The sequence below is a fragment of the Enterobacter sp. BNK-34 genome (genome assembly GCF_048684445.1).
Classification (GTDB): domain Bacteria; phylum Pseudomonadota; class Gammaproteobacteria; order Enterobacterales; family Enterobacteriaceae; genus Enterobacter; species Enterobacter pseudoroggenkampii.
Window position 1 is genome coordinate 4043793 of sequence record NZ_JBLQUA010000001.1, and the last position, 57671, is coordinate 4101463.

A 57671-nucleotide genomic window follows, 5' to 3' on the forward strand; every position below is an offset into this window, starting at 1 on the left:
ATCGCTTTCACAGGTAAATTCATTAGCTATCTCGTACTCACAATAAGGCTGCCGGCCCCAGGAGGCCGGCTATCTGCATCACGCGTCTTTCGTCTTCAGCGACGGCAGTTTAGATACCAGACGCAGAGAAACGGTCAGACCTTCCAGCTGGTAGTGTGGACGCAGGAAGAACTTCGCGGCGTAGTAGCCCGGGTTGTCCTCAATCTCCTGCACCTGCACTTCCGCAGCTGCCAGCGGTTTACGGGACTTGGTCTCCTGAGAGGAGTTAGCCGGGTCACCGTCGACGTAGTTCATGACCCAGTCGTTCAGCCAGCGTTCCATCTCTTCGCGCTCGCGGAAGGAGCCGATTTTGTCGCGCACGATGCACTTCAGGTAGTGGGCAAAGCGGCAGCAGGCGAACAGGTACGGCAGGCGTGATGCCAGGCGCGCGTTAGCGGTCGCATCCGGGTCGTGGTACTCCGCCGGTTTCTGCAGGGACTGCGCGCCGATGAAGGCGGCAAAGTCGGAGTTTTTGCGGTGAACCAGCGGCATAAAGCCGTTTTTCGCCAGCTCGGCTTCACGACGATCGCTGATGGCGATCTCGGTCGGGCACTTCATGTCCACACCGCCGTCATCGCTCGGGAAGGTATGGCACGGCAGGTTTTCCACCGCCCCGCCGGACTCCACGCCGCGAATCGAGGTGCACCAGCCGTACTCTTTAAAGGAGCGGTTGATGTTGGCGGCCATCGCGTACGCGGCGTTCGCCCACGAGTAGCTGTTGTGGTTCGCGCCGTCGGTCTGCTCCTCAAAGTCAAAGCTGTCGACCGGGTTGGTGCGAATGCCATACGGCAGGCGCGACAGGAAGCGCGGCATCACCAGGCCCAGATAGCGGGCATCTTCGGATTCACGCAGTGAACGCCAGGCCGCGTATTCGGTGTTCTGGAAGATCTTGGTCAGGTCGCGCGGGTTAGCCAGCTCCTGCCAGGACTCCATCTGCATCACGCCCGGTGCGGTACCGGTAATGAACGGACAGTGCGCCGCAGAGCCGATGCGCGCCATTTCACCCAGCAGCTCAACGTCCTGCGGGCTGTGGTCGAAGTAGTAGTCGCCCACGATGCAGCCAAACGGCTCGCCGCCAAACTGACCGTACTCCTGCTCATAGATTTTCTTGAAGATCGGGCTCTGGTCCCAGCCCACGCCCTTGAAGCGCTTCAGGGTACGGCCCAGCTCCTGCTTGGAGATGCTCATAAAGCGGATCTTCAGCATCTCGTCCGTTTCAGTGTTGTTCACCAGGTAACTCAGACCGCGCCAGGCGCTCTCCAGCTTCTGAAACTCTTCGTGGTGAATGATCTGGTTCACCTGCTGCGACAGCTGCTCGTCGATACCGGCAATCAGGTTCTGAATGGTACGGTAGGTATCGTTCGAGAAGGTGACGGTATTTTCCAGCGCCTGCTGCGCCAGGGTTTTGACCGCGCTTTCGACGGCGGAGCGGGCCTGATCGGTTTTCGGGCGGAACTCTTTGTTCAGCAGCGCGCTGAATTCATCCTGGCTGAACGCCTGACCCGCCTGCTGCTCGTGTTGTTGAGTCTGGTTGCTCATCGATTATTCCTCGCTACCTTTCGCGCTTTCGTCATTTTTCGGCAACTGGCTCAGGGATTTGAGCAGCGTCGGATCCTGCAGAATTTTAGCGATCAGCTCTTCCGCACCGTTTTTGCCGTCCATGTAGGTCAGCAGGTTAGAGAGCTGGGTACGCGCTTCAAGCAGCTTGTTCAGCGGCTCAACCTTGCGGGCCACCGCATCCGGCAGGAAGTCGTCCATGCTGTCGAAGGTCAGATCCACGTTGAGCTTACCTTCGCCGGTCAGCGTGTTATCCACCTGGAACGCTACGCGCGGCTTCAGCGCCTTCATGCGTTCGTCAAAGTTGTCGATGTCGATTTCGAGGAATTTACGCTCGTCGACGGCCGGCAGGTTTTCCACCGGTTTGCCGACCAGATCGGCCATGACGCCCATCACAAACGGCAGCTGAATTTTACGTTCTGCACCGTAGATCTCTACGTCGTACTCGATCTGCACGCGGGGAGCACGGTTACGTGCGATGAATTTCTGCCCACTGTTACTCATTGCCATGATGTTCTCCATCAAAGATGCGCGGTGAAGGTGAAACGGCAGGCTCCATGCCTGTCGTCATAATGCCTGGACGCGCTATTCGCGGCGCCCAAAGATGTTTTCCAGTTGGTTAACGCCGTCTGGCGCCAGGTCGCGAATAATGTCCATAAAGTTAAGTTCTGACAGCCGCTGCACCCGTTCAATCATCAGCGGTGCGGGGTGGCTCGGTTCGTACTGCGCAAAATACTGCTTCGCTTTTTCCAGCATCAGCTGCGCGTCGGCGCGGCTGGTGACCTGCACGCTTCGCCAGTCGGTGACCGGCTGAGCGGGCTGCGTTGCCGCCGATTGCTGCTCGGCCTGTGGTTCTGCCTGCGCCTCACGGTTCGGCAGCAGCTTGCTGATGTCGGTCACCTGACACGCGCTGGCTACCAGTCCGACGGTTTTCAGCAACTGCTCCATCTCGGGCACGCCGCTTTCACCGAGATGCCCGGTGAGCAGCTCGCGAATCGCCAGCAGCCGTTCGTTAATGACGATAACCGCTGCGGTTCCCGGCTGGTCGCCGCGGGCCAGCTCGTCAATCAGCCGTGGACGGCCGCCGGGATAGTCCGGACATTCTGTCTTACTGCCGTCCAGCAGGGCCTGGGCATCCCGGAGCGAAATTTCATCGCCGTTTGAACGCAGAAGCGAGGCGTTTCGCACGGCGACGGTGAGGTCGGATTTATCGCTGAGCCCCGCCAGGGCGTTAATGCGATAGAACGGATCGGTTTCGCCATACTCTTCCAGCAGCGGATAGAGCGGCTCCCAGTAACGGGCGATCGCCTCCTGCACCAGCAATAATCCGTCCGCGTAGCCCGCCAGCCCGCGGCGGCGCGTCCAGGCATGGGTTAACGCCAGCAGGACGCGAAGATCTTTGGTGCGGGTCAGCAGGCTGGTGGCGTATTTTTCTACCGTGTTCCAGTCTGCGGGCTCTGCCGGGATAATGGTGTCGCCAAACTGCTGTTCCGCTTTCCCAAGACTTGCCTGATTCATGATCTGGAAGTCAGCGTCGTACTCCAGGTTTTCGCCGCAGGGCTTGTCGGGGCTTATTGGCGCGAGAAATTCTTCGATATTCATAAGATCCCTGCTTATTCAAACATGGGCGGATAGAGACCGTGACGCCCCGGACGGGCGCCCCCTGCCGGGTCGAACAGCAGGGTGAAAAGCTGCCCGGTAAAGTTACCGCTGTGCACGTGGGTGTATAGCGGGTAACCGTCGCAGCGGTTGGTCCACCAGTAGCTGGTCTGACGTAGCGGATCAAAACACTCCGCCGCCTGAGGCCAGCCCAGCGTGCTCTGGCCGTCCTCGTCATAGCCAATCACATCCAGGATGTCGGAGCGCTTTTGCGGCTCGACGGGCTGCGGCGCCGGAATGGTCATCAGCATCTCATCCAGCTGCGAGGCGGAAAAACTGTTGCGCACCGCGTGCAGCCCCAGGCGCCCAATCTGCTGGTACCAGCTTTCGGCCTGGCTGAGCAGGCTGGTCGACCACTCTGACGGGGCGAAGCTCAGCTGAAGGCAAACCGGGTACTGTCGGCCAACGCTGTCGCGGCCGGGCAGCAGACAGCCCATCTGGATCATCTGGCTGCCCAGCATGGGCGGTACCACATAATTCCAGACTGGCGCTTTCTGGAACTGGCGCTCGCCGCTGCGCTGCTCTTCCTGCTGCCAGGCCAGCAGACCGACCTGAAACCAGTGTGACCACTGGCGCTGTAAAGTGTCAGGAAAGCGACGCTGCAAAAAATCTCCGGCGCTGGGTAATTTGCCATACCAGCTGTAGCGGTTCATCGCAGGGGTATTCGTCATACGGCTGTCCTTGCGGTTATGGGCATGAGAAACGGGGAAGCTGGAACGGGTTGCGAATGCTGTTTGGCGCAAACTCCAGCGTGACCTGATGTCCGTCGACGTTGAAGGTGGCCTGACGGCTCAGGCTACCCGCGCCCGGGCTGGTGCTCGCTTTATCGAAGAAGCGGTTGAGCGCCCAGGCGCCGTTGGTGACAAGCGTCGCCGTGCTGCCGTTCGCCAGCCCCAGCTGCATGCGTACCTGGTTGGTGCCGCCCGGCCCTGGCCAGTTCATGATCTGCACGGCCTGCGGACCGTGGCTGTAGCGCAGCAGCTGGCCGTCAACGTCCAGCGTCAGGTTCAGAATGGTGTTATCCATTCGCACGGTGCGAACCGTCACCTTGAAGGACGGCGTCGTTGCGCCATTAGCAAAGAAGGCGTCGCGAATCGACTGGGCCTGCTGGAACGGTCTCAGCAGCCCTTCACTTCCCGGCAGCGTTTTCCCGTCGATGCCCGGCATAAAGCGCCAGTTGGCCTGCGTGGTGTCCACCTTATTGGTCAGATTGTCGCGGAAGAAAGCGTCCATCAGCCCGGTTCCCGGCGCAAACATGCGCGCGAGATCGTCAGGGGTGACCTCGGTGCTGGCGCTGCGTACCAGCGGGTAGCGACCGGCAATCGCCTGACGGCAGAAACCGCCCACTTCAACGTTAATTCGCTTACGTACGTTTTCCAGATCACGACGCTGGGTATCGCTGCTGGCACCCACCGCCATGTTGCTGAACATGGTTTGCAGCCCGCCTGGCAGACGACCGGCGCTGGCCTGCAGACGGCTGATCGCCTCCCCGCCCGGTGCCGGCATCCCGCTGTTGGCCGCGTCCTGAACGGCGGTCAGGTAGCGATACAGTTCATCCACCTGCTTGAGAAAATCATCAAACACGATGGTCTTCCCCCCCTTCTCCAGCGGCTGCGCCAGCTCAATCATCGGCGCATAGTGGTCGGTGACCAGCTGTTCCGGCGCCTGGGTGACCACGGCGGCCTGGGTCGGCGCTGCGTCATTGTTGCTGAACAGGGCTTCCAGCGTACGGGTGGCGCGGTTGCTTTGATCCTGCGCTTTGCCTGCATCTTCTGGCGCTGGCGCATTGCGTGACAGCGTCAGGACCTGGCTCAGGTTCTGCACCAGACGGCGCAGCGGCGAGTTGGCGCCGGAGAGCAGGCGCGCGGTGTTGATGCGCTGGGAAAGGTCGGCGCTGTTATTGAGCTGAATGTCGGCGAGGAAGCGATCCCAGTTAGCGATAAAGTCGCGCATGTAGAGCTGGCGCACGGCGTTATCGATCTGCTGTTTATCCTCCTGCGCTGTGGCGGCCCCCAGCACCCAGGCGTCGTCCTCGTGCAGGGCGGTGGTCACGCTGTCAATCTGGCCGTTAAAGCTTTTCCAGTAGCCGTCCGGCGTATACAGACCCGGTACGCCTTCGCTCACCGGCTTGCCGCTTTTGCGGGAAAATACCAGCTCGCTCTGCGGTCCGCCCAGGTCGGAAAGGGAGACCGGCTTCAGGTTGTCATCATGTTCCAGCAGGCGCTTGAGGCGACCGTATACGCGCGTGGAAAGCGGCTGCTGGTTGATCATCGCTCTTTCGCGGGCAACCAGAGATTCATCCTGCGCGTACGGCGAGGCCTGAATTTTCGGTTCCAGCAGCTGCGTCAGGTGCCATTCAAGCTGCTGCAGCTGTGCCTTCGTGACGTTCTGCGGCAGATTCCGCTGCAGATTGAGCATCACCCACGAATGCAGGAATTTGCCGTCATAGTGCTTCGGCTGATACAGCATCTGATAGGCTTTCAGCGCTTCATAGCTGTATTCCACATCACTGCCGTTGTCGTTGCGAAGCCAGGTAGTGATATGCATGGCGACGGCAGGGAGCAGCATCTGATCCAGCGCTTTCTGGTACAGAGACTGCGCGGCATCGCTGACGTCATCCCCGCGATAGAGCCCCATACGGCGGGATACGGGCGGATCGTTCACATCAAACGCGTCGCTTTTCGGCAGGTCAACCAGCCCGTTCAGCAGCGGCAGCAGATCGAACAGATCGCGCTGCGGCTGGTTCTGTAACGCTTTGCTCTGCTGGTCGAGCAGCGGAACCTTCGCATCCACCTCTGCCAGATAGGTTTTGTTTTTGGCATAGCTGGTGAGCCACAGACCGCCGAGGATAACCAGCAGGGCCAGCAGCGCCGCGTAGCCGGACCAGATCACCGCCCGGTTGCGCAGCTCCCACCAGCGGTTTTCCCCGGCGATCCCGGCTTCCTGGAAGATAACGTTTTGCAGCAGGTTCTTAATGAAGAAACTCTGGCCTTTAGCACCCGGGATAGGCGCTTCTTTGCTGACCGAATCCCAGTTATCCGCCTCGCCCCCTTCCGGCAGCGACAGGGCGCGATTCAGTTCGCCCATCACGCGGTCGAACGGCATGCCTTCCTGCGTCCCGCTGGCGAAGTAGATCCCGCGCGGAGAGAACTCGGTTTCGAAGTTGGAGCGGGCAAAGACCGTGCTCAGGTAGTCTGCCAGCAGCGGACGCAGCGCGGCGAACTCCTGCGGGAAGAGATACGCTTCTGCGCGGGTTTTCGCGTCATGCTCTTTCAGCATGGTTTCCGGCAGCCCGGCATCAAGGCGCTGCTGTAGCAGAGAAAACTCCTGCTGGAAGTTGCCCATCAGGTCGTAATCAGCGTGTTTGGTTTGCTCCCACGGCAGCGTAAAGCCCCAGATCTGGTCGCGCTGGGCTTTATCGTAGTCGGCAAACCACGCGCGGAAGCCTTTAAGCAGGTCGGCCTTGGTCACCATCACGTACACCGGGAAGCGGATACCCAGCTGCTCATGCAGCTCGGACAGACGCTGGCGCAGGTTCACCGCCTGCTGGCGGGACGCCTCGGCGGACTGGGTGAGCAGGTCAGAAATGCTGATGGTAATGATGACGCCGTTGATCGGCTGGCGTCGGCGATACTTACGCAGTAACCCCATGAACTCCAGCCATTCGCCGGCGTCCTGCACCTGCTCGCTCTCCTGGGTGGTATAGCGGCCCGCCGTGTCCAGCAGCACCGCCTCATTGGTGAACCACCAGTCGCAGTTGCGCGTGCCGCCAATGCCCCGCAGCGCGGTCTTACCGAAACGATCGGCCAGCGGGAACTGCAGCCCGGAATTGACCAGCGCCGTGGTTTTACCGGAGCCCGGCGCGCCGATAATGACGTACCACGGCAGCTGATAGAGATATTGCGTGCTGAAGCGCTGCGTCCACTGGGCGCCCTGGCCCGCTTTGCTGAAGTGCGCTTTTTTAAGCATCTGCGCGGCTTCATCAAAACGGCTGGCGAGGATCTGCTCCTCGCTGTTCAGTCGCTTCTGCGGATCCGCGGCTTCCGGGCTGGCGGTATTCTCCTTGAGCTTGTCCATCAGCTTGCGGTTCAGCCAGGCGTTGTACAGGCGCGGCATAATGTGGCCCTGCGCCCAGAGCAGATAGACCACGGCAATGCTGATAATACGGTTCTGCTCAGACTCAAGCGGTCGTGTGTCCACGATGGACAACAGGGGGCCAATCATCCAGATCACCGCCGCCAGCGCCGTGACGCCGAGGAAGCTCCACAGAATGCGGTTGGTCAAAATGGAAAGAAGTGTAGTCAGCATTCCTTAGTTTCCTTGCGGCAATCCGTTCAGCTCAGCCTGAGTGTTTTCAGGCGACACCAGCAGAGTAATTTCCACACGGCGGTTACGGGCGCGATTTTCAGGCGTCGTGTTCGGCGCCACCGGGTTAATCTCGCCCCGCCCTTCCGCTTTCACGCGGCCAGGCTGAGAGAGGCTTCCCTGCAGCATTTTCTGTACCGAGCGGGCGCGTTCCAGAGAAAGTTCATAGTTAGAGGCAAAGCGCGCGCTGCGGATCGGCACATTGTCGCTGTAGCCCACCACCAGAATTTTGCCGCTGACGTTATTCATCGCCTGCGCAATGCGGTGGATGACCGGTTCATAGCGGTCACGCACGACGGTAGAGGCAGAAGCAAACAGCCCGTCGCCCTTCAGGATAACGACGCTGCGATCCGCTTCATCTTTCACCGCGACCAGGCCAGCCTCGATTTCAGGTTTCAGGAAGCCGCGCAGGTTCAGCACAGCCGGAAGCTGACGCGCCGGTTGCTGAATAGTGGTTTCCGGCAGCTGGGACTGATAAATCTTCGCCAGTACCGGGTTGGTGTTATCGCCAAGACGCCAGTTAAGCACGATATAAAACAGACAGGCGATAAACCCGGCCAGCGCCACGCAGGCCCACAGGGGAACCATCGGCCGCCAGAGCTTGCGCAGCACGGGACGATCTTCCGGATGAGGAGAAAGCGGCGGCGGATAGCTGCCGCGCACGCCGCGGATCATCTGCCACAGACGCTGCTTGATGGTTTCAAGCTGGGTGCGGCCGTTATCCAGCACCCGATAGCGTCCTTCGAAGCCCAGCAGCAGGCAGTAGTTGATCATCTCCAGCAGCAGAATGTGCTCGCGCGGGTTTTGCGACAGGCGCGCCAGCAGCTGGAAGAACTTCTCGCCGCCCCAGGTTTCGTTATGGAACGTCACCAGCAGACCGTTGCTTGACCAGACGCCGCTGCTGCCCCAGGGGGTGAGCGCGGCGGCCTCATCGAGCGCCGTACACAGGCAGTAACGTGCCCCGACGATCACTTCGTAGGGCAGCCCCGCCTGCTGGCAGCGGACTTCGAAACGGCGAATCTCATCAATCAGGCGCTGGCGTAACGCCACCTGATCGTCATGGGAGATCGAGTGACGGATCTGCGGAATCGCATTGAGCAGCGGATTGGCGGCCGCCACCAGCTGATTGTTGCTACTGGCTCCGGTAAAGGCGGCATCACTGCCGGTGTCCTGTCGTTCCTGCATATTAAGCGCTCGCTTTATTATTCTGTCGGGCTACGGATGGCCCAAAACTCCATATCCAGCCCCGGGAATTCCCCTGCAAGATGCAGGGCGAATGCACCGGACTTATCCATCTCGTGCCACAGCTCGCTGCCCTTCTCCAGTTCAAAGTAGCTATAGCCGGCATGCCACGGGATCTGCGGCGGCGCGACCGGCATGGCGCGCAGCATAATGCCCGGCAGCTGAAGCTGAACCAGATCGCGGATTTTCGAAACCGGCGCGACCTTCATCTGCGCCGGGAAATGGGTTTGCAGGTGTTCGCCTGGCACGTTGGCTTTAACCGCCAGCACGAAGCCGAACTCACGCACCATGCTGGTTTCAGGCACCGTGGCGATGTTCAGGCCGTGAGAGCGTTCGTTAAGCGGCAGCTGAATCGCGTGGTCTTCCATCACCAGCGACAGCCCCTGACGCAGCATCAGCATCAGCTTGCTGAAGCAGTTTGCCAGATCGTCATGATCGTAAATCGGCAGCACGCTTTCAGCGGTACGCTGGGACGTCCAGGTGGCAAGCTCGGTCGCAAACGGCAGCCAGCTGCGCCAGAGCGTTTCCGGATGCAGCAGCGGGAGGGTTTTTAAATGAGAAACCTCGCCCAGATGACGGTTAACCAGCGACAGCAGCGTGAACTCAATCAGCTCGGAGGTATTAAAGCGACCGGGCTGGCGCAAACGACCGCCAATTTGCTGGCTGCGCTGCACCAGCAGACCGTGCAGATCGTTGATCATGCTGTAGATCTGCGGGCTGTTGTTGGCGTTGAGCATCGGCGGGATGTAGCTGTTGTCGAGCCGCACGTGGTTGTCGTTACGCCTCTCGGTCACAAACGCCACGCCGATGGCGGTCCACTCTGCCGTGAGGTCTTTTTCCAGCATCAGGGTCAGACGCAGGCGGCCAAACTGGACGGTGGCATCCCCCACCGACATGGCGTTATCGTCCTCCACCTCTTGCTCGAAAGCGATGAAGCGCGCCAGCGAGGCCGGTTCTTCGCTAAAAATCACCTCTTCTCTCTCGCCGCGACGTACCGGCAGCGCAAGCACCACCTTTTCGTTAGTGAGATTGTCAGGAATTTTCAGCGGTGCAGGGCCGTTGCGCCCGTTACGCACCTGGAAAAAGGTGCCGTCCGGCAGCAAGCCACTGCAGTAGCTCAGGGCAATGCATCCCTGACGAAGCATCGCTTCATCCAGTTCAACGTCGAGAAAGCCCCAGAGATACGACCGCTGTAGTGCGCCCCATTCACGAACATGGTTGAGCAGATAGCTTTCAGTCCGCTGAAAATGGTGTGGACGCAGGAACATGCCTTCGGTCCAGACGACCTTTTCTGCTTTCGTCATGATGATGTGTTTCCTGTTTTGAAGCGCGTTACTGGCTGATGACACGAATGCCGTTCACGTCGAGAAAAACGTTGGCCTGAAGTTCATCTGCGGACCATTTCCAGAACTGGTAGATATGATTTTCGCCAGGCACAGGCAGAGGGAGTGAAACGCGCCATTTTTTGCCATCCAGCACCTGATACTCCGCCATCACGCCGATGTAGCGGGCCTCCGGAGAGCTTTGCCCGCTGAGGGTTTTGGACAGCTGTCCCGGCATCAGGAAGAACACGTCGCTGTTCAGCAGATTCGCGCCAAGCGTGGCCGACGCGTTGTTCTGCAGGGAGTAGAAGTCGCTGGACATGAAATCCGCATCGGATTTCAGCAACAGCACCCGGACCTTAAGCGGCGCAGATTCATTGATTTGTGGATGAGCCTGAAACTGCAGATTGTAGCGGGAGGGGTCGCTGTGTGAAGACGACGTACAACCACTGACCAGGGCGAAAATCGCCGCGTAAAAGAATAACCACAGCTTATGAAAATTTTTATTATTCATAAAAATGCGCTCATGAAAGCCGTTTAGTTCAGGATCCAGGTACCGTTAGCGCTGTCTTTGCAGGCTTTGCTGTTGCCATCGACATCGACACAGGTCGCTTTTTTACGCACCTTTGGACGAATCGCCTGTTTACGCACGGCGGCGTCGTACTGGTCGGCCTTGATCACGGCGCGCATCGGGACGTAACCAATCAGCTGATCGTTGCCTTCGTCGGCAAGCGCCATCCAGTAGTGTTCAACCTGCCCCAGCACCACGTACGTTTTTCCGGTCTCGAGATTACGGATAACTTTGCCGCCGAAGTCAGGTCGGCTCATCAGGGAAGCCGGATACATGGCACGATACGGCTCGTTGACCGGCGTGAACTCCGTCGGCGGCGTCACAGCGTGACGGTGGGTTAAGGTAACGCCGTTGACCTGGCTGGTCTCGATCGTATCGTCGTTGATCACAGGTTTTTGCGGCGCTTTACAGCCCGCCACCGCCATTACAAACAGAAGTGAAAACAGTACGCGCATTTTCATATGCTTTTCCGTAGCGATATTTCGATGATGGAGATAAGGGGATGAAGTTTGACTTAAGTGCTATTGTTAAAATAGCCAGAATATTTTCGGGGCGTTACTATGTTAAGGGCATAGCTACCGCACGAGCCCTTCAGAATAAGGCCCAGCATCTTCCTGACATATTTTGACAAACGGTAAGCAAGTTTACATGAGCTTCGCATCAATTCAATATTTACCGCCGCGTAACTGTTGGTAAATGAAGCAGTCGGAAAATTATAGGATTAATCCTATGAAAAAAAACGATTTGCCCCACCCTTTCTTATTTCCTCACTGTAAAACCACATAACATGATGTTTTATCTATTAAAAACACAGAAGAGAACCACTTTCATTAACGCAATAACGCTATTATCGCCACTACCATAATTAGTAGAATTCGCGTTTTTTTGATGTCAAAGGAATATATCTCCGATGAATTATTTGTTGCACTAACAAAGTATCTTTAATATTGAACACGCTTCATCGCTTGGGTGATAATATTTCACTTAATGCAGCCCGACGTTAATTTCATGCCGCAAAAAAACTGTATATTTTATGTCGTGATAATTCCACAGTAAGGTATACCTTATATCTATTATTCATTAAGCCTGAGTAAACCTTCCTGTCATTTCCTCAAACCCAAAATGCCTCCAGCAGCCCGCCAGACGTGAATCGTGGCGATATCTCCAGCGCATCAGCTTCATTCGAAGTTTTACTGGTACTACATCCTTCCTTGCTCACCGCCATCTATCTCGCCTACCGACCGATAGATAAGATTTATTATTAAAATGATAAAATTTCGTTATAATTTCTTTAAATATTTAAACATCAATCCCCATAAGTCGCTGTAATAAAGAGAATTTAAGATAAAGCACCTTCCCGCACCGCATGCGCGTAGACATACGGTCGTCATTGCTTTTGCTTATTGTCCTGTGCAGCGCTTTTATGGGTTCAGATGTTGTTGACCGAACAAATCAGGAGTGGGTATGAACAAGAAAAGACGCTCGGTGCCAGGCATCAGACACTATGACGGCCCTGCCGGCGGCTGGGGGGCACTAAAAGCGACGGCCATCGCGGTACGTACCCAAATGGATACCCTTGACGCTCCCGCGACGCTGCTGCGCACCAACCAGCCTGACGGCTTCGACTGCCCGGGCTGCGCGTGGCCTGATAAAGAACACAAATCGACGTTCCAGTTCTGCGAGAACGGCGCCAAAGCGGTGACCTGGGAAGCGACCAGCAAACGCGTCACCCCCGCGTTTCTGGCTGAAAACAGCGTCTCCTCGCTGCTGGCAAAATCGGACTTTGAGCTGGAAGGCTACGGTCGACTCACGCACCCCCTGCGCTATGATCGGGCAAGCGACACCTTCCGCCCCGTCGACTGGGACGCGGCGTTTCAACGTATCGGCGAAGTATTGCGCGGGCTCGATCCGGACCAGGTCGAGTTCTATACCTCAGGACGCGCCTCTAACGAAGCGGCGTATCTGTTCCAGCTGTTTGCTCGCGAATACGGCACCAACAACTTCCCCGACTGCTCGAATATGTGTCACGAGGCCACCAGCGTCGGTTTACCGCGTTCGATTGGCATCGGAAAAGGCACCGTTTCGCTGGACGACTTCGATAAGACCGAGCTGGTGATCTCCATCGGCCACAACCCCGGCACCAACCATCCGCGAATGATGGGGACCCTCCACGAGCTGGCCCGCCGGAACGTGCCGATTATCGTCTTTAACCCGCTGCGCGAACGTGCTCTGGAACGTTTCGCCGACCCGCAAAGCGTGATTGAAATGGCAACCTACAGCTCCACGGATATCGCTTCGACCTATTTCCAGGTGAAGGCCGGGGGCGATGCCGCCGCGCTAAAAGGCATTGCCAAACACCTGCTGGAAATGGAGTCCGAACGCGGTGACGTGCTGGACCACGCATTTATTGCCGAACACACCCAGGGCATTGAGGCGTTCACCGCCGATATAGCGCAAACCCGCTGGGACGAGATCGAGCGCGAGTCGGGTCTGAGCCAGGCGGCGCTCAAAAAGGTCGCCGAAGCCTATGCAAAATCGAAGGCCACCATCATTACCTACGGGATGGGGATTACGCAGCACAACAAAGGTACGGCGAACGTCCGCCTGATTGCCGACGTGCTGCTGCTGCGGGGGAATATCGGGAAACCTGGCGCGGGAATATGCCCGCTGCGCGGCCACTCAAACGTGCAGGGGAACCGTACCGTCGGGATCAGCGAGAAACCCACACCGGCATTCCTTAATCGCCTGAAGGACGTGTTCGGCTTTGAGCCACCGTCGCACCACGGACACGACGCGGTGCAGGCCACGCAGGCGATGATCGACGGCCGCGCGAAAGCGCTCATCTGCCTCGGCGGCAATTTTGCCGTCGCGATGCCCGATCACGAGCGGGGTTTTCCGGCGATGGGTAACCTGGATTTGAGCGTGCACGTCGGCACCAAGCTCAACCGTACCCATCTGTTGGTGGGCAAAGAGACCTTTATTTTCCCGTGTCTTGGCCGTACCGAGCTGGATGTTCAGGCCACCGGCCGCCAGTCCATTACCGTCGAAGACTCCATGTCGATGGTGCATGCTTCATCCGGCAAGCTGAAGCCTGCATCGCCGGTGCTTCGGTCAGAACCCGCTATCGTCGCGGGCATGGCGAAAGCCACCCTGCCGGATACCCGCGTGGACTGGCTGACGCTGGTTGAGGATTACGACCGGATCCGCGCTCTGATCGAGCAGACCATTCCGGGGTTTGAGAACTATAACGCGCGGATCCGCGTTCCCGGTGGTTTCCGTATGCCGCTGCCACCGACGCAACGTATCTGGCCAACGGCGACGGGAAAAGCGATGTTCTCGGTGTTCGACGGGGTTCACGAGAACGCCAGCGGTGAAGGTGAGCATGTTCTGCGCCTGATCACGCTGCGCAGCCACGACCAGTACAACACCACCATTTACGCCTTGGACGACCGCTACCGTGGCGTATTTGGCCGTCGCGACGTGCTGTTTATGAACGAAGACGATATGGCGCAGTCAGGGCTGGAACACGGCGACCGCGTGGATATCGAAACCGCCCTGCCCGGCAGCGTTCAGCGTCTGAAAGACATTACCGTGGTGGCGTACAACATCGCGCCGGGGACCGTCGGCGCCTATTATCCGGAAGCCAACGTGCTGGTACCGCTTGATTATCTGGATAAGGACAGCGGTACGCCGTCGTATAAATCCGTTCCGGTTCGCATCACCCTGCGCTCAAAAGAGATCCGCATGCTGTAAGGCTGTTCGCGCAGAGAAAAAGATGGATATTAAACAGTTAAAATATTTAATCGCGCTCGACGAGACCCGCCATTTTGGCAAGGCTGCCTCGCAGTGCAACATTACCCAGCCGACCCTCTCCATGCGCATCCGCAGCCTGGAGGAGGAGCTCGGGCTGGTGCTGATTGTGCGCGGGCAGCGCTTTGAAGGGTTTACGCCGGAGGGTGAACGTATCCTCGCGTGGGCCCGCTCGCTGCTGGCCGCGCATGACGGGCTACAGGCGGAAGCCGCGCTGTGCAAAGGCCAGGTGGTGGGCGAACTCCGTCTGGGGATGGTGCCGCTGGCGAGCGTGGATCCGATGATTTTTATTCGCCATTTGACGCAAAAATACCCGGAGCTGACCTACAGCCTCTATTCTATGTCCTCCGCGCAGATTGCCGACGGCGTCAGCCGCAATCAGCTTGAGCTGGGAATTTGCTACCTCAACAGCATTGACACCAGCCAGTTCGATATTATCCAGCTTCCCAAAACGAAGATGGGCCTGCTGCACGACGTCCGTCATTTCCAGCTCGGCCAGGAGACATTGACCTGGCGCGATCTGACGGATTTTCCGCTGGGGTTCCTGACCAAAGGGATGCACTACCGGGCGCATATGGAGGCCGGCTTTAAGTCTCTCGGCATTGAACCGACGGCCGTTTTCGAGAGCGACTCGACGTTCCAGATCATTCAGGCGGTTCAGAGCGGCGTATGCTGCGCCGTCATGCCGCTGAACAACGGGCTGGAAGCACTGAACAGCCATTTCAGGATTGTCCCCATCGCTGACGCGAACATTGAGGCCCCTGTCGGCCTGATTATGCGCAGACAAAAGCCTATCTCCTCGCTGGCGCTGCGCTGTTTTACCGACGCGCAGGAGATTTATCACGCGGACAATGAGGCGTAGGCCTCGCGCGTCACCACGCTAAAACCGCCGATCAGCACCGCGTCACAAATCGCCCGATGTTCCGGTGAACTGACCAGCGCATGGAGCGCATCGCGAATGGCGTTAAGCGTTTCAGGTGAGGTGTTATGCGAAGCGATCAGCGGCAGTCCCGGCGTCAGCGGGGTATGGTCAATGATCGCCAGCCCCGCAAGCCGTTCCGGCTCATGGCGCTGCAGCAGTGCCCAGGTCACGCAGTCGATGGCCGCGATATCCCCTGCCCCGCGTTTCACATCAATCAGCGACTGGCGATGGCTGCCGCTAAAGGACGTTTGCGCGAAAAATGGACCGCCACTTAACAGGGGCGCCACTTTTTTTCGCAGCGCATTGTAGCCGGACTGGGAATCCGCAGAGTTACAGACCGCCCGTCGTCCGCGAAACTCCGCCAGCGTCAGGTGCCGATCCTCCTCGCGCACCACCAGAAAGCTGCGGTACTGGATCCCTTCGCAGCCCGGTGCCGTGTAGTGAAAACAGCCGACCACCTGCACGTCCGGGAGCTGCGTGACCAGCGGGTAACCACAGGTCTGGCTAAGGATAAGCCCGGGCTGTTGCCAGTGCGTGAGCAGATCGGACTCCGGCCAGTCGGGGACATCATCGACGGGCACACCGCGTGCAGCCAGCAATCCCTTAACCGCCAGCCAGAGCGCGCGCGTGTCGGCGCGATCCACCGCATACATGGGAAACGCCAGCAGGTTACTCATACCCTTCTCCCTGTTGTTTTCCGGGGTGAACGGTGACGTCGACGGGACTGAACCAGAACCGGCGCAGCCATTCACCGTAGCCCCTGACGAGAAAACCGCGGTTTCGCTGCTGGTACGCCTCCCGGTTTTGCTGGTAGATCGTCTTCAGCCCGTACCAGGGAACACCCGGCAGATCGTGATGTACTGAATGGTAGTTGAGATTCAAAAACAGCACCCGCCAGAACAGCCCGGCCTCGTTAATGACGGAGCGCGCCAGCGGATCGTCCGCCGCACGATGTTCGAAAAACGATCGCACCTTGGTCAGCGCGAGCGCGGGATAACTGACCGCAAGCACGAACCAGACGGGTGAAAAATCGATATGCGTCATCCACACGAAGAGTACCGCCAGCAGCGTGATGTGAACCAGCCACATCGTCATCGCCCTCAGGTGAAGATGACGAAACGCCGCCGCGGCGCTGCCCAGCGTCTGGACGATATCCAGCAGCGGCGCCAGCAGAAGCCGCCCGGCAAAGGTATTTCGGGCCCGGATCAGGCGCTTCTGCCTGGGGGAAAAGCGCCCCCAACTCTCGTCGGTAAAATAGTACGACTCCGGGTCATCCACCGGATGGGTCAGGCTATGGTGCCGATGATGGGCAAGATGGGAGTCCCGGTACAGGCCGTACGGATACCAGACCGCCAGCGGGAGCGTGCCAAACAGCTGGTTAAGCCAGGCAAAACGCGTGGGGTGTCCGTGGATCAGCTCATGCTGCAGGGACATGTACCAGGCGCTAAACCAGACGAGCAGCAGCGTGGCGGGCAGCAGGCCGAGCGTTTGCCAGAACGTCAGCGTGCCAAACCAGCCTGCATAAACAGTGATAATCAAAAGCCAGGTGGGCAGTTCGCTTCGCCATATAAAACCCGATGCGAGATGGCGGATTTGTTCGCGTTGTTGCGGATGTAAATAGAGGGAGCTTCGTTGACTCATTCCTTCGGACGCCGTTTCGCCAGAGACAGTGCCCTGACGATCGGGGATTACGCCTGAAATAACAAAGAACTTAAATCGCTTTGCTTTGCCAGAAACGTGGGGCGCACGCGTTGCTTGACTTATTCTGTTATAAAGGTACTTTTCAGGACATGAAGAAGATCCTGATTATCGTTCCCGACGGCGGCATGCTGTTTGAAGCCGCCGGTATCGCCGACATTCTGATGCAGGCCAACCGGCTGCATCCGGAAGGGCTTGCGCAGCCCCGATACCGGATTATCATCGCCACCACGCAGCCTTACCAGGTGATCCACGGCCAGTCCGGCCTGAACCTGCTGGCGGACTATCGTCTGCCTGAGCTGGATCCGCGTGAACCGCTGGATACCATTATCATCACCGGACGCGGCATGAACGAGCTGGAGAGCACGGCGGTGGTGGACTGGCTGCACCTCGCTGCACCGCATGCCCGGCGGGTAGCCTCTATCTGCGGCGGCGCGATGCTGCTGGCCCAGACCGGCTTGCTGGACGGTCGTCGCGCCACCACCCACTGGCGGCTGCTGGAGACGATGCAAACCCAGTATCCGGCTATCCACGTCGAAGGCGGTCCGCTGTATATTCAGGACGGCCCCATCTGGACCTCCGGCGGCGTAAGCTCCGGGTTCGATCTGACTCTGGCGCTGGTGGAGGACGACTACGGATTTACCCTCGCCCGCGACGTGGCGCAGGATATGGTGATGTATCTCCGTCGTCCCGGCGGCCAGCTGCAGTTCAGTCGTTACAGCCTGCAGCAGCCTGGCGCATCGGGCCCGATAAGCGAACTGCAAACCTGGATCCTGCAGAACCTCACCGCCGATCTGTGCGTGGAAAATCTGGCCGAGAAAGCGGCAATGAGTCCGCGTAACTTCACCCGCGTGTTTACCCGCGAGGCCGGAGTCTCTCCGGCCCGCTACGTGACCGAAGCGCGTCTGGCCGCCGCCCGCCAGCTGCTTGAGCAGACCCATGACTCCCTGGAGCGCGTTGCTGAGCAAAGCGGGTTTGGCACCAGCATTAATTTGCGCCGCATCTTTGAGAAACAGCTTCACCTTACCCCCGGCGAGTACCGCCAGCGATTCCACTGCCGCAAGATGGCGTAATCTGATCCTTTTTTGTCGTTTACGCCAACCGGCCCGACGCCTACAGTGACTCCAGACAACAGAGATAAGGAGTGCACCATGGTTAAGGTCGGTATTAACGGTTTCGGCCGTATCGGACGTAATTTCCTGCGCGCGGCGCTGGGTAACCCGGATCTGCAGATTGTGGCCATTAACGATCTGACGGACAGTAAAACCCTCGCCCACCTGCTGAAACATGATTCCCTTCTGGGCAAGCTGCCCGCACCCGTTGAAGCGGCTGACGGCGCGCTGCAGGTAGACGGGCAGCGGATCACGGTGTTTAGCGAACGCGATCCGGCGAATATTCCGTGGCGTGATGTCGGCGCCGACGTGGTGATTGAGGCCACGGGCTTCTTTACCGAGCGGGAGAAAGCGGCGGTACATATCACCCACGGCGGCGCTAAGCGCGTCATCATTTCCGCCCCCGGGAAGAACGACGACCTGACGATTGTGATGGGCGTTAACCATGACCAGTACGATCCCGCCCTGCACGCGGTGGTTAGCAACGGGAGTTGCACCACCAACGGTCTGGCACCGGCCGCGCAGGTGCTGCACCAGCAGTTCGGGATTGAGCATGGCCTGATGAACACGACGCACGCCTACACCAACAGTCAGGCGCTGCACGATCAGCCGGAGAAAGATCTGCGTGGCGCACGCGCGGCGGCGCTGTCGATTGTGCCCTACTCCAGCGGCGCGGCGAAAGCGCTGGGGAAAGTCATCCCCTCCCTGGACGGCAAGCTGACCGGGTATTCCCTGCGTGTGCCGGTGCCGGTGGTGTCGATTGTCGATTTAACCGTGACGCTGAGCCGCAACGTGACCGCCGAAGAGGTGAATGACGCGTTCCGCAACGCGGCCGCCAGCGGGCCCCTGAAAGGCATTCTGGGGTATAGCGATGAGCCGCTGGTCTCCAGCGATTACCAGGGCGACCCGCGATCGTCAATTATCGACGGGCTTTCCACGCTGGTCATTGGCGGGAACATGGTGAAGATCCTGGCGTGGTATGACAATGAGTGGGGCTTCTCCAACCGCCTGGTGGATCTGGCGGTGCTGATGGATAAGAAAGGGCTGTAAGCCTGAGGCCGGGTGGCGCGAACGCTCACCCGGCAAAAAATCATTCCGCTTTCACTTTCACACCCATAAACACAATCACCATCGCCATCACCAGCAGGAAACCGCTGCCCGCGAATACGCCGCTGGCGCCGTTGAGGTCAAATACCGCCCCGCCTCCGGCCGCACCGGCGCTTATCGCCAGCTGGATTGAGGCCACCAGCAGCCCCCCTGCACTTTCGGCTTCATCCGGGACAGTGGTGGCAAGCCAGGTTGACCAGCCCACCGGAACCAGGCCAAATGCAAATCCCCACAGCGCGACCAGCAGTCCGTCCAGCATGGCCAGATGACCAAAGGCGACCATCATGAGCGCGAGTACGCCCATCGCAAACGGCACCAGCGCCAGCGTCAGGCGCAGATTGCGTGCCAGCAGATGCCCGGCAACGGAGGTGCCCACAAAGTTGGCAATACCAAAGCCCAGCAGGATCAGTGATATGGTCTCCACGCTCGCCTGCCCCACCGTCTCCAGGAACGGACGCAGATAGGTAAAGAAAGCGAAATGGCCGCTGAAGATCAGGATGGTCGCCAGCATGCCGCCGATCATCCCCGGACGACGCAGCACGCGGAACAGCGTACTCAGGCTGCCGCTGCTCTCAGGTTTCATGGACGGCAGGACCCAGAGCTGCCACAGCAGTGCCAGCATGCTTGGCAGAATGCAGAGGATAAACACGTTACGCCAGCCGATCAGGCTGCCCAGATAGCTGCCGAGCGGCGCCGCGACTACCGTGGCAATCGATACGCTGGAGAAGATCACCGCCAGCGCCTTCGGCACTTTATCCGCCGGAACCAGACGCATCGTCGTGGCCGTCGACATTGCCCAGAATCCCCCGATGGCTACCCCCAGCAGCAGGCGCCCCATCAGCAGGACGTGCAGGTTGGGCGCAAAGGCCACCAGCAGGCTGGAGATAATTTGCAGCACCGAGAAAAACATCAGCACCCAGCGGCGGTCGATACTTTTGGTTGCCGGGGTGATCAGCAGCCCGGTGACCAGCGCCACCAGCGCGGTGGCGGTGACGGCCTGTCCGGCCATCCCCTCGGTCACGCCCAGGCTCGCGGCCATTGGCGTTAACAAACTGGCCGGCAGAAATTCTGCCGTAATCAAACCAAATACCCCCAGCCCCAGTGAATAAACGGCCCGCCAGGCGGGTTTTGCAGGCGCTACCGCCTCGCTCGCCGCGACACATGAACTCATCTGTTGATCTCCCGTTATAAAAATGTGACTACAGTCGCAAAAGAATAGAAGGTTCACCCTGGACGATCTATGACATATAATCTCCACTTATTGATTATTCGTCCGGAGTTGCGCCATGACCGTACAGTCACCCGATCTGATCAGCGAACTTTTACGCGGCATGCGCCTGTCAGGCGTGAAATACCGGCGGATTGAAGCCAGTGCGCCATTTGGCGTCGCGTTTCATCAGGCTCCCGGCCGGGCGCAGTTTCATTTTGTGAGCCACGGTAGCGCCCTGTTGCGCATGGAGAGCGGAGCAACGTTCGAACTGAGCGGTGGCGACGCCCTCTTTATTCCCGGCGGGAATTCCCATGCCCTGCTCTCTGACGAGCAGGCCCCTCTTACCCCTGTCAACGCCTTTCCGAGCGAGCCTATCTGCAGCTCGGTCTGCGCCATCACCTGCGAGCCCTGCCCGGAGAGCGAGAACACCCTCATCTTTAGCGGGTGCATGGATTTTGAGCTGGGCGGAATGCAGCCGCTGATCAAGGCAATGCCGGAAGTGATGATGGTCAGCCGGTTAATGTCCACCTGGCCGGAGATCCACCCGCTGCTGGCGGCGATGGAGCGGGAGTCCGTGGCGCGTCAGGCCGGGTTTGCCGGGATCCTTGCGCGACTGGCCGACGTGGTCGCGGCGTTAATTGTGCGCGGCTGGGTTGAAGGCGGCTGTGGTAAAGCCACCGGCTGGGTGCAGGTTTTGCGCGACCCGCGCCTGAGCCGCGCCATTTACGCCATGCACCAGCAGCCGGGCCTGAACTGGAGCGTGGCGGATCTGGCAAAAGAAGCGGGCACGTCCCGCTCCGTGTTCGCCGAACGGTTTCTGGCCGCGACGGGAACCACTCCGGCAAAATATCTCAGCGAGCTGAGGATGCGCCTGGCCATTCAGTACATTCGCCATGAAAATCAGCCGATAGAAACCGTCGCGCTGCGGCTGGGGTACGGCTCTCTGGCGGCATTTAGCCGGGCATTTAAGCGCATTATTGGACATGCGCCGGGCACGCTGCGGGAAGCCAGCCAGACGCCGGAAGAGGTCTGACTGGCCAGCAATATTTAACGCGAAGCGGGCAATATTCGTCTAAGGTTTTCAGGTGATTGACAACAGCGGTCACGCTGTTTAGTGAAGACAGGAGACGAACTGATGATAAGACCTCGTACACTACGCCCCGCGTTCTTGCCCCTTGCGTTAGGCGGCGCGCTGCTCGGCGTAACGACATTCGGTTATGCCGACGATAGCCCCGCAGCCCAGACAGCCTCACCCGATATTTTGCTGGGCCCGCTGTTTAATGATGTGCAGAGCGCCAAACTGTTTCCCGATCAGAAAACCTTTGCGGATGCCGTCCCCAAAAGCGACCCGCTGATGATTCTGGCGGACTATCGGATGCAGCACACGCAGTCCAGCTTTGACTTACGCCACTTTGTCGAGATGAACTTTACGCTCCCTGCGGAAGGGGAAAAATATGTTCCGCCTGCTGGACAAAGTCTACGTGAGCATATTGACGATCTCTGGCCCGTACTGACGCGCACCACGGATAAAGCCAGCAACAAATGGGATTCCCTGCTGCCGTTACCCAAACCTTACGTTGTGCCCGGCGGACGTTTCCGCGAGGTCTACTACTGGGACAGCTATTTCACCATGCTGGGCCTGGCAGAGAGCGATCATTGGGACAAAATCAGCGACATGGTGGATAACTTTGCCTATGAAATTGACACCTTCGGCCACATTCCCAACGGCAACCGCAGCTATTACCTGAGCCGATCCCAGCCGCCGTTCTTCTCGCTGATGGTGGAACTGCTGGCAACGCACGACAGCGATGCGCTGAAGAAGTATCGTCCGCAGATGGAAAAAGAGTATGCCTACTGGATGGACGGCGTCAACGCCCTTCAGCCGGGTCAGGCCAACAAGCGCGTGGTGAAGCTGGATGACGGCGCTGTCCTCAACCGCTACTGGGATGACCGCGACACTCCTCGCCCGGAGTCCTGGCTTGACGATGTGAATACCGCCAAAAGTAACCCTAACCGACCGGCAACCGAGATCTACCGTGATTTGCGTTCCGCCGCGGCCTCGGGCTGGGACTTTAGCTCCCGCTGGATGGACGATCCGCAAAAACTCGGCACCATCCGGACCACCAGCATTGTCCCCGTGGACCTGAATGCCCTGATGTTCAAGATGGAAAAACTGCTGGCGCGGGCAGGCCAGGAGAGTGGCGACGCCGCCAGCGCAAGCAAATACGAGGCGCTGGCAACGGCGCGTCAGAAAGCCATCGAGAGCCACCTGTGGAATGATAAAGAGGGCTGGTACGCGGATTACGATCTGAAGAGCAAGAAGGTACGCAATCAGCTCACGGCTGCGGCCCTGTTCCCGCTTTACGTGAAGGCGGCGGCGCAGGATCGGGCCGATAAAGTCGCCGCGGCAACCTCATCGCGCCTGTTGAAACCAGGCGGTATTGCGACCACCACCGTCAACAGTGGCCAGCAGTGGGATGCGCCAAACGGTTGGGCCCCGCTGCAATGGGTGGCCGCGGAAGGGCTGCAGAATTACGGGCAAGAGAAGGTCTCGATGGATGTGACCTGGCGCTTCCTGAAAAACGTTCAGCATACTTACGACCGGGAAAAGAAACTGGTCGAGAAATACGACGTGTCGACAACCGGTACGGGCGGCGGCGGCGGCGAATATCCGCTGCAGGACGGCTTTGGCTGGAGCAACGGCGTGACGCTGAAGATGCTGGATCGGGTCTGCCCGAAAGAGAAACCGTGCGACAGCGTGCCGGAGAATCGACCTGCGGCGAATGATGAGGTGGCGCCGGTAAAAGCGACGGCGCAGTAAGTGAGTATTGCCGGGTGGCGGCTACGCCTTACCCGGCCTACTTTTTAAACTCACAGGGCTTTGCTTAGAAACTGTAACTCGCCCCTAACTGATACGTTCTGTCGCGCCCAATCCAGCAGTTGGTCGCATCGTAGCAGGTCAGCGTCTCTTTGTTGGTGATGTTCTGCGCGCTGGCCTTAAGCGTCAGCCCTGCCAGCGAAGGCAGGATTTCGCCCATCCGATAGGATGCCGCCAGATCGTACTGGGTGGTACCGCCCAGCTTACCCGCATCGTTAGCCGGTGAGATTTCCATCGGGCCGGTATAGCGCGCCCCCGCCCCCAGCATCAGCCCTTTCAGCGGCGTGTTCTCAAAGGTGTAATCCCCCCAGAGGTTGAAGGCATTCTCCGGCACCTGCGTTGGACGTTTCCCTTTGTACTTATCATCTTCCGTGTTGATCGCGTGGGTGTAGGCATAGTTAGCAATCAGCGTCAGGTTGTCCGTCGGGCGGCTGATGGCAGACAGCTCAGCCCCTTTGGATTCCACCTCCCCGGTCTGACGATAGTTCAGGAAGCCCGGATCGGAGGTGACGACATTTTTCTGACGGATGTTGAACACCGAAGCGGTAAAGGTGGTGGCGTAGTCGGCCAGCAGATATTTCACGCCGCCCTCCACCTGCTTGCTGGTGGTCGGCTTGACGTCTTTCGCCGCAAGCGTTCCCTTCGGCGACACCGGCGCAAAGCCTTCGGAATAGCTGATAAACGGTGACAGACCATTATCAAAGGCGTAAAGCGCGCCCAGGCGTTTGGTGACGCGATCCTGAGAGACCCAGTCCTTATCACCGTTTTGCAGATAATTGGTGGTCACGGAGCGATAATCGTCGTAGCGCAGGCTACCCAGCAGATTTAAGCCCCCCCACTCCACCTGATCCTGCAGGTAGTAGCCGTTCTGCTGATAGCTCAGACGGTTTTTCTGGGCGGTATACAGCCCTAATGCGCTTTCACTGATTTGCGAATAGTCAGGATGACGCATATCCATGCCCGGCGTGGTCGACGCGTAACGGTAGTGGAAATGGGAGTTCAGCTTCTGGTAGTCAAACCCGGCCAGCAGATGGTGTTTCCAGTCGCCCAGCGCCACGGTTTTAGTCACCTGGTTATCGATGTTGAAGCTCTGCAGATCTTCATCGGTGGTGTAGGCAAAGCGGTTAAGCTGATAGACCTCGCTTCCCGTGCCCGTCGCATAGACACTGCGCTGATGCGTATCGACGTCGAAATAGCGCGCCTTCTGGTTAAAGCCCCAGCCGCTGTCGAACGCATGTTCAAAGCTGTAGCCCAGCATCCACTGGCGCTGCTTAAATCCGTTCCACTCATCACCGGCATAGTCGCGCTTGCCCGCGTATTTCGAGCGCAGGTAGGCGAGCGGCAGCGGGTTCGACGGCGTCAGGCTCGGGGAGTTCTGCGCCAGCGCGTCCAGAGTCAGGCGGGTTTTGCTGTCGGGTTGCCAGGTGACGGACGGGGCAACCAGGTAGTTTTCATACCGGGTGGTGTGCGGCTGATCGTCATTTTCCGTCGCTTTACCCAGCAGACGGTAGTTCCAGTCGCTGTCGGCGATCTGCCCGGTTGAGTCGAGATACCCCTCTTTCAGATTGCGGTTGCCGGTGTTAAATCCGAATTCGGTTCGCGCTTCTCGCTGTGGCTTTTTACTCTGGATATTCACCAGCCCGCCCGGCGAGCCGCCGCCGTAGAGAACCGATGAGGGGCCTTTCAGGATATCAACGCTGTCAATCAACAGCGGATCGATGCGGGCTTTGGTATTGCCGGTGACGTTATAGGGCAGCTGCAGCCCGTTGTAGAACTCCTGGTCGACGGTAAAGCCACGAATTTTATATTCGCTCATGTAGGAGGTATTTCCCCGCACCTCGGTTGAGACCCCTGGCGCATAGCGCAGGATTTCATTCACGGAATTCGCATGGCGCTTGTCAATTTCCGGCGCAGAGAGGGTCGTGATGACCTGCGGCGTTTTACTTTCAGCAACGGCCGATTTCGTGGCGCTGTTCGTCCAGGCCGGCAGCTCGCTGCCCTGCTCTGCGCCGGTGACGACGATAGTGGATTCTTCGGCGAATGCCGGAACGTGCAGTGCGAGCGAGACGGCGCCTGCCAGGGCGCATAGCGTAAAACGTGAGGGAGTCATAATGTCGTCTTGTTGTAAGATGCGATACGGAACGACAATTATTATCATTTAGATTAACAAATCAATACACAGGCAAAAAAACGGCCCTCCGCAGAGAGCCGTTTACGTCATGTTATGCTCGTCGCAGTAACCTGAATATGCCCAGCACCACAATGGCGCCCACGACAGCGACCAGAAAACTGTGCAGGTCAAAACCACTTATGTTGCCTCCGAAGCCAAACATCGTCGCCAGCCAGCCGCCCACAACCGCACCAACGACCCCGAGTACACAGGTCAAAATAAAGCCGCCGCCATCGTTTCCCGGCATGATCAATTTCGCGATAGCGCCAGCAATAAGACCAAAGATAATCCAGGCGATGATACCCATAGCGATGCCCTCTTGCAGGTTTAACGCATGCGCAGAAAACCTTCTGCACAGCTAACGTAAGTATAGGTCATCGCCGGAAAATCATTTTCTTCTCACCGACTTATCTTTGTCTAAAGAGGCAAAAAAAACTCACCGGTTTGTATTAAGTTTCATCACAGATTGCCGATAACGCTAAGACAGTCTGTCATCTATCAAGGAGCCATCCGGCGTGAGTCATTACAGTGAGCAGTTCCTCAAGCAAAATCCGCTGGCTGTATTAGGGGTATTACGCGACCTGCAAAAAGGTGAAGTGCCGCTGCGCATCAGCTGGTCGAATAATCAGTTCATCAGCAAGATCCTTGACGCCTCGCAGGAGCGGCTGGTGATTGATTTAGGCAGTCAGGAGTATGAAAACCGCGCGGCGCTGAAGGCGGAGAATATCGCGGTGATGGCCGAAACGCAGGGCGCCAAAGTGGAGTTTGTCCTGTCGCGACTGGAACTGAGCGAGTACCAGGGACTCCCTGCTTTTGCTACCCCACTTCCCACCAATCTCTGGTTTGTTCAGCGTCGTGAATATTTCCGCATTAGCGCTCCGCTTCACCCCGCCTATTTTTGTAAGGCCAAAATGCCGGATAAAAAAGAGATCCGCTTCCGCCTCTTCGATCTGTCACTGGGCGGCATGGGTGCGCTGATGGATACGCCGAAACCCGACGGACTGGTAGAAGGCATGCGGTTTACGCAAATTGAACTGGATATGGGGGGCTGGGGTCGCTTTTATTTCGATGCACAGCTGATTGCCATCAGCGACCGTACCGTCGTGGACAGCAAAAATGAAACCATCACCACGCCGCGTCTGAGCTTCCGCTTCCTGAACGTGGGGCCCGGTGCAGAGCGTGAGCTTCAGCGCATCATCTATTCGCTGGAGCGGGAGGCGCGGGAACGCGCAAATAAAGTTCTGTAAGAAAATCGGGCAGCGTGACCGCCGCCCGTCTGCGGCATTACATGGCATCCATCGCTTTCTGTACTTTCCAGATATAACGAGGCGCCTGTGGTGCCGGGTGATTTTTTGCCACATGCTCAAAGAATTCGTCTTTGTCCATGCCGTTAATCTCTTCTATCGCCTCTTTGCGGTCAGAGGAGAAGGTTCTGAGCAACGCGCCGGCACCGTTAACGTAAGACACCACCAGCGCGTACTGCATCACCTCCGGATCCTTAATGCCCTTCAGCACGCCGTGCTCCATGATGCTCAGATAGGCCGTGCCCATTGAAATGTTACGTTCCGGGTTCTTCAGCTCGCTGGTTGACGGCTGACCGCTCCAGCCCATATAGCGGTAAACTTCTTTCCCCGCCGTTGACGCTTTAAGCTGCATCAGCCCCACCGCGTTGGATTTGCTGACAAGCGTAGGGTTACCGCCGGACTCCACCGCAATGATCGCCGTGATAAGACGCGGACTGACGCCCCAGGCCTTCCCGGCTTGTTCACTGATCGGCATCCACTGCATGGCCCGTTTCACCGGCACTTCCGGGTTCCAGGGTGGGTTTTGATAATCATGTTTTGAACTACAGCCAGCAAGCAACACAATCAAAAAAGCAAACCATCTCAATTTCACGTCTTCTATCCTTATAGCCGGTCATCGCGGTGCGCCGCCTCTTGAAGCAGGCGTCGTATACGCGGCATGATATAGACAATTAGTTTCTCATTCAGCAAGGAATTGCCATGTCTCAGTTTCATCTCATCGCGCCGTCGGGCTACTGCATTAACCAGGACGCGGCGCAGCGGGGCGTTCAGCGTTTGCTGGAATCGGGTCATCAGGTAGAAAATCAGACGATTATCCCCCGCCGCCAGCAGCGTTTTGCCGGTACAGAAGCGCAGCGGCTGAATGATATCAACAGCCTGGTGAACCTGAAGGGTGAAAACCGGATTGTGCTGGCGGTGCGCGGCGGATATGGCGCGAGCCGGCTGCTGGAGAGCATTGACTGGCAGGGTCTGGCGCAGCGCCAGCAGCAGGATCCGCTACTTATATGCGGCCACAGCGATTTCACCGTCATCCAGCTTGGGCTGCTGGCGCTACATAACGTTACCACCTTCAGCGGCCCGATGCTGGCCGGTAACTTCGGCGCCCCGGAGCTGAATGCGTTTACCATGGAACACTTCTGGCGCGCGCTGCGCAACCCCACCTACAGCGTGGAGTGGCAAGGCAATGGGCCGCACTGGGAATGCGAAGGTCAGCTCTGGGGCGGCAACCTGGCGATGCTGGTTTCGCTTATCGGCACGCCGTGGATGCCGCACATCGAGGACGGCATTCTGGTGCTGGAAGATATCAACGAACATCCGTTCCGCGTCGAACGCATGCTGTTGCAGCTCTATCATGCCGGTATTCTTGAACGCCAGTCCGCGATTGTGCTGGGCAGCTTCAGCGGTTCTGCGCCGAATGACTATGACGCGGGTTACTCCCTGGAGACCATGGTTGAGTTCATTCGCTCGCGGCTGGATATTCCGGTCATCACCGGTCTGGATTTCGGCCATGAGCAGCGCACCGTGACCCTGGCACTAGGGGCACACGCCTCGCTGATCCACAATGATTCCGGCAGTCGGCTGACCATCAGCGGCCATCCTGTCATAAAGGCATAAAAAAGCCGTTATACCCCCTTAATAAAACGCTGTTGCCGTCGTTAATATGTTAGGGTTTTAGTAACAGCGTTAACATTGAGGTGGGAGTAAGAGAACATTGGATGCCGCAGCGATAATCAGCCTTTTCATTTTGGGTTCCGTCCTTGTAACCAGCAGTATTTTATTAAGTTCATTTTCATCGCGTCTCGGCATACCTATTCTTGTCATTTTCCTCGCCATCGGCATGCTGGCCGGCATTGATGGCATTGGCGGTATCCCTTTCGATAACTACCCTTTCGCCTACATGGTGAGTAACCTGGCGCTGGCGGTGATCCTGCTGGACGGCGGGATGCGCACCCAGGCGAGCTCCTTCCGCGTGGCCTTAGGGCCCGCGCTGTCGCTCGCCACGGTCGGCGTGCTGATTACCTCTGGCCTCACCGGAATGATGGCCGCGTGGCTCTTCCATCTTAATATCATGGAAGGTTTGCTGATTGGCGCGATTGTTGGCTCAACCGATGCGGCAGCAGTGTTTTCTCTGCTCGGCGGAAAAGGGCTTAACGAACGCGTGGGCTCCACGCTTGAGATTGAATCCGGCAGTAACGATCCGATGGCGGTGTTTCTCACCATTACGCTTATCGAGATGATTCAGCAGCACGAAAGCGGGCTGAGCTGGACGTTTGCATTACATATCCTGCAGCAGTTCGGCCTGGGGATTGTCATCGGCCTGACAGGGGGATATCTGCTCCAGCAGACGATCAACCGTATATCGCTTCCTCTGGGGCTTTACCCGCTGCTGGCGCTGAGCGGCGGCATTCTCATTTTTGCCGTCACTACCGCAGTGGACGGCAGCGGCATTCTCGCCGTCTACCTCTGCGGGTTCCTGATGGGCAACCGCCCTATTCGTAACCGGCATGCCATTTTGCAGAACTTCGACGGTCTGGCCTGGCTGGCGCAGATCGGCATGTTTCTGGTGCTGGGTCTTCTGGTTACGCCATCGGACCTGCTGCCGATCGCCGTTCCGGCGCTGCTGCTCTCTGCATGGATGATCTTCTTTGCCCGTCCGCTGTCGGTATTTGCAGGCCTGCTGCCGTTTCGTGGCTTCAACCTGCGCGAGCGGATCTTCATCAGTTGGGTGGGCCTGCGCGGCGCGGTGCCGATTATCCTTGCTGTGTTCCCGATGATGGCCGGTCTGGATAACGCGCGGCTGTTCTTTAACGTGGCGTTCTTCGTGGTACTGATTTCGCTGCTGTTCCAGGGAACCTCGCTCGGGTGGGCGGCTAAAAAAGCCAAAGTGGTGGTCCCTCCCGTGGGCTGGCCGGTCTCCCGCGTGGGGCTCGACATTCATCCGGAGAACCCGTGGGAACAGTTCGTCTATCAGCTGAGCGCCGACAAATGGTGCGTGGGGGCTTCACTGCGCGATTTGCACATGCCGGCCGAAACGCGCATTGCCGCTCTGTTCCGCGACAACGTTCTGCTGCACCCTACCGGCAGCACCCGCCTGCGCGAAGGGGATATTCTGTGCGTGATTGGCCGCGAGCGCGACCTGCCCGCGCTGGGCAAACTGTTCAGCCAGTCGCCTCCGGTGGCGCTGGATCAGCGTTTCTTCGGCGATTTTATTCTGGAAGCCAGCGCCAGGTTTGCCGATGTCGCGCTGATCTACGGCCTGGATGAAGGTGCTGAAGACGGAGATAACCAGCAAACGCTGGGCGAAATCATCCAGCAGCGGCTTGGCGCTGCCCCGGTCGTGGGAGACCAGGTGGAGTTTGCCGGGATGATCTGGACCGTTGCCGAAAAAGAAGATAACGCGGTGCGGAAAGTCGGTTTGAGGCCGATGGAAGAGGAAGCGGAGTAGCGGTTTTTTTGCCGGGTGGCGGCTTCGCCTTACCCGGTAAAAAAAACCTCGAACGTAGGCCGGGTAAGCGTTAGCGCCACCCGGCGAACATATGTTACACCGTCACAACCGGCACTCTCGGCGCCAGGGCGCACATCAATTCGTACCCCACCGTGCCCGCCGCGGCAGCAACGTCATCAATCTTAATTTCGTTACCCCACAGCTCGACCGGTGAACCGATGCCCGCCTGCGGGCATGGCGTCAGGTCAACGGCCAGCATATCCATTGAGACGGTGCCCACCGTTCCTGTGCGAACCCCATCGACCCAGACCGGCGTACCGGTCGGCGCGATGCGCGGGTAGCCGTCGGCATAGCCGCCCGCCACGATGCCAATCCGCTGCTCGCCCTTTGCCCGGTAGCGGCTGCCGTAGCCCACCGTGTCACCGGTCTTGAGCGTCTGAACGCCAATGATTTCACTGCGCAGGGTCATGACCGGCTTCAGGCCACTGTTGGCGATATCCTGCCACTGGCCTGAGGGAGACGCACCGTACAGAACGATCCCCGGACGCACCCAGTTATAGTGCGCCTCGGGATGCCACAGCGTGGCCGCCGAGTTCGACAGCGAGCGCGGGCAGTCCAGCCCTTCTGCCGCCTGCTCAATGCGGACCATGGCATCGGCAATCCCGTCAGGTTGTTCCGCGTCGGCAAAATGCGCCATCAGCGTCATTTCACCTACGTTCTTCAGCGCGCGCAGCTGCTGCCAGACCGTATGCACCCGCTCAGGCTGGAAGCCCAGGCGGTTCATGCCGCTGTTCACCTTAAGATAGATATCCAGCGGAGCATGGAGCTTCGCATCCTGAATCGCTTTGATCTGCCAGTTGCTGTGCACGCTGGTGGTCAGCCGATACTTATCCAGCAGCGGCAGATCGTCGGCGTGGAAAAACCCTTCCAGCAGCAGAATAGGCCCTTTCCAGCCGCGCTCGCGCAGCAGAATGGCCTCTTCAAGATTAAGTAACGCAAAGCCGTCGGTGGCGCTCAGGGCGCTCCAGATACGATCGATACCGTGGCCGTAGGCATTCGCTTTCACCACCGACCAGACGCGCGAACCAGGTGCCGCCCGACGAACAATTTGCAGATTATCCTTCAGGGCCTGCAGGTTCAGCTGGGCCAGAACAGGACGGGACATGACAGCTCCTTAGTTATGCGCGCCGTGCAGATGCTGTGGACGCGAAGGCGTAAACCCCGATTGATAGCGTGCAGCGCTTAAATCGTCAAACGGAATTGCCGGCGTGCGCCCGGAAATCAGGTCGCTCAGCAATTGGCCCGATCCGCAGGCCATCGTCCAGCCAAGCGTGCCGTGGCCGGTATTGGTCCACAGGTTTTTAAACGGCGTGCGGCCCACGATCGGCGTGCCGTCCGGGGTCATCGGACGCAGGCCGGTCCAGAACGTCGCCTGCTCCACAAAGCCACCGCGCGGGAAGAGATCGCCCACAACCATCTCCAGCGTTTCACGACGCGGCTGCAGCAGCTCGGTGTTGAAGCCGACAATCTCCGCCATGCCGCCTACGCGGATGCGGTTATCGAAGCGGGTAATGGCGATTTTGTAGGTTTCATCCAGAATGGTCGATACCGGAGCACCGCTCTCTTCTTTCACCGGAATGGTCAGCGAGTAGCCCTTGAGCGGGTAGACCGGAATGTCGAGAATACCTTTCAGCATGGCGGTGGAGTACGAACCAAACGCCATCACGTAGGCATCGGCTTTGATCACCTCGTCGCCGCACTTCACGCCGTAAATTTTTTCCCCTTCCGACAGCAGCTTGTCGACAGAGGTGTTAAAGCGAAACTTCACCCCCGCCTGCTCGCACATCTGCGCCAGACGCTGCGTAAAGAGCTGGCAGTCGCCGGTTTCGTCGTTCGGTAGGCGCAGGCCGCCTGTCAGCTTATGCGCCACTTCCGCCAGCGCCGGTTCAACCTGACCAAGCTGGCTGGCTTCCAGCAGCTGGTACGGTACGCCAGCATCTTCCAGCACGGCGATATCGCGGGTGGCATTTTCGTACTGCTGCGCCGTGCGGAACAGCTGCAGCGTTCCGCCCTGACGGCCTTCGTACTCAATCCCCGTCGACGCGCGCAGCGCTTTCAGGCAGTCGCGGCTGTATTCCGCCAGGCGCACCATGCGCCCTTTGTTCTCCATGTAGTGGCGGGTGTCGCAGTTGCGCAGCATCTGCCACATCCACTTCAGCTGGAACTGCGTGCCGTCAAGGCTGATGGCCAGCGGCGCGTGGCGCTGGAACATCCATTTAATCGCTTTCAGCGGAACGCCCGGCGCAGCCCACGGAGCGGCATAGCCGGGAGAGATTTGCCCGGCATTCGCCGCGCTGGTTTCGAGCGCCGGACCGGATTCACGATCGATAACGGTTACGTCATGTCCCGCCTGACTTAAATACCAGGCGCTGGTTACCCCAACGACACCACTTCCCAGTATGACAACACGCATAGCCACTCCATTATGTGCAAAAGAACAATCTTCTAATTACAGATTGATAACCTAGTTGAAAATATTATTCAACATATGACTTTTTTATGGTGACTTACCTCACACATCCCCCAGCATCAGGGGATAGTGCTAATTTGGTATCTCCTGCTGCGCGTTATTTTTAACCAGCATAATATGCTGAGACATACCGTTTATTTGCCGTATCAAAAACGCGAAATCGCAAAGAAAAAATTTCTGCCCCAGCACGCTTTTTAACACGTTGATCTATGCTTGAAAGGAGGCTCTCCAGACAGAGAGAGCACCCACAACGAGGGCGCGCTAATGGCTACTATTGATTCCCTGAACAAGGACAACACACGTCTGAGCGATGGACCCGACTGGACCTTCGAGCTGCTGGATGTTTACCTCGCCGAAATCGACCGGGTCGCAAAACTGTATCGTCTGGATACCTATCCCCATCAGATTGAAGTCATTACGTCCGAACAGATGATGGACGCCTACTCCAGCGTCGGGATGCCGATTAACTATCCACACTGGTCGTTTGGTAAAAAATTTATTGAAACGGAGCGGCTGTATAAGCACGGCCAGCAGGGGCTGGCGTATGAGATTGTCATTAACTCCAATCCGTGTATCGCCTATTTAATGGAAGAGAACACCATTACCATGCAGGCGCTGGTGATGGCGCACGCCTGCTACGGGCACAACTCCTTTTTCAAGAATAACTACCTGTTCCGCAGCTGGACGGATGCCAGCTCCATCGTCGATTACCTGATCTTCGCCCGTAAATATATTACCGACTGCGAAGAGCGCTACGGCGTGGACGAAGTGGAAAAACTGCTCGACTCCTGCCACGCGCTGATGAACTACGGCGTGGACCGCTACAAACGTCCGCAGAAAATCTCCCTGCAGGAGGAGAAAGCGCGACAGAAAAGCCGCGAAGAGTATCTCCAGAGCCAGGTGAACATGCTGTGGCGTACCCTGCCGAAACGTGAGGAAGAAAAAGCGGTCGCCGAAGCGCGTCGTTATCCGTCCGAGCCGCAGGAAAACCTGCTCTATTTTATGGAGAAGAACGCCCCGCTGCTGGAGCCGTGGCAGCGTGAGATCCTGCGCATCGTGCGCAAGGTGAGCCAATATTTCTATCCGCAAAAGCAGACGCAGGTGATGAACGAAGGCTGGGCGACCTTCTGGCACTACACCATCCTCAACCACCTGTATGACGAGGGTAAAGTTACCGAGCGGTTCATGATGGAATTCCTCCACAGCCATACCAACGTGGTGTTCCAGCCGCCCTACAACAGCCCGTGGTACAGCGGCATTAACCCGTATGCGCTTGGCTTTGCCATGTTCCAGGACATTAAGCGTATCTGCCAATCGCCAACGGAAGAAGACAAGTACTGGTTCCCGGATATCGCCGGCTCTGACTGGCTGGAAACGCTGCACTTTGCGATGCGCGACTTCAAGGATGAGAGCTTCATCAGCCAGTTTATGTCGCCGAAGATCATGCGTGACTTCCGCTTCTTCACCGTGCTGGACGACGACCGCAACAACTATCTGGAAATCTCCGCAATCCACAACGAGGAGGGTTACCGTGAGATCCGCTCTCGCCTCTCTTCCCAGTACAACCTGAGCAACCTTGAGCCGAATATTCAGGTGTGGAACGTCGATTTGCGCGGTGACCGCTCCCTGACGCTGCGCTATATCCCGCACAATCGCGCGCCGCTGGATAAAGGGCGCAAAGAGGTGCTGAAGCATGTGCATCGCCTGTGGGGCTTTGACGTGCAGCTGGAGCAGCAGAATGAAGACGGGAGCGTCGAGCTGCTGGAACGCTGCCCGGCGCGGTTGAATACGCTGTAGTTTTTTTGCCGGGTGGCGGCTACGCCTTACCCGGCCTACGGGTTTTGTAGGCCCGGTAAGCGAAACGCCACCGGGCGAAAAAAAACCTCTCATACGAGAGGTTTTTTATTTCAGCGGCTCTGAATCGCCAAATCGCCCGGCAGCGTTTTCTGCATGCGGTGCCAGATTTCACCGGAATCATGACCGTAGCGGCGCACCGTCTCATAAACCTGATCGTGCAGGCCTTCAGTACAGAGTTTGCTCAGCTTATGGTAGAAGCCCAGCGCAAGGCTACGCGCTTCCGGATTGGCAAAGTAGTGGCGGCCGATGCGGGTATAAAGCCCTTTCATACCGTTGAGGATCAGGCCATACACCGGGTTGCCGGAGGCAAACGCCAGGCCGCGAAACACGTTGTAATCGAGGGTGGCAAAAGCATCGGCGTGATCTTCCACCTCGTTCGCTGTGGCCAGCACCGCAAGGGCGTCTTCCGGATGCTGACGGAAAGCGGTACGAATAAAGATCGTCGCGATGTTGGTGCGAACGGAGAGCAGATTATCAATGAGCTGCGGCACGCTTTCATGGTCGAGACGCGCCAGCGTTTCAAGAATGTTCAGCCCGGACGTTTCCCAGAAGTTGTTTACTTTCGTCGGCTTGCCGTGCTGGATAGTCAACCAGCCATCGCGCGCCAGCCGCTGGAGCACTTCACGCAGCGTGGTGCGAGTGACGCCAATCAGTTCAGAGAGTTCGCGTTCAGCCGGAAGAATGGACCCCGCAGGGAAACGATTATTCCAGATGCTTTCAATGATGTACTCTTCCGCGAAACCCGCCGGGCTCTGCGCCTTAATGACCATAGTGAGATTTCCATTACACAGCTTTAGCAAATTGGACTCATCATACCAGAGGCAGCCAGTGGCAGGTAGCACGGCAAAGAGAGAAAAGAGGGATCGCCGTTTCATTTTTGTGAAATTTACAATGCAGCCTTATCCGCCTCCAGGCCGCGATTTTTGCGTATACTGATGTTTTGTCTTACTTGACGGGGATGGACGTCTGTCGTGGAAATTTCTTTTGGGCGCGCACTGTGGCGCAACTTTTTAGGCCAGTCTCCGGACTGGTACAAACTTATACTTCTGGTGTTCCTGGTCGTTAACCCCCTCCTCTTTAGCGTAAACCCGTTCATTGCCGGGTGGCTGCTGGTGGCGGAGTTTATCTTCACCCTGGCCATGGCGCTGAAATGTTATCCGCTTTTGCCGGGCGGACTGCTGGCGTTTGAGGCCGTCGTCATCGGCATGACCCGCGCCGAGCACGTCAAAGCCGAGCTGGCATCCAATCTCGAAGTGCTTCTGCTGCTGATGTTTATGGTGGCGGGCATCTACTTTATGAAACAGCTGCTGCTGTTTATCTTCACGCGCCTGCTGCTCAGCATTCCGTCGAAAATGTTGCTCTCGCTGGCGTTTTGCCTTGCGGCCGCCTTCCTGTCGGCCTTCCTGGATGCGCTGACGGTCGTCGCGGTGGTGATAAGCGTAGCGGTGGGGTTTTACGGTATTTATCACCGCGTGGCCTCCTCTCGTCCGGGCGAGGATTTGCAGGATGACAGCCACGTCGATGCGCATAATCGTGAGGTACTGGAACAGTTTCGCGCCTTCCTGCGCAGCCTGATGATGCATGCTGGCGTCGGTACCGCGCTGGGCGGCGTGATGACCATGGTGGGCGAACCGCAAAACCTGATCATTGCCAAAGCGGCGGGCTGGCACTTCGGTGAGTTCTTCCTGAGAATGGCGCCGGTGAGCGTACCGGTGCTTTTCTGCGGGCTGGCGACCTGTCTGCTGGTGGAGAAGTTTCGCCTCTTTGGCTATGGGGCCCAGCTCCCGGAGCCGGTACGTCAGGAGCTGCATAAATTCGATCTGCAGAGCCGACGCCAGCGGACGCGCCAGGAGACGCTGCGTCTGATTGCCCAGGGGATCATCGGCGTCTGGCTGATCGCCGCGCTGGCGTTCCATCTTGCCGAAGTGGGGCTGATTGGCCTGTCGGTCATTATTCTCGCCACCACCTTTACCGGCGTGACGGACGAGCATGCCATCGGTAAGGCGTTTACCGAAGCCCTGCCATTTACCGCCCTGCTGGCGGTGTTCTTTGCCGTCGTGGCGGTGATAATCGACCAGCATCTGTTCGCGCCGATTATTGCCTTTGTCTTAAAGGCATCGCCGGATGCTCAGCTGTCGCTGTTTTACCTGTTCAACGGCCTGCTCTCGTCGATCTCAGATAACGTCTTCGTCGGGACGGTCTATATCAACGAGGCCAAAGCGGCTATGGAGCAAGGCGTTATCAGCGCCGGACAGTTTGAGCTGCTGGCCGTGGCGATCAATACCGGCACCAACCTGCCATCGGTGGCGACGCCAAACGGCCAGGCCGCCTTCCTGTTCCTCCTGACCTCCGCCCTCGCGCCGCTCATACGACTTTCTTATGGCAGGATGGTGTGGATGGCGCTGCCCTATACGCTGGTGCTCACGATCGTGGGATTGCTTTGCGTCAAAATTACCCTCATTCCCTGTACGCAATGGTTGATACAAGCGGGTATACTTGCGGCGCAATAAACACTGCATCTCGGGCAGTTCGCTGCCCGTTTGCCTTTTCGCACGATAAACATCCAATTACGTTTTATTTCGCCAGGTACAGGTGGCGCGAAAAACGAATTCGTTTACACTGCGATTTCTAAGCATGTTCCAGGGAAATGATTATGTTGAGATTTTTAAACCAGTGCTCCCGCGGTCGCGGAGCGTGGTTGTTAATGGCCCTGACCGCCTTTGCGCTGGAAATGGTCGCGCTGTGGTTCCAGCATGTAATGGGACTCAAACCTTGCGTGCTTTGTATTTATGAACGCTGCGCACTGTTCGGCATTATGGGTGCGGGCCTGGTGGGCGCGATTGCCCCAAAATCGCCGCTTCGCTATGCCGGTATTGCCATCTGGATATACAGCGCCTGGAAAGGAATTGAACTCTCCTGGCAGCACACCATGATGCAATTGCATCCGTCACCGTTTATGACCTGTGATTTTGCCGCCCGCTTCCCGAGCTGGCTGCCGCTGGACAAATGGCTGCCGCAGGTGTTTGTCGCATCCGGTGACTGCTCCGTTCGTCAGTGGGAATTCCTGACGCTGGAGATGCCGCAGTGGCTGGTGGGTATTTTTGCCGCCTACTTCGTCGTGGCGCTGCTGGTGCTGATTGCCCAGCCGTTCAAACCGAAGAAACGCGATTTGTTCGGAAGGTAAAAGCAAAACGGCAACCTCGGTTGCCGTTTTTAGTGTTTGCGCCCTCTCCCGTGGGAGAGGGTTGGGGTGAGGGCATCAGGCCGCACAAACACAATAAAAAACCCGCCGAGGCGGGTTTTTTATTGTCAACGGGTCGGGTGGTTCATGATGTGATCTTCCCAGTCACGCACCTCGGACTCTTTCACGGCGATGTGGCGCACTGAAATGCGCTCACCGTGCATCGCCGCTTTTGAACCGGTTAACAGCGGATGCCAGTCAGGCAGACCTTTCCCTTCCGCCAGCAGGCGATACGCGCAGGTATGCGGCAGCCATTCAAAGGTGGGCAAATTATCCCGGGTTAACTTGATGCAGTCCGGCTCAAACTCGAAGCGGCGCTCATAGTTGCGGCACTGGCAGGTCTTTATGTTTAGCTGCTTGCAGGCAACGTTGGTGAAGTAAATCTCGTCCGTATCTTCATCCATCAGCTTATGCAGGCAGCACTGACCGCAGCCGTCGCATAAGGATTCCCATTCCGCGTCCGTCATGTCGTCGAGAGTTTTGCTTTGCCAGAAAGGGATGTCGTTCATCAGGATGTCCACACGTCAAAAGAAAGCGCACCTTATAACGAGTCTGGCACGTCGATGCAAGTTTTGCCGCCCTTTTCAGGCGGCAAGAGGAGATTACAGCACGCGGGTTTTCAGCGACAGGCCGTTAAAACCGACCTCAAGCTCGTCACCGCTGAGCAGCGGGCCAACACCTTCTGGGGTTCCGGTCAGGATCACATCGCCCGGCTTCAGGGTAAAGAAGCGGCTCATGTAGGCGATCAGCGGCACAATCTTATGGATCATGTCTGCCGTGGTCCCCTGCTGGCGGATTTCACCATTAACCTTCAGGCTGAGCGGGGTGTCCTGCGGATCGTCGGTAAATTCGCTCACCGGCACAAACGCCGAGATCGGGCAGGAATTATCAAACCCTTTGGCTTTTTCCCAAGGCTGCCCGGCTTTCTTCATTTTGCCCTGCACGTCACGTAGCGTCAGATCCAGCGCCACGCCGTAGCCGGCAATCGCTTTCTGAACATGATCTTCGGAGGCCTGACGCAGCGTTGCGCCGATCAGCACGGCGAGTTCAACTTCGTGGTGCACCGAGCCCAGCCCCTGCGGCAGGGCCAGCGGCTGGCGGATATCGCAAAGCGCCGTTTCAGGCTTAATGAACAGAACCGGCTCTTCTGGCGTCGCGCTGCCCATCTCCTGAATATGTTTTGCATAGTTGCTGCCCACGCAGACGACTTTGCTGACGGGATAATCCAGTAATGCACCTTGCCAGTTGTGATGTTGATACATGGTCGACCCCTAAACGGTTGATGTGTTGTGCCCAAAAACAGTTGAGACTATTTTTTACCGTTCGCCTCAAGATGCTGTTTTAATAAATTCTCGGGTGGCGGTGGAAGCTGTAAATAATAGCCTTGCTCGGCTAAGGCCGTTTTTACTTTATCCAGATCGGCATTAATCAGTTTCTTACGACCATCAAGCGGCAGCAGCATCGCCAGCTGTGGTCGGCCAAAGTTCTTCATTAATTCTTCAGGCACGCGTGAAAAATCGTCTTTCTTTTCGACATAAAGATAGGTCTGGTCACGGCTTGTACTTCTGTAGATCACACAAAACATGTTTTTACTCTGAATTAATGGGTGGTTGCTTGCCTCAATATACTCCTGACTATAACATGCCTGATACTCTTCGGAATATCGCAGCGAGTGGTTGCGGTTAATAGCAAATTGAGTAAGGCCAGGATGTCAAACACGCCCATCGAGCTTAAAGGCAGTAGCTTCACCTTATCAGTGGTACATTTGCATGATGCAAAACCCGAGGTTATTCGTCAGGCGTTAGAGGACAAAATCGCCCAGGCTCCCGCCTTTCTGAAGCACGCCCCTGTTGTTATCAACGTTAGCGGTCTTGAGGCTCCGGTTAACTGGAAACTTCTCCAGCAGGCCGTCTCCTCGACCGGACTGCGTATCGTGGGCATCAGCGGCTGCAAAGATACTGAGCTGAAAGCGGAAATTGAGCGTGCGGGGCTGCCTCTTCTGAATGAGGGCAAAGAAAAAGCCTCGCGTGCAGCACCCGTTGCCGTGCAAACGCCCCCTCCTGCGGTGCAAAACGTTACTACCGTCACAAAAACGCGAATGATTGATGTGCCGGTTCGTTCCGGTCAGCGCATTTATGCACCAAACTGTGATCTGATTGTTACAAGCCACGTCAGTGCTGGCGCTGAGCTGATTGCAGATGGCAACATTCACGTATACGGTATGATGCGTGGACGTGCGCTCGCGGGTGCAAGTGGCGATCGAGACGCGCAAATATTTTGTACTCACCTGACGGCGGAACTGGTGTCCATCGCAGGTGAATATTGGCTGAGCGACAAGATCCCAGCCGAATTTTATGGCAAAGCGGCTCGCCTGCTTCTGGCAGACGACGCGTTGACCGTTCAACCGTTGAATTGATCCCTTTTTAACAAGGAATTTCTATGGCACGCATTATTGTTGTTACTTCGGGTAAAGGAGGCGTTGGCAAGACCACCTCCAGCGCGGCCATCGCTACTGGTTTGGCCCAGAAGGGAAAGAAAACCGTCGTTATCGACTTCGATATCGGCCTGCGTAACCTCGACCTCATCATGGGATGTGAGCGTCGCGTCGTGTATGACTTCGTGAACGTCATTCAGGGCGATGCCACGCTGAACCAGGCGCTGATTAAAGACAAGCGCACCGAGAACCTCTACATTCTCCCGGCCTCTCAGACGCGTGACAAAGACGCCCTGACCCGTGAAGGGGTAGAAAAGGTGCTCGACGAGCTGAAAAAAATGGAGTTCGACTTCATCGTCTGTGACTCCCCTGCCGGTATCGAAACCGGTGCCCTGATGGCGCTCTACTTCGCTGATGAAGCGATCATCACCACCAACCCTGAAGTTTCATCCGTGCGTGACTCAGACCGCATTCTGGGGATCCTCGCCTCTAAATCCCGTCGTGCGGAAAATGGCGAAGACCCGATTAAAGAACACCTGCTGCTCACCCGCTACAACCCGGGCCGCGTGAACAAAGGTGACATGCTGAGCATGGAAGACGTGCTGGAGATCCTGCGCATTAAGCTGGTGGGCGTTATCCCGGAAGATCAGTCCGTGTTACGCGCCTCTAACCAGGGCGAGCCAGTGATCCTTGATACATTGGCAGATGCAGGTAAAGCTTACGCCGATACCGTTGACCGTCTGCTGGGAGAAGAACGTCCTTTCCGCTTCATTGAAGAAGAGAAGAAAGGTTTCCTCAAACGCCTGTTCGGAGGATAAGTTATGGCATTACTGGACTTTTTTCTCTCGCGGAAAAAGAACACCGCCAACATCGCAAAAGAACGTCTGCAAATTATCGTTGCGGAGCGTCGTCGTAGCGACGCCGAGCCTCACTACCTGCCGCAGCTGCGTAAGGACATCCTGGAAGTGATCTGTAAGTACGTGCAGATTGACCCGGAGATGGTGACGGTGCAGCTGGAACAAAAAGACGGGGATATTTCGATTCTGGAGCTGAACGTTACGCTCCCGGAAGCGGAAGAGTCACGTTAATCCGTTTGTGGTTTTGTAGGCCGGGCAAGCGTCGCGCCGCCCGGCAATCTCCCCGGTGGCGCTACGCTTACCGGGGCTACACTTCTTTAGCGTGGGTATGCTTCCAGCAGCGTATTCAGGCGATCGGCCATCAATTCCCCGCGCCATCCCGCCATCATTTCCGGTACGCCATTCTGCGGCTTCAGCTTCCAGTGCCAGTTCAGCAGCTGGTTAATCTGACGACGTGAGGCGAGCAGTTCAGCGCTTAGCTTGCTTTCCGTTGCAACGTTCTGCACCAGCGCTTTGATCTCCTTAAACGCTTTGCGATAGCCCGGCATATCCATCAGGTTCAGCAGCGGTTCCGGCAGCGCATCTTCCGGCAGCTCCTGCGCTTTTGCGACCAACGCCAGCAGGGTTTTGCCGTGGAAGCGGATCTCGCTGCCCGAAAGCCCAATGCTGTCCAGCTCGCCCAGGCTGCCCGGCATATAGCGCGCCACCGCCCAGAGATGTTCTTCGCGAACCACAAAGTTAACGGCCAGATCGCGCTCGCGCGCTTTACGCAAACGCCAGTCTGCCAGCAGCTGCAGGCACGCCAGCTGACGCGTACGCAGCTGCCAGGCGTTGCTGATGTCGCGCCAGGCCTCTTTCGGGTCAACGACTTCCTGACGACGCTGCTGGGTCATACGACACTCGTCGAGCGCCGCAGGCAGCCATCCGGAGGCTTCTGCCTCTTTCATTAACTGTCCGGCAATCGGCAGCAGGTAAAACACGTCTGCCGCCGCATACTCCAGCTGACGCTCGGTTAGCGGACGCGCCAGCCAGTCGGTACGGGATTCACTTTTATCCAGCGTCAGCCCCGTATACTCCTCTACCATGGCAGCAAAGCCCCATGAGAGCGGACGATTGCTGAATGCCGCAAGGATCTGCGTGTCAATCAGCGGCTGGGGCATGATGCCAAAGGTGTTCAGAAAGACTTCCAGATCTTCACTGCCTGCGTGCAGGTATTTCGTCACGGCGGTATCGAGCAGCAGGTCACGCATCGGCGTCCAGTCGGTAATGCCGAGAGGGTCGATCAGCGACACGTGTTTACCGTCGTACATCTGAATCAAACCCAGCTGCGGATAATAGGTCCGGGTACGGACAAACTCGGTATCCAGGGCAATGGCAGGAAAGTCGCGCGTCACTTCGCACAGCGAAGCCAGCTCGTCGTTGGTCGTGATCATCTGGTAATTCAAAACGGGTTCTCTTTTGTTTGCGCCCATAAAAAACGCCGGCTTAACCGGCGTCTGGGCGATTAGCGTGAAGCTCAGGCCTTATTGTCTACTTTGCCACGGGCTTCGTCACGTAATTCTCGTCGTAATATCTTCCCGACGTTGGATTTCGGCAGCTCGTCGCGGAATTCCACCAGCTTCGGCACCTTGTAGCCCGTCAGCTGACGACGACAAAACGTTACCAGCGCTTCCTCGGTGAGAGAAGGATCTTTCTTGACCACAAATATCTTCACCGCTTCACCGCTGCTGCCGGAAGGCACGCCGACTGCCGCCACTTCGAGCACGCCGCTGTGCTGCATAACCACGTCTTCGATCTCATTCGGATAGACGTTGAAACCGGAGACCAGGATCATGTCTTTCTTACGATCGACGATGCGCAGGAAGCCCTCGTCATCCATCACCGCAATATCACCGGTGTGCAGCCAGCCGTCTTTGATGATTTCGTCGGTCGCATCGGGGCGCTGCCAGTAGCCCAGCATCACCTGCGGACCTTTGACGCACAGCTCCCCCGGCTCGCCCGGCGCGACTTCGTTATCGTTATCATCGACCAGTTTGGCCTCTGTGGAAGGAACCGGCAGACCAATGCTTCCACTGTGATAGTCGATATCATGCGGGTTAACGCTGACCAGCGGCGCGCATTCCGTCAGGCCATAGCCCTCCAGCAAATACTGACCGGTGAGCTTCACCCAGCGCTCGGCGACCGCCTGCTGAACCGGCATGCCTCCGCCCGCTGAGAGATGCAGCGTGGAGAAATCCAGCTGCTGGAACTCTTTGTTATTCAGCAGCGCGTTAAACAGGGTGTTTACCCCTGTCATGGCGGTGAACGGGTATTTCGCCAGCTCTTTCACCAGGCCCGGGATATCGCGCGGGTTGGTGATGAGGATGTTCTGACCACCCAGTTCAATAAACAGCAGGCAGTTCATGGTCAACGCAAAGATGTGATACAGCGGAAGCGCGGTGATCACCACCTCTTTGCCCGGATGCAGCAGCGGCCCGTAGGTGGCGTTTACCTGTTCAAGGTTTGCCAGCATATTGCGGTGGGTAAGCATGGCCCCTTTGGCGACGCCGGTGGTCCCGCCTGTGTATTGCAGAAACGCAAGATCTTCCGCGACCACTTCGGGTTTCACATACTGCATACGGTAACCCGCATGCAGCGCGCGGCGGAAGGAGATGGCGTCCGGCAGATGATATTTTGGCACCAGACGTTTGACGTATTTGACGACAAAGTTAACCAGCGTGCCTTTAGCTGTGGAGAGCTGGTCCCCCATGCGCGTCAGGATGACGTGTTTCACCTGGGTTTTGTCGACCACCTTTTCCAGCGTATGGGCAAAGTTGGACACAATGACAATCGCAACCGCGCCGCTGTCGTTCAGCTGATGCTCCAGCTCGCGCGGGGTATACAGCGGGTTGACGTTGACGACGATCATCCCGGCACGCAGGATACCGAACAGCGCCACCGGGTATTGCAGCAGGTTCGGCATCATCAGCGCGACGCGATCCCCTTTTTGCAGCCCCAGCCCTTCCTGCAGATACGCCGCAAACGCCCGGCTGCGCTCCTCCAGCTTACGGAACGTCATCACCTCGCCCATATTCACAAATGCGGGCTGGTCCGCGTAGCGCCTTACCGAGTGTTCAAATAATTCCACCAGGGATTGATAACGGTCAGGATTGATCTCAGCAGGAACATCTGCGGGATAACGGTTAAGCCAAACCTTCTTCAATGCATCACCTCTGAAATGAGTGTTCGTCGTCATCACAACCCCGATAATAAACAGTTTGTTAACATTATATTAACTCAGCGTACCAGTTTATTAATTGTTCAGATTTAAGGTTGCGAAGCGCGTCACTCTTTTTTTTCATTTTATCCGTAAAAAAACAGAGACAGCGGCTGAGCCGCTGTCTCTTTTCTAACAATAACAGTAAGTTACTCAGTAACGATCGTCTGAACCTGTGCAGGGCCCGGGTTGTACCAACCCCAGCCCGGGTAGCCATAACGATAAGGATGTGGACCCCACATCCACGGATCCATCGGCTGAGGCGGCATGATCACCTGCTGTGCCAGCCGCCAGCGTTTATACCCGTTGACCTGCATGGTCATAAATTTGTACGGCGTGTTGCCGATTTTGCCCTGCACGGCGCCGGTAATCGGCCCGACGACGGTCACCAGCTGTCCGCGGAAATCGACCGGATCGAGGAAACCGCTGACGTCCGCGTAGATACGTCCCCGGGAGGCCTCGCCCAGTACAGGCCGCGCGCCGCTGTCCAGCGGAACGGTGGCGATCTCCAGACGGGTTTTCCCCTGCTGGTTTTGTACGTCTATGACCTTACCGCCAAAGCGTGCTTCCTGGCCGACGTACAGCTCAGGGGCATTCATCACCCGAACCAGATCCTGCTGTGGCGTCGGGCTGCTGCCCTTAATCGCATCAGGAACGGAAACGCATCCGCTCAGTGCTATGGCAACTGCGCCTGCCATAATAAGGCGTACTACTTTAGTCTGAACCGCCATGATGCGACTCCTTTTTCTCAGTTCCTGTTACTGAGATTCACTCGCGGCCCGGAAGTTTCTTCCACGCGACGGTGTTTCGCAAATAAACCGGCTCCGCCTGTTCAACGGCCACGGTTTTTCCTGCTGCGAGCAGCTGGCTGGCAATCGGAAGCATATCTTCAGCAGCCGGGAGCAGCATGTTGCCGTCCACCAGCGTCAATCCGGTGTCGTTCGCCATCTCAGGCCACGCTGGCCAGCCCGTGCCGACGGTCGCCCACTCGCCGGACAGCTGCTTCAGTCGTTCTGTGACCGCTTCTGGCTTAAGCACGGCTTCCGTCTCTTCGCCGTGCCACACGCCCTGCTCGTCGCGGGTGTATTCGGCCCAGTAGACTTCGCCCATGCGGGCATCAATCGCTGCCAGGACGCGCGTTGCCCCGGTCATGCGCCATGCGCCCTGCGCCATGGTGGCAAGGGTAGAGACGCCGATCATCGGCAGTTCGGCGCCCAGCGCCAGCCCCTGCGCAATGCCAATCCCGATACGTACGCCCGTAAAGCTGCCGGGGCCGCGGCCAAAGGCCAGCGCGTCGAGGTCGGTTAAGGAGGTGTTGCCCTGGGTTAAAATGGCTTTTACCAGGGGCAGAATGCGTTGGGTGTGTTCCCGGGGGCACTCTTCGAAATGGGCAGAAACAGCACCGTCGTTCAACAGAGCAACAGAGCAAGCCTCTGTCGCGGTATCAATAGCCAGAATTCGCATCAGTCGTCGCGCTCTCGCAAGGGTCAGTCACAAAATGGCGCGCATCTTAGCACACTCCGGGGTAAATTACTCCGCCGTTGGGTTTGCCAGGAAACGCACCGCGCGTTTTATGTCCCGCGTCCGCGGCGCGGGCGGCAGGCTTGCAAGGAAAGTCGCACCGTAAGGACGCATCACCAGCCGGTTATCGCAGATGACCAGCACGCCGCGATCGGTGACGTCACGGATTAAGCGCCCTACCCCTTGCTTAAGCGTGATGACCGCATCCGGCAGCTGTACCTCGTCAAACGGATCGCCGCCGCGCAGACGGCAGTCTTCCATCCGCGCCTTCAGCAGCGGATCGTCCGGGGAGGTAAACGGCAGCTTATCAATGATCACCAGCGAAAGCGTGTCGCCGCGCACGTCCACCCCTTCCCAGAAGCTGCTGGTTGCGACCAGCAGGGCATTACCGGCGCTGACAAACTGCTGTAACAGCTGGCCTTTGCTGGTTTCGCCCTGCAGCAGCACCGGTAGGGTCATCGTGGCGCGGAACTGCTCGGCGAGATCGCGCATCATGGCGTGGGAGGTGCAGAGCATAAAGCAGCGGCCGTTGTTGGCCTCGATCATCGGTTTTAGCATTGCAGCCAGATGGCGCGCAGCACCCGGCTGGTTCGGCAGCGGCAGATTACGGGGAACGCAGAGCAGCGCCTGTTTTTCGTAGTCGAACGGGCTGGGCAGGAGCAGCGATTCCGCCTGCTCAATGCCGAGGCGCTCGGTGAAGTGGTGCAGATCGTCATTCACCGACAGGGTTGCCGAGGTAAAGATCCAGCTTCCCGGCTTTTGCGCCATCACCTCTTTGAATTTATCAGCAACCGTCAGCGGCGTGAGCGCCAGCGTGAAATGCCGCGAGGTGCACTCGTACCAGTAGCTGTACCCCGGCTGGTTGATCTCTTTCAGCCGTTTGAGCCGACCGCGATAGAGCGTAGCGCGCTCGAAGGCTGCATCCAGCAGCGCGGAGCGGCCGAGGGACAGTTTCGCCACGTCGTAGCAGAGCTCCAGGGCGTCATCGAGCAGCAGCAGCGCGCGCTGGATATTTTTGTCCGCCAGCAGCTCGCGCAGGTTGCCGCGATAGCCCGGCTCGCCGAGCTGTAAACGGAAATCCTGCGCGCTCTGCGCCAGGCGGTCGGCGCACTTCTGCAGCTGCTGGGTATCTTTGAGTTCGGTCCGGTAAGCAATGGTGAAATCTTTCGCCAGATCCTGCAACTGACGGCTGGAGAGCGACTGGCCGAAGTACTGGCTGGCGATATCCGGAAGCTGGTGCGCTTCATCAAAGATCATCACGTCCGCCTCGGGGATCAGCTCGCCGAAACCGCTGTCCTTGACCACCATATCCGCGAGAAACAGGTGATGGTTTACCACCACGACGTCGGCATCCATCGCCGTTTTGCGCGCTTTCACCACGAAGCAGTCTTTATACAGCGGGCAGTCGCTGCCGAGGCAGTTGTCGTTGGTGCTGGTCACCAGCGGCCAGGCCGGGGAATCTTCCGGCACGCTCGCGCAGGTGCTGATATCGCCCTCTTCGGTCTGGTTCGCCCATGACCGAAGGATAATGACGTCGCTCAGCGTCTGTACCGGCAGATCGCCGCCCGCCAACGCCTGCTGCTCAAGGCGCTCCAGGCAGAGATAGTTGGAGCGCCCCTTCAGCAGGGCCAGACGTCCCTTGTATTTCAGCGCCTTAGCTACCGTGGGCAAATCGCGGCTGTAGAGCTGATCCTGCAGCGCTTTTGAACCGGTGGAAATAATCACCTTCTTTTTCGCCCGCAGCGCCGGCGCAAGGTAAGCATAGGTTTTACCCGTGCCGGTACCGGCTTCAACCACCAGCGGCTGAGCCTTATCGATGGCGCGTGCAACGGCGTGCGCCATCTGTCGCTGAGGCTCACGGGGTTTGAAGCCGGGGATAGCCTGCGCTAATTGACCTTCAGGGGAAAAATCGTCTGCCACGGTGCTCTCTCACTGTATTTTTGCACAGGGATTATGTCAGCCCATCCTCTCATGTGCCACCCCAAATAGTGACGACAGGAGAACAATATGGCAGTCTTGCCGCCTGATGACGAAAAATAACGAGGAAACGTTTATGACAATTGTGCGCATTGATGCCGAAGCCCGCTGGTCTGATGTGGTGATCCATAACCAGACTCTCTACTACACCGGCGTCCCGGCTAACCTGGACGCGGATGCGTTCGAGCAGACGGCAAATACCCTGGCGCAGATTGACGCGGTGCTGGAAAAACAGGGCAGCGACAAATCCCGCATTCTGGATGCGACGATTTTCCTGGCAAACAAAGATGACTTCGCGGCAATGAACAAAGCCTGGGATGCGTGGGTGGTGGCGGGTCACGCGCCTGTACGCTGCACCGTACAGGCCACGCTGATGAAGCCGGAATACAAGGTCGAGATTAAGATTATCGCGGCGGTTTAAGCCCGATTACTCTTCATCTTCATCCTCGAAACGCGCCACGATCCGCTCGCCGGTATGCGTGGCGCGCAGTTCTTCCGCCACCTGGGAAATCGCCTGTCCGCTGCTCATCCCCTGGGACATCAGTTCCTGAATTCGCTCAACCGCTTTCTGCTGCTGTTCATGGCTCAGAGAAGGTAAACCTGCAAACATCGTCAACTCCTGCTAAATTATTCGCGCTAATTATTTCACGCTGCCCGGTAGTATGCCATACATGAACATGCGCTTCCCCACTGTTATTACCCTGCCCTGGCGGACAGACGCCGCTGAATACTGGTTTGCCCGCCTGAGCCATCTTCCGTTTGCGATGCTGCTGCATTCCGGCCATGCGGATCACCCCTATAGCCGCTTTGATATTCTGGTCGCCGATCCGCTGAAGACGCTGACAACCGATGACCTTTCGCTGACGGACGATCCGCTGGTGCAGCTTCAGCACGACATTAACGCGCTGGGCTTATCTGCCACACCCAACCCGGACCTTCCTTTTCAGGGGGGCGCGCTGGGCCTGTTTGGCTACGATCTGGGTCGCCGTTTCGAAACGCTGCCCGAGCATGCGCAGGCTGATATTCCCCTGCCCGACATGGCCGTCGGGCTGTATGACTGGGCGTTAATTGTTGATCACCAGAAAAAAACGGTTTCCCTGCTGAGCCATCGTGACGTGCAGGCGCGTCTGGCGTGGCTTGAGGCACAGCAGCCTGCACCTGCCGGGCCATTCACGCTGACCTCCGACTGGCGCTCGAACATGAGCGCCGCAGAGTATGGCGAAAAATTCGCGCGCGTTCAGGCATATCTGCAAAGCGGCGACTGCTATCAGGTTAACCTCGCCCAGCGCTTCGAGGCGACATACCGGGGAGATGAGTGGCAGGCGTTTACCCGTCTTAATGCCAGCAATAAGGCGCCGTTTAGCGCGTTTGTGCGTCTGGAACAGGGGGCGATCCTCAGCCTGTCGCCCGAGCGTTTTATTCATCTGGCCGAGGGCACGATTCAAACCCGTCCGATTAAAGGCACCTTGCCGCGTCTTGCCGATCCCGACGCCGACCGCAAGCAGGCGGAAAAACTCGCCGCCTCGCCGAAAGACCGCGCCGAAAACCTGATGATTGTCGATCTGATGCGTAACGACATTGGCCGGGTGGCCGTTCCGGGGAGCGTCCGCGTGCCGGAACTGTTTGTCGTCGAGCCTTTCCCGGCGGTGCATCATCTGGTCAGCACCATTACCGCGCGGCTGCCTGACTCGCGCACGGCCTGCGACCTGCTGCGCGCGGCGTTCCCGGGCGGCTCCATCACCGGCGCGCCAAAGGTGCGGGCGATGGAGATCATTGATGAGCTGGAGCCGCACCGCCGCAACGCCTGGTGCGGCAGCATCGGCTATATCAGTCTGTGCGGCACGCTGGATACCAGCATTACCATTCGTACGCTGACCGCCTGCAACGGAAACCTTTACTGTTCGGCCGGGGGCGGCATTGTTGCCGACAGTGAGGTCGATGCGGAATATCAGGAAACCTTTGATAAAGTTAACCGTATCCTGAAACAACTGGAGTAATCACGGGTGGAAAAAGAGAACCTGACGCTGGATGACTTTTTATCGCGTTTTCAGCTATTACGACCGCAGGTTAACCGCGAAGCGCTGAATCAACGTCAGGCGGCCGTGCTGATCCCGGTCGTGCGTCGCGCGCAGCCGGGCCTGCTGCTCACCCAGCGTTCCGCCCATTTACGCAAGCACGCGGGTCAGGTCGCTTTTCCGGGGGGCGCGGTAGACAGCTCCGACGCCTCGCTGATTGCCGCCGCGCTGCGCGAAGCGCAGGAAGAGGTGGCCATTCCGCCGGAGGCCGTTGAGGTCATCGGCGTGCTGCCGCCCGTCGACAGCGTCACCGGTTTTCAGGTCACGCCGGTGGTGGGCATTATCCCGCCAGGCCTGCAGTATCACGCCAGCGTCGATGAGGTCTCTGCGGTGTTTGAAATGCCGCTGGATGAAGCCCTCCGACTGAGTCGTTACCACCCGCTGGATATTCAGCGTCGTGGGCATGACCATCGGGTCTGGTTGTCCTGGTATCAGCATTATTTTGTCTGGGGCATGACGGCGGGCATTATTCGTGAGCTGGCGTTGCAAATCGGCCTGAAGCCTTGACTATACTTTACATTCCGCCCTCTTCTGCCAGGTTTGCGATCTGCGTCGCGCTATTAGCAAAACCCATCGTTAACCATTAGTTTAATTCATGTGAATAGTTAAGCCGAGGTCGGTGTTCCCTCTTACACTATGCGCAGTTATAACATCGTTACTGGAACCCCGGTAACCCTGTCAGGAGTGTGAAAGTGATTAGTATATTCGACATGTTCAAAGTGGGAATTGGCCCTTCGTCTTCCCATACTGTTGGCCCGATGAAGGCCGGTAAACAGTTCGTCGATGATCTGGTCGAAAAAGGATTACTGGAAAGCGTTACCCGTGTCGCCGTGGATGTTTACGGCTCGCTGTCATTAACGGGTAAAGGCCACCACACCGATATCGCCATTATTATGGGTCTGGCAGGCAACATGCCGGATACCGTTGATATTGATGCCATCCCGGCATTTATCCGCGACGTGGAAACACGCGGTCGCCTGCTGCTGGCAAACGGCCAGCAGGAAGTCGATTTTCCGCAGGATGACGGCATGCGTTTCCGTAGCGACAACCTGCCGCTGCATGAAAACGGCATGACCATTCACGCCTGGAGCGGTGAAAAAGAGATCTACAGCAAGACGTACTACTCCATCGGCGGTGGCTTCATCGTGGATGAAGAGCATTTTGGCAAAGACAGCGTCGGCGACGTCAACGTACCGTACCCGTTCAAATCGGCTACCGAGATGCTGGGCTACTGCAAAGAGACCGGTCTTTCACTGTCCGGTATGGTGATGCAGAACGAACTGGCCCTGCACAGCAAAAAAGAGATTGAAGACTATTTTGCGAACGTCTGGCAAACCATGCGCGCCTGTATCGATCGCGGGATGAACACCGAAGGCGTTCTGCCGGGTCCACTGCGCGTACCGCGTCGTGCCTCTGCTCTGCGCCGTATGCTGGTGACCACGGACAAATTCTCCAACGACCCGATGAACGTGGTCGACTGGGTGAATATGTTTGCACTTGCGGTTAACGAAGAGAACGCCGCCGGTGGCCGCGTCGTGACGGCGCCAACCAACGGCGCGTGCGGCATTGTTCCTGCGGTGCTGGCGTATTACGACCACTTTATTGAGCCCGTGACGCCGGACATCTATATCCGTTATTTCCTGGCAGCAGGTGCCATCGGCGCGCTGTACAAGATGAATGCCTCCATCTCCGGTGCGGAAGTGGGCTGTCAGGGTGAAGTCGGCGTGGCCTGTTCCATGGCGGCGGCGGGTCTGGCAGAGCTGCTGGGCGCAAGCCCTGAGCAGGTCTGCGTGGCGGCTGAAATCGGTATGGAACATAACCTCGGTCTGACCTGTGACCCGGTCGCGGGCCAGGTGCAGGTGCCGTGCATCGAGCGTAACGCGATTGCCTCGGTGAAAGCCATCAACGCCTCACGTATGGCGATGCGCCGTACCAGCGAACCTCGCGTATCGCTGGATAAGGTGATTGAAACCATGTACGAAACCGGCAAAGACATGAACGCGAAATACCGCGAGACGTCCCGTGGTGGCCTGGCCATTAAGGTGCAGTGCGACTAATACTGCCTTTCGCCCATCTGCAACGGATGGGCGAATTTCCCTCTTCTTCCTCGTCTCCCGCTGTTTTCCCCACTACACTTTCACTGTTGCGTCCGGCTTTTGTGGCTGGTGGCTTATCAGGCGACCGTTCATGCAAACTGCACAAACGATCATTAAAAACTATCGCCGAAAACGCGTTATCGTCTGTGTCACGGTTGCGCTCCTCACACTCATCCTGACGTTAGGCATTCGCTTTATTTCACAGCGCAATGTTAACCAACAGCGGATCCTCGATTTTACCAGCCACGCCGTCCGCGCTCTTGATAACATACTGCTTTCTCTGGAGAACCGCCGCAGCGTGCTGCAGCCCCTGGTGGGACAGCCCTGTCCCCAGGCGCACCTGGCGCTGCGAAAGCAGGCCGCCATTTTGCAGACGGTACGCTCTATCGCCCTGATTAAAGACGGTATCCTGTACTGCTCGAGTATTTTCGGGAGCCGCGATGTGCCCGTTCGTGACTTCCTGAAGGAACTCCCCGCCAGCACGACGAAGCTGATTTTATCCACCGACCAGTGGTTGCTTAAGGACAGCCCGATATTGATTCAGTGGTATCCCGTTTCTCAGGACGGTGAAGCAGGCGTCATCGAGATCATCAATATCGATCTGATCGCCAAAATGATCCTCGAGCCCCAGCGCCCGCTTATCAATGACGTGGCGCTAACCGTGGGCGATCGTTTTCTGCGCTATGGTCAACGCGTCAGCGACAGCCTGACGTTTGATGATAAAGACTCTCTTTTCCAGCAGTCATCAACCCGAAATCCTTTCACCATTACGGTCAGCGGGCCAGGTCCTGGAGCATTAGCCTTAAAAAGCCTGCCAGCCCAGCTGCCGCTGGGGCTTATGCTGAGCCTGTTGCTGGGCTATCTCGCCTGGCTGGCGACGGCAAACCGGATGAGCTTTACGTGGGAGATTGATATGGGCATTGCGGGGCGGGAATTTGAGCTTTTCTGCCAGCCGTTGGTGAATGCCCGCACCCAGGCGTGTACTGGCGTGGAGATCCTGCTGCGCTGGAACAACCCCCGTCAGGGTTGGATCACCCCGGAGGTGTTTATCCCTCTGGCAGAAGAACATAACCAGATTGTCCCCCTGACCCGCTATGTCATCGCCGAAACGGTGCGCCAGATAGGCTACTTCCCTTCCAGCGCCGGTTTTCACATCGGCATTAACGTTGCCGCCAGCCATTTCCGTCACGCGGTGTTGATACAGGACCTGAACCGTCTCTGGTTCAGCGCCTTTCCGCGCCAGCAGCTGGTGATAGAACTCACGGAACGGGATGCGCTGCTGGATGCGGATTATCGCATCGTGCGCGAACTGCATCGCAAAGGGGTGAAGCTCGCCATCGACGATTTTGGCACCGGAAACAGCTCCCTCTCCTGGCTTGAGAAGCTGCACCCGGACGTCCTGAAAATCGACCAGTCCTTTACCACCGCCATCGGCACCGACGCCGTGAACTCGACGGTGACAGATATGATTATTGCGCTGGGCCAGCGGCTTGATATTGAACTGGTTGCTGAGGGGGTCGAGACAGAGGAGCAGGCGCGCTATTTGCGCCGCCACGGCGTGCCTGTCCTTCAGGGCTTTTTCTATGCGCGGCCCATGCCGCTACGGGATTTTCCGAAGTGGCTGGCGGGGAGCGCGCCCCCGCCAGCGCGTCATAACGGGCACATCGTGCCCTTAATGCCGCTGCGCTAAGCCGGCTTACTCATCTTCGTCGTGGGCTGATTGTTCTTTAACAATACGAACCATATCAACGCGATAGTCGTTGGCTTCAACGATCGTAATGTGCAGCGGCGAAAGCTCGATCACATCTCCGACGCGCGGGATTTGCCCGTTAACCGCGATCACCAGACCGGCAACGGTCGCGATGTCTTCTTCATCGTTGATCACGTTTTCCAGCCCCAGCGTGTGCGAGAGCGCGTGCAGGTCGGTGGTACCTTTAACCAGCCAGCCTTCACCGTCGGCAACAATCTCTGGCGTTTCGTCTGCATCCGGGAACTCACCGGCAATCGCTTCCAGCACGTCCAGCGGCGTGACCAGCCCCTGCACCACACCAAACTCGTTGGTGACGATAACAAAGCTACCGCGAGCGCGACGCAGCACCCCGAGCAGGTTGATCGGATCCAGGGTTTCCGGCACGACAATCGCAGGCGACGCCGCAGCAACGGCTTCCACGTTGACGCCCTCTTCCAGGGCCACCAGCATCTCTTTCGCCCGCACGACGCCGATGATCTCATCCAGCTCACCACGACACACCGGGAACAGGCTGTGCGGTGAAGAGAGCAGCTGCTGGCGAATTTCATCAACGCTCAGGTTAGCATCGACCCAGCTGATTTCCCCGCGCGGCGTCATGATGCCGCGCAGCGAACGGGAGGCCAGGGAGAGCACGCCGTTAATCATGTAGCGTTCCTGTTCCACAAACGCCCCTTCCGGGACCGGAACCGGATTATGGTTTTCGGAATCAGACTGAACGTTCACCTGACGACGACCGCCCATCAGGCGCAGAATGGCATCTGCGGTACGGGCACGCAGCGGCTGATTCGACTGCTGCTTAATAAAGTTACGACGCGCAATCTGGTTGAACAGCTCGATCAGGATCGAGAAGCCAATCGCGGCGTACAGGTAGCCTTTCGGAATATGGAAGCCAAAGCCTTCCGCCACCAGGCTCAGACCAATCATCAGCAGGAAGCTCAGACACAGCACGACCACCGTTGGATGCTGGTTGACGAAGCGCGTCAGCGGCTTCGAGGCCAGCAGCATAACCGCCATTGCAATAACGACAGCCGCCATCATTACCGGCAGATGGTTCACCATGCCGACCGCCGTGATCACCGCATCCAGCGAGAAGACTGCATCAAGCACCACGATCTGCAGCACGACCACCCAGAAGCTGGCATAGCCTTTACCGTGCCCATCATCGTGCTGACGGTTTTCCAGCCGCTCGTGAAGCTCTGTCGTCGCTTTGAAGAGCAGGAATATCCCCCCGATCAGCATGATTAAATCACGCCCGGAGAAGGTGTAATCCATGACGGAGAACAGCGGTTTGGTCAGCGTGACCATCCAGGAGATGACGGAGAGCAGCCCCAGTCGCATGACCAGCGCCAGCGAGAGACCAATCAGACGCGCTTTATCACGCTGTTTTGGCGGCAGTTTGTCCGCAAGGATGGCGATAAACACCAGGTTATCAATGCCGAGAACAATCTCCAGCACCACCAGCGTGAGCAATCCCACCCAGATTGACGGGTCCATTAAGAATTCCATGACAAGCTCCTGCTAAAGGAATGACGAAACGGTGCCCCACTCAATGTGGGCAAAACAGAGGTAAACAGAGTCGATACGTGGCGAGGATCGCCGGTGAATAAGGCGCGAAATGGCCTGGTAGATGACTGACGTCGGTGACGGTCCATATAGTGGGCTGTAGCCCTATACTCCTGAACAATTAAACGGAGGCTAAACATATCAGAGACACTGTGTTTTTAGCAAAGATTTACGTTCCTTTGCAAAGTTCTGTAACACAGCCGCTTTACGCTACAGATAAATCTGTAACGCGTGGCTAAATTACGGATCTTCATCACATAAATTATTTTTTCACTATCTAAAATAATTCGCGGAAGTCTTAGTTTTTTGAACTCTAACCCTTATCTGAATCGATTCGGTTCGCCAATACGATTCTCAGTACGACTGCCTGGCAGGCGTATTAATGATAATAAAAGGAGGTAGCAAGTGACCATTGCTATTGTCATAGGCACACATGGTTGGGCTGCTGAGCAGCTACTCAAAACGGCAGAGATGCTGTTGGGCGAGCAGGAAAACGTCGGCTGGATCGATTTCGTTCCCGGTGAAAACGCCGAGACGCTGATTGAGAAGTACAACGCTCAACTCGAGAAGCTGGATACCAGCAAAGGCGTGCTGTTTCTCGTTGATACATGGGGCGGCAGCCCGTTCAATGCTGCCAGCCGCATTGTCGTCGATAAAGAGCACTATGAAGTTGTCGCCGGGGTCAACATTCCCATGCTGGTGGAAACCTTCATGGCGCGCGACGACAATCCGGCGTTCGATGAGCTGGTGGCACTGGCCGTTGAAACCGGTCGCGAAGGGGTTAAGGCCCTGAAAGCGCAGCCGGTTGAAAAACCTGCCCCTGCGCCTGCAGCGGCACCAAAAGCGGCAGCACCGGCAAAACCGATGGGCCCGAACGATTACATGGTTATCGGCCTTGCGCGTATTGATGACCGCTTAATCCACGGCCAGGTCGCCACGCGCTGGACCAAAGAGACCAACGTTCGACGCATTATCGTGGTCAGCGACGAAGTGGCCGCCGATACCGTTCGTAAAACCCTTCTGACTCAGGTTGCTCCTCCTGGCGTTACCGCGCACGTCGTGGATGTCGCCAAGATGATCCGCGTTTACAACAACCCGAAATACGCGGGTGAACGCGTGATGCTCCTGTTCACTAACCCGACAGACGTTGAGCGCATTGTTGAAGGCGGCGTGAAAATCACCTCCGTGAACATTGGTGGTATGGCATTCCGTCAGGGCAAAACGCAGGTCAACAACGCCATTTCAGTCGATGCGAAAGATATCGAGGCATTCAACAAGCTGAATGCGCGCGGTATTGAGCTGGAAGCCCGTAAGGTTTCCACGGACCAGAAACTGAAAATGATGGATTTGATCGGCAAAGTTGGGAAATAAGCCCGCGCCGGTTCTCATATAAAGTTTACGTAATAGGAGAAGTGCAATGGAGATTACCACTCTTCAGATTGTGCTGGTGTTCGTGGTCGCATGTATTGCGGGTATGGAATCCGTACTTGATGAATTTCAGTTCCACCGCCCGCTGGTGGCCTGTACCCTGATTGGGGCCGTTCTGGGTGACATGAAAACCGGTATCATCATCGGTGGTACCCTGGAAATGATCGCCCTGGGCTGGATGAACATCGGCGCGGCGGTTGCGCCCGATGCCGCGCTGGCCTCTATCATTTCTACCGTTCTGGTTATTGCCGGTCACCAGAGTATTGGTGCAGGTATCGCCCTGGCAATCCCGCTGGCAGCCGCAGGCCAGGTTCTGACCATCATCGTTCGTACTATCACCGTTGCCTTCCAGCACGCGGCGGATAAGGCGGCCGACAACGGCAACCTCACGGCACTGTCGTGGATCCACGTTTCATCCCTGTTCCTGCAGGCGATGCGTATCGCGATCCCGGCGGTTATCGTGGCGATCTCTGTCGGTACCAGTGAAGTCCAGAGCATGCTGAACGCCATTCCAGAAGTGGTCACCGGCGGTCTGAACATCGCGGGCGGTATGATCGTGGTTGTTGGTTATGCGATGGTCATCAACATGATGCGCGCAGGCTACCTGATGCCGTTCTTCTACCTCGGCTTCGTGACTGCAGCCTTCACCAACTTCAACCTGGTTGCACTGGGCGT

General features: G+C 57.5%; 52 protein-coding genes and 1 pseudogene (2 of these 53 cut by a window edge). 22 read left to right on the top strand and 31 right to left on the bottom strand.

All coding sequences use genetic code 11. The annotated features are described in order from the left end of the window. The 10 genes from ACMGG5_RS19885 to ACMGG5_RS19930 all read right to left on the bottom strand — a co-directional run. Nucleotides 1-23 carry the 5' end (the start) of a hypothetical protein gene (locus tag ACMGG5_RS19885; RefSeq protein WP_061714907.1) on the bottom strand. The gene continues 211 nt to the left of window position 1, outside the view, so the window shows 23 of its 234 coding nt (coding positions 1-23); the start codon lies at nt 21-23; its stop codon lies beyond the left edge, outside the window. 55 nt (nt 24-78) lie between these two features. Next, a complete protein-coding gene (tssC, locus tag ACMGG5_RS19890) occupies nt 79-1578 on the bottom strand; it encodes a type VI secretion system contractile sheath large subunit (protein ID WP_014884232.1) in 1500 nt (499 codons plus the stop codon). A 3-nt stretch (nt 1579-1581) separates the two neighbouring features. Continuing rightward, nucleotides 1582-2106, bottom strand: a complete 525-nt coding sequence (tssB, locus tag ACMGG5_RS19895; protein ID WP_008502644.1) for a type VI secretion system contractile sheath small subunit — start codon at nt 2104-2106, stop codon at nt 1582-1584. Nucleotides 2107-2181: 75 nt separating this feature from the next. Further along, nucleotides 2182-3198, bottom strand: a complete 1017-nt coding sequence (gene tssA / locus ACMGG5_RS19900) for a type VI secretion system protein TssA (protein WP_061714905.1) — start codon at nt 3196-3198, stop codon at nt 2182-2184. Nucleotides 3199-3209: 11 nt separating this feature from the next. Next, the gene (tagF, locus tag ACMGG5_RS19905; RefSeq protein ID WP_024909832.1) at nt 3210-3926 is read right to left on the bottom strand and encodes a type VI secretion system-associated protein TagF; all 717 of its coding nucleotides are present in this window, start codon (nt 3924-3926) and stop codon (nt 3210-3212) included. A 16-nt stretch (nt 3927-3942) separates the two neighbouring features. Continuing rightward, the gene (tssM, locus tag ACMGG5_RS19910) at nt 3943-7563 is read right to left on the bottom strand and encodes a type VI secretion system membrane subunit TssM (protein ID WP_420278401.1); all 3621 of its coding nucleotides are present in this window, start codon (nt 7561-7563) and stop codon (nt 3943-3945) included. Nucleotides 7564-7566: 3 nt separating this feature from the next. Further along, on the bottom strand, nt 7567-8805 hold the full coding sequence (locus ACMGG5_RS19915) for a DotU family type VI secretion system protein (protein ID WP_024909830.1): 1239 nt from the start codon (nt 8803-8805) through the stop codon (nt 7567-7569). A gap of 17 nt (nt 8806-8822) precedes the next feature. Continuing rightward, complete coding sequence (gene tssK / locus ACMGG5_RS19920; RefSeq protein ID WP_420278402.1) at nt 8823-10166, bottom strand: type VI secretion system baseplate subunit TssK; 1344 nt, start codon at nt 10164-10166, stop codon at nt 8823-8825. A gap of 28 nt (nt 10167-10194) precedes the next feature. Next, the gene (tssJ, locus tag ACMGG5_RS19925) at nt 10195-10698 is read right to left on the bottom strand and encodes a type VI secretion system lipoprotein TssJ (RefSeq protein WP_024909828.1); all 504 of its coding nucleotides are present in this window, start codon (nt 10696-10698) and stop codon (nt 10195-10197) included. A 23-nt stretch (nt 10699-10721) separates the two neighbouring features. Beyond that, on the bottom strand, nt 10722-11216 hold the full coding sequence (locus ACMGG5_RS19930; RefSeq protein WP_024909827.1) for a hypothetical protein: 495 nt from the start codon (nt 11214-11216) through the stop codon (nt 10722-10724). A gap of 1003 nt (nt 11217-12219) precedes the next feature. Here ACMGG5_RS19930 and ACMGG5_RS19935 point away from each other — a divergent pair. Beyond that, nucleotides 12220-14508: an FdhF/YdeP family oxidoreductase gene (locus tag ACMGG5_RS19935; RefSeq protein ID WP_048992151.1), complete on the top strand. Its 2289-nt coding sequence runs from the start codon at nt 12220-12222 to the stop codon at nt 14506-14508. A gap of 22 nt (nt 14509-14530) precedes the next feature. Beyond that, the gene (locus tag ACMGG5_RS19940; RefSeq protein ID WP_024909825.1) at nt 14531-15427 is read left to right on the top strand and encodes a LysR family transcriptional regulator; all 897 of its coding nucleotides are present in this window, start codon (nt 14531-14533) and stop codon (nt 15425-15427) included. Here ACMGG5_RS19940 and ACMGG5_RS19945 read toward each other — a convergent pair. Both ACMGG5_RS19945 and ACMGG5_RS19950 read right to left on the bottom strand, forming a co-directional pair. Further along, a complete protein-coding gene (locus ACMGG5_RS19945; RefSeq protein WP_048992155.1) occupies nt 15406-16164 on the bottom strand; it encodes a phosphate/phosphite/phosphonate ABC transporter substrate-binding protein in 759 nt (252 codons plus the stop codon). The genes ACMGG5_RS19940 and ACMGG5_RS19945 overlap by 22 nt on opposite strands. Further along, nucleotides 16157-17128 carry a fatty acid desaturase gene (locus ACMGG5_RS19950; RefSeq protein ID WP_420278403.1) on the bottom strand — a complete coding sequence of 324 codons (972 nt, stop codon included), beginning with the start codon at nt 17126-17128 and terminating at the stop codon, nt 16157-16159. Before ACMGG5_RS19950 ends, ACMGG5_RS19945 begins: the two co-directional genes overlap by 8 nt. A 149-nt stretch (nt 17129-17277) precedes the next feature. Here ACMGG5_RS19950 and ACMGG5_RS19955 point away from each other — a divergent pair, with 149 nt between their 5' ends. Further along, nucleotides 17278-18258 carry a GlxA family transcriptional regulator gene (locus ACMGG5_RS19955; RefSeq protein ID WP_420278404.1) on the top strand — a complete coding sequence of 327 codons (981 nt, stop codon included), beginning with the start codon at nt 17278-17280 and terminating at the stop codon, nt 18256-18258. A gap of 78 nt (nt 18259-18336) precedes the next feature. Continuing rightward, entirely contained in the window at nt 18337-19347 is a 1011-nt protein-coding gene (gene gap, locus ACMGG5_RS19960; RefSeq protein WP_208763007.1) for a type I glyceraldehyde-3-phosphate dehydrogenase, read from the top strand. 40 nt (nt 19348-19387) lie between these two features. On the opposite strand, the gene ACMGG5_RS19965 is transcribed toward gap, so the two are convergent. Continuing rightward, nucleotides 19388-20575, bottom strand: a complete 1188-nt coding sequence (locus ACMGG5_RS19965; RefSeq protein ID WP_148770143.1) for an MFS transporter — start codon at nt 20573-20575, stop codon at nt 19388-19390. A gap of 115 nt (nt 20576-20690) precedes the next feature. Here ACMGG5_RS19965 and ACMGG5_RS19970 point away from each other — a divergent pair, with 115 nt between their 5' ends. Both ACMGG5_RS19970 and ACMGG5_RS19975 read left to right on the top strand, forming a co-directional pair. Continuing rightward, complete coding sequence (locus ACMGG5_RS19970; protein WP_024909819.1) at nt 20691-21647, top strand: AraC family transcriptional regulator; 957 nt, start codon at nt 20691-20693, stop codon at nt 21645-21647. A 102-nt stretch (nt 21648-21749) separates the two neighbouring features. Continuing rightward, a complete protein-coding gene (locus ACMGG5_RS19975; protein ID WP_420278405.1) occupies nt 21750-23435 on the top strand; it encodes an alpha,alpha-trehalase in 1686 nt (561 codons plus the stop codon). A 64-nt stretch (nt 23436-23499) separates the two neighbouring features. On the opposite strand, the gene ACMGG5_RS19980 is transcribed toward ACMGG5_RS19975, so the two are convergent. Both ACMGG5_RS19980 and ACMGG5_RS19985 read right to left on the bottom strand, forming a co-directional pair. Then, entirely contained in the window at nt 23500-25602 is a 2103-nt protein-coding gene (locus ACMGG5_RS19980; protein WP_420278407.1) for a TonB-dependent siderophore receptor, read from the bottom strand. A gap of 112 nt (nt 25603-25714) precedes the next feature. After that, complete coding sequence (locus tag ACMGG5_RS19985) at nt 25715-25969, bottom strand: GlsB/YeaQ/YmgE family stress response membrane protein (protein ID WP_008502662.1); 255 nt, start codon at nt 25967-25969, stop codon at nt 25715-25717. Nucleotides 25970-26177: 208 nt separating this feature from the next. On the opposite strand from ACMGG5_RS19985, the gene ycgR reads away from it, so the two are divergent. Continuing rightward, nucleotides 26178-26909 carry a flagellar brake protein YcgR gene (ycgR, locus tag ACMGG5_RS19990; protein WP_024909816.1) on the top strand — a complete coding sequence of 244 codons (732 nt, stop codon included), beginning with the start codon at nt 26178-26180 and terminating at the stop codon, nt 26907-26909. 37 nt (nt 26910-26946) lie between these two features. Here the strand turns inward: ycgR and emtA are convergent, their stop codons facing one another. Next, the gene (gene emtA, locus ACMGG5_RS19995; RefSeq protein WP_024909815.1) at nt 26947-27558 is read right to left on the bottom strand and encodes a membrane-bound lytic murein transglycosylase EmtA; all 612 of its coding nucleotides are present in this window, start codon (nt 27556-27558) and stop codon (nt 26947-26949) included. 107 nt (nt 27559-27665) lie between these two features. Here emtA and ldcA point away from each other — a divergent pair, with 107 nt between their 5' ends. Both ldcA and ACMGG5_RS20005 read left to right on the top strand, forming a co-directional pair. Next, entirely contained in the window at nt 27666-28580 is a 915-nt protein-coding gene (gene ldcA / locus ACMGG5_RS20000) for a muramoyltetrapeptide carboxypeptidase (protein ID WP_420278408.1), read from the top strand. Nucleotides 28581-28677: 97 nt separating this feature from the next. After that, the gene (locus ACMGG5_RS20005) at nt 28678-30411 is read left to right on the top strand and encodes a potassium/proton antiporter (RefSeq protein ID WP_157189357.1); all 1734 of its coding nucleotides are present in this window, start codon (nt 28678-28680) and stop codon (nt 30409-30411) included. On the opposite strand, the pseudogene ACMGG5_RS20010 reads toward ACMGG5_RS20005, so the two are convergent. From ACMGG5_RS20010 to ACMGG5_RS20020, 3 genes and pseudogenes are all read right to left on the bottom strand, one after another. Continuing rightward, nucleotides 30346-30504: pseudogene (locus ACMGG5_RS20010) on the bottom strand (hypothetical protein); the annotation flags it as partial. The gene ACMGG5_RS20005 and the pseudogene ACMGG5_RS20010 overlap by 66 nt on opposite strands. Before the next feature lies 1 nt (nt 30505). Then, the gene (gene dadX, locus ACMGG5_RS20015; protein WP_420278409.1) at nt 30506-31576 is read right to left on the bottom strand and encodes a catabolic alanine racemase DadX; all 1071 of its coding nucleotides are present in this window, start codon (nt 31574-31576) and stop codon (nt 30506-30508) included. Nucleotides 31577-31585: 9 nt separating this feature from the next. Further along, entirely contained in the window at nt 31586-32884 is a 1299-nt protein-coding gene (locus ACMGG5_RS20020; RefSeq protein ID WP_267215002.1) for a D-amino acid dehydrogenase, read from the bottom strand. A 321-nt stretch (nt 32885-33205) separates the two neighbouring features. Here ACMGG5_RS20020 and ACMGG5_RS20025 point away from each other — a divergent pair, with 321 nt between their 5' ends. After that, nucleotides 33206-34738, top strand: a complete 1533-nt coding sequence (locus ACMGG5_RS20025) for a SpoVR family protein (RefSeq protein WP_024909810.1) — start codon at nt 33206-33208, stop codon at nt 34736-34738. A gap of 110 nt (nt 34739-34848) precedes the next feature. Here ACMGG5_RS20025 and fadR read toward each other — a convergent pair whose 3' ends face one another. Beyond that, the gene (fadR, locus tag ACMGG5_RS20030; protein ID WP_024909809.1) at nt 34849-35568 is read right to left on the bottom strand and encodes a fatty acid metabolism transcriptional regulator FadR; all 720 of its coding nucleotides are present in this window, start codon (nt 35566-35568) and stop codon (nt 34849-34851) included. A 201-nt stretch (nt 35569-35769) separates the two neighbouring features. Here fadR and nhaB point away from each other — a divergent pair, with 201 nt between their 5' ends. Together nhaB and dsbB are read left to right on the top strand one after the other, a co-directional pair. Further along, nucleotides 35770-37308 carry a Na(+)/H(+) antiporter NhaB gene (gene nhaB / locus ACMGG5_RS20035; RefSeq protein ID WP_061714894.1) on the top strand — a complete coding sequence of 513 codons (1539 nt, stop codon included), beginning with the start codon at nt 35770-35772 and terminating at the stop codon, nt 37306-37308. Nucleotides 37309-37451: 143 nt separating this feature from the next. After that, entirely contained in the window at nt 37452-37982 is a 531-nt protein-coding gene (dsbB, locus tag ACMGG5_RS20040) for a disulfide bond formation protein DsbB (protein WP_024909807.1), read from the top strand. 125 nt (nt 37983-38107) lie between these two features. Here the strand turns inward: dsbB and ACMGG5_RS20045 are convergent, their stop codons facing one another. The 3 genes from ACMGG5_RS20045 to ACMGG5_RS20055 form a co-directional block, all read right to left on the bottom strand. Continuing rightward, complete coding sequence (locus tag ACMGG5_RS20045) at nt 38108-38548, bottom strand: YcgN family cysteine cluster protein (protein ID WP_024909872.1); 441 nt, start codon at nt 38546-38548, stop codon at nt 38108-38110. A 93-nt stretch (nt 38549-38641) separates the two neighbouring features. Continuing rightward, on the bottom strand, nt 38642-39301 hold the full coding sequence (locus ACMGG5_RS20050; protein ID WP_420278410.1) for a fumarylacetoacetate hydrolase family protein: 660 nt from the start codon (nt 39299-39301) through the stop codon (nt 38642-38644). Nucleotides 39302-39348: 47 nt separating this feature from the next. Beyond that, the gene (locus ACMGG5_RS20055) at nt 39349-39624 is read right to left on the bottom strand and encodes a YcgL domain-containing protein (protein ID WP_029742143.1); all 276 of its coding nucleotides are present in this window, start codon (nt 39622-39624) and stop codon (nt 39349-39351) included. A 123-nt stretch (nt 39625-39747) separates the two neighbouring features. On the opposite strand from ACMGG5_RS20055, the gene minC reads away from it, so the two are divergent. The 3 genes from minC to minE are packed head-to-tail and all read left to right on the top strand — an operon-like array spanning nt 39748 to nt 41561. Then, nucleotides 39748-40455: a septum site-determining protein MinC gene (minC, locus tag ACMGG5_RS20060; RefSeq protein WP_023312186.1), complete on the top strand. Its 708-nt coding sequence runs from the start codon at nt 39748-39750 to the stop codon at nt 40453-40455. Between the two features lie 23 nt (nt 40456-40478). Next, on the top strand, nt 40479-41291 hold the full coding sequence (minD, locus tag ACMGG5_RS20065) for a septum site-determining protein MinD (RefSeq protein ID WP_420278412.1): 813 nt from the start codon (nt 40479-40481) through the stop codon (nt 41289-41291). Between the two features lie 3 nt (nt 41292-41294). Further along, a complete protein-coding gene (minE, locus tag ACMGG5_RS20070) occupies nt 41295-41561 on the top strand; it encodes a cell division topological specificity factor MinE (protein WP_024909868.1) in 267 nt (88 codons plus the stop codon). A gap of 86 nt (nt 41562-41647) precedes the next feature. On the opposite strand, the gene rnd is transcribed toward minE, so the two are convergent. The 5 genes from rnd to ACMGG5_RS20095 all read right to left on the bottom strand — a co-directional run bounded on the left by rnd (nt 41648) and on the right by ACMGG5_RS20095 (nt 48027). Continuing rightward, nucleotides 41648-42775 (bottom strand): ribonuclease D, encoded by a 1128-nt coding sequence (rnd, locus tag ACMGG5_RS20075; RefSeq protein WP_420278413.1) that lies wholly within the window; start codon nt 42773-42775, stop codon nt 41648-41650. Between the two features lie 71 nt (nt 42776-42846). Further along, nucleotides 42847-44532 (bottom strand): long-chain-fatty-acid--CoA ligase FadD, encoded by a 1686-nt coding sequence (fadD, locus tag ACMGG5_RS20080; RefSeq protein ID WP_073961507.1) that lies wholly within the window; start codon nt 44530-44532, stop codon nt 42847-42849. 203 nt (nt 44533-44735) lie between these two features. After that, nucleotides 44736-45317, bottom strand: a complete 582-nt coding sequence (locus ACMGG5_RS20085; RefSeq protein WP_061714891.1) for a Slp family lipoprotein — start codon at nt 45315-45317, stop codon at nt 44736-44738. A gap of 37 nt (nt 45318-45354) precedes the next feature. Beyond that, the gene (gene tsaB, locus ACMGG5_RS20090) at nt 45355-46050 is read right to left on the bottom strand and encodes a tRNA (adenosine(37)-N6)-threonylcarbamoyltransferase complex dimerization subunit type 1 TsaB (protein ID WP_024909864.1); all 696 of its coding nucleotides are present in this window, start codon (nt 46048-46050) and stop codon (nt 45355-45357) included. A gap of 66 nt (nt 46051-46116) precedes the next feature. Beyond that, entirely contained in the window at nt 46117-48027 is a 1911-nt protein-coding gene (locus ACMGG5_RS20095) for an ATP-dependent DNA helicase (protein ID WP_024909863.1), read from the bottom strand. Nucleotides 48028-48160: 133 nt separating this feature from the next. Here ACMGG5_RS20095 and ACMGG5_RS20100 point away from each other — a divergent pair, with 133 nt between their 5' ends. Beyond that, nucleotides 48161-48505, top strand: coding sequence for a RidA family protein (locus ACMGG5_RS20100; protein WP_008500498.1), 345 nt, complete (start codon nt 48161-48163; stop codon nt 48503-48505). A gap of 6 nt (nt 48506-48511) precedes the next feature. Here the strand turns inward: ACMGG5_RS20100 and ACMGG5_RS20105 are convergent, their stop codons facing one another. Further along, entirely contained in the window at nt 48512-48694 is a 183-nt protein-coding gene (locus ACMGG5_RS20105; RefSeq protein ID WP_008500497.1) for a YoaH family protein, read from the bottom strand. Nucleotides 48695-48755: 61 nt separating this feature from the next. On the opposite strand from ACMGG5_RS20105, the gene pabB reads away from it, so the two are divergent. The 4 genes from pabB to ACMGG5_RS20125 all read left to right on the top strand — a co-directional run bounded on the left by pabB (nt 48756) and on the right by ACMGG5_RS20125 (nt 53945). Beyond that, nucleotides 48756-50081 (top strand): aminodeoxychorismate synthase component 1, encoded by a 1326-nt coding sequence (gene pabB / locus ACMGG5_RS20110; protein WP_407860008.1) that lies wholly within the window; start codon nt 48756-48758, stop codon nt 50079-50081. A 6-nt stretch (nt 50082-50087) separates the two neighbouring features. Continuing rightward, nucleotides 50088-50666 carry a CoA pyrophosphatase gene (locus ACMGG5_RS20115; RefSeq protein ID WP_045908238.1) on the top strand — a complete coding sequence of 193 codons (579 nt, stop codon included), beginning with the start codon at nt 50088-50090 and terminating at the stop codon, nt 50664-50666. A gap of 185 nt (nt 50667-50851) precedes the next feature. Further along, nucleotides 50852-52216 (top strand): L-serine ammonia-lyase, encoded by a 1365-nt coding sequence (sdaA, locus tag ACMGG5_RS20120; RefSeq protein WP_024909859.1) that lies wholly within the window; start codon nt 50852-50854, stop codon nt 52214-52216. 130 nt (nt 52217-52346) lie between these two features. Beyond that, nucleotides 52347-53945, top strand: a complete 1599-nt coding sequence (locus ACMGG5_RS20125) for an EAL domain-containing protein (RefSeq protein ID WP_420278414.1) — start codon at nt 52347-52349, stop codon at nt 53943-53945. Between the two features lie 6 nt (nt 53946-53951). Here the strand turns inward: ACMGG5_RS20125 and yoaE are convergent, their stop codons facing one another. Together yoaE and ACMGG5_RS20135 are read right to left on the bottom strand one after the other, a co-directional pair. Further along, nucleotides 53952-55511, bottom strand: a complete 1560-nt coding sequence (gene yoaE, locus ACMGG5_RS20130; RefSeq protein ID WP_032647743.1) for a CNNM family cation transport protein YoaE — start codon at nt 55509-55511, stop codon at nt 53952-53954. Continuing rightward, entirely contained in the window at nt 55499-55708 is a 210-nt protein-coding gene (locus ACMGG5_RS20135; RefSeq protein WP_071994519.1) for a protein YoaL, read from the bottom strand. The genes yoaE and ACMGG5_RS20135 overlap by 13 nt, the downstream gene beginning before the upstream one ends. Nucleotides 55709-55973: 265 nt before the next feature. Between ACMGG5_RS20135 and manX the strand changes: the two genes are divergently transcribed. Further along, the gene (gene manX / locus ACMGG5_RS20140) at nt 55974-56939 is read left to right on the top strand and encodes a PTS mannose transporter subunit IIAB (RefSeq protein ID WP_032647745.1); all 966 of its coding nucleotides are present in this window, start codon (nt 55974-55976) and stop codon (nt 56937-56939) included. A gap of 46 nt (nt 56940-56985) precedes the next feature. Then, nucleotides 56986-57671 carry the 5' portion of a PTS mannose transporter subunit IIC gene (manY, locus tag ACMGG5_RS20145; RefSeq protein ID WP_024909729.1) on the top strand. Its footprint extends 115 nt past the window's final position, so only the first 686 of its 801 coding nucleotides appear in the window; its start codon is at nt 56986-56988; its stop codon lies off the right edge, out of view.

Coding starts and splice junctions, on each gene's coding strand:
- tssC (WP_014884232.1), bottom strand. CDS start 1,578: ATGAGCAACCAGACTCAACAACACGAGCAGCAGGCGGGTCAGGCGTTC.
- tssB (WP_008502644.1), bottom strand. CDS start 2,106: ATGGCAATGAGTAACAGTGGGCAGAAATTCATCGCACGTAACCGTGCT.
- tssA (WP_061714905.1), bottom strand. CDS start 3,198: ATGAATATCGAAGAATTTCTCGCGCCAATAAGCCCCGACAAGCCCTGC.
- tagF (WP_024909832.1), bottom strand. CDS start 3,926: ATGACGAATACCCCTGCGATGAACCGCTACAGCTGGTATGGCAAATTA.
- tssM (WP_420278401.1), bottom strand. CDS start 7,563: ATGCTGACTACACTTCTTTCCATTTTGACCAACCGCATTCTGTGGAGC.
- ACMGG5_RS19915 (WP_024909830.1), bottom strand. CDS start 8,805: ATGCAGGAACGACAGGACACCGGCAGTGATGCCGCCTTTACCGGAGCC.
- tssK (WP_420278402.1), bottom strand. CDS start 10,166: ATGACGAAAGCAGAAAAGGTCGTCTGGACCGAAGGCATGTTCCTGCGT.
- tssJ (WP_024909828.1), bottom strand. CDS start 10,698: ATGAATAATAAAAATTTTCATAAGCTGTGGTTATTCTTTTACGCGGCG.
- ACMGG5_RS19930 (WP_024909827.1), bottom strand. CDS start 11,216: ATGAAAATGCGCGTACTGTTTTCACTTCTGTTTGTAATGGCGGTGGCG.
- ACMGG5_RS19935 (WP_048992151.1), top strand. CDS start 12,220: ATGAACAAGAAAAGACGCTCGGTGCCAGGCATCAGACACTATGACGGC.
- ACMGG5_RS19940 (WP_024909825.1), top strand. CDS start 14,531: ATGGATATTAAACAGTTAAAATATTTAATCGCGCTCGACGAGACCCGC.
- ACMGG5_RS19945 (WP_048992155.1), bottom strand. CDS start 16,164: ATGAGTAACCTGCTGGCGTTTCCCATGTATGCGGTGGATCGCGCCGAC.
- ACMGG5_RS19950 (WP_420278403.1), bottom strand. CDS start 17,128: ATGAGTCAACGAAGCTCCCTCTATTTACATCCGCAACAACGCGAACAA.
- ACMGG5_RS19955 (WP_420278404.1), top strand. CDS start 17,278: ATGAAGAAGATCCTGATTATCGTTCCCGACGGCGGCATGCTGTTTGAA.
- gap (WP_208763007.1), top strand. CDS start 18,337: ATGGTTAAGGTCGGTATTAACGGTTTCGGCCGTATCGGACGTAATTTC.
- ACMGG5_RS19965 (WP_148770143.1), bottom strand. CDS start 20,575: ATGAGTTCATGTGTCGCGGCGAGCGAGGCGGTAGCGCCTGCAAAACCC.
- ACMGG5_RS19970 (WP_024909819.1), top strand. CDS start 20,691: ATGACCGTACAGTCACCCGATCTGATCAGCGAACTTTTACGCGGCATG.
- ACMGG5_RS19975 (WP_420278405.1), top strand. CDS start 21,750: ATGATAAGACCTCGTACACTACGCCCCGCGTTCTTGCCCCTTGCGTTA.
- ACMGG5_RS19980 (WP_420278407.1), bottom strand. CDS start 25,602: ATGACTCCCTCACGTTTTACGCTATGCGCCCTGGCAGGCGCCGTCTCG.
- ACMGG5_RS19985 (WP_008502662.1), bottom strand. CDS start 25,969: ATGGGTATCATCGCCTGGATTATCTTTGGTCTTATTGCTGGCGCTATC.
- ldcA (WP_420278408.1), top strand. CDS start 27,666: ATGTCTCAGTTTCATCTCATCGCGCCGTCGGGCTACTGCATTAACCAG.
- dadX (WP_420278409.1), bottom strand. CDS start 31,576: ATGTCCCGTCCTGTTCTGGCCCAGCTGAACCTGCAGGCCCTGAAGGAT.
- ACMGG5_RS20020 (WP_267215002.1), bottom strand. CDS start 32,884: ATGCGTGTTGTCATACTGGGAAGTGGTGTCGTTGGGGTAACCAGCGCC.
- ACMGG5_RS20025 (WP_024909810.1), top strand. CDS start 33,206: ATGGCTACTATTGATTCCCTGAACAAGGACAACACACGTCTGAGCGAT.
- fadR (WP_024909809.1), bottom strand. CDS start 35,568: ATGGTCATTAAGGCGCAGAGCCCGGCGGGTTTCGCGGAAGAGTACATC.
- dsbB (WP_024909807.1), top strand. CDS start 37,452: ATGTTGAGATTTTTAAACCAGTGCTCCCGCGGTCGCGGAGCGTGGTTG.
- ACMGG5_RS20045 (WP_024909872.1), bottom strand. CDS start 38,548: ATGAACGACATCCCTTTCTGGCAAAGCAAAACTCTCGACGACATGACG.
- ACMGG5_RS20050 (WP_420278410.1), bottom strand. CDS start 39,301: ATGTATCAACATCACAACTGGCAAGGTGCATTACTGGATTATCCCGTC.
- ACMGG5_RS20055 (WP_029742143.1), bottom strand. CDS start 39,624: ATGTTTTGTGTGATCTACAGAAGTACAAGCCGTGACCAGACCTATCTT.
- minC (WP_023312186.1), top strand. CDS start 39,748: ATGTCAAACACGCCCATCGAGCTTAAAGGCAGTAGCTTCACCTTATCA.
- minD (WP_420278412.1), top strand. CDS start 40,479: ATGGCACGCATTATTGTTGTTACTTCGGGTAAAGGAGGCGTTGGCAAG.
- minE (WP_024909868.1), top strand. CDS start 41,295: ATGGCATTACTGGACTTTTTTCTCTCGCGGAAAAAGAACACCGCCAAC.
- ACMGG5_RS20085 (WP_061714891.1), bottom strand. CDS start 45,317: ATGGCGGTTCAGACTAAAGTAGTACGCCTTATTATGGCAGGCGCAGTT.
- tsaB (WP_024909864.1), bottom strand. CDS start 46,050: ATGCGAATTCTGGCTATTGATACCGCGACAGAGGCTTGCTCTGTTGCT.
- ACMGG5_RS20100 (WP_008500498.1), top strand. CDS start 48,161: ATGACAATTGTGCGCATTGATGCCGAAGCCCGCTGGTCTGATGTGGTG.
- ACMGG5_RS20105 (WP_008500497.1), bottom strand. CDS start 48,694: ATGTTTGCAGGTTTACCTTCTCTGAGCCATGAACAGCAGCAGAAAGCG.
- pabB (WP_407860008.1), top strand. CDS start 48,756: ATGAACATGCGCTTCCCCACTGTTATTACCCTGCCCTGGCGGACAGAC.
- ACMGG5_RS20125 (WP_420278414.1), top strand. CDS start 52,347: ATGCAAACTGCACAAACGATCATTAAAAACTATCGCCGAAAACGCGTT.
- yoaE (WP_032647743.1), bottom strand. CDS start 55,511: ATGGAATTCTTAATGGACCCGTCAATCTGGGTGGGATTGCTCACGCTG.
- ACMGG5_RS20135 (WP_071994519.1), bottom strand. CDS start 55,708: ATGTTTAGCCTCCGTTTAATTGTTCAGGAGTATAGGGCTACAGCCCAC.